Source organism: Nocardia sp. NPDC052566 (assembly GCF_044547285.1).
Taxonomy (GTDB): domain Bacteria; phylum Actinomycetota; class Actinomycetes; order Mycobacteriales; family Mycobacteriaceae; genus Nocardia.
In genome coordinates, this window is sequence record NZ_JBIUAF010000005.1 from 875,542 (window position 1) to 931,283 (window position 55,742).

Below are 55,742 nucleotides of genomic sequence, written 5' to 3' on the forward strand. Positions count from 1 at the left end.
GTCGCGCAGCGCCCGGTAGTAGCGCACGGCAACCACTTCGGCGATCAGCAGCGCCATCAGTTCGGTGCGGAACCCGAGCGCTCGGCGCAGGCGGGTGAACAGCCGAGCGGACCAGTGGCCGCGTAGCGGCATCGCGCCGCCGGTGGTCAGCAGGCGGGCGAGCAACCGGGCGTGGTTGTCCTGCTCGGCGACGAAGAGCCGCAGTGCGGCCACATAGTCGTGGTCGCCGGAGGAGGTGCTCTTGGCGAGCAGATCGGCGCCGCCGCTGCCCGCGCCGATGTGGCGGCGCCGCAGGCTGGCGACCAGTGCGCGCGGCAGCGGCCCCATCGAATGCCACTGCGGCTCGTCTTGTTTCGCCCGATAGGTGGCCGCCATCAGGAATTCGGCCAGCCACGCCGTTTCTGCTCGCATGCCAGAACATCTCGGTGCGCGGCGCGAGCGCAACACCTCAGCCGAGATATTCGGATTCGAGGACGAGATCGGTGATCAGGGACTGGTATTCGACGTGGGTCTTGTGCTCGGTCGTGCGCCACGAGCCGCCTTCGCGTTCGTGCATATATCGCCGATAGTCCGGTGCGCCCGGCACTTTCACATTGTCGGCAACCACGACCGTACCCGGATGCAACCAGCCCGCGTCGAGCATGGTGTTCAGATCGGGGAGATACGCCGACTTCAGATGGTCGATAAAGACGAAATCGAGTGCGCCGGAACCGAATCCGTACTCCTCGGTGAGCCGCCGCACGGTCTGCCCGCCATCGCCGATCTTGCCGAGCACCACGTGCACCCGATCCGCCAGGCCCGCGTGCGCGATCACCGCCGACGCGATCTCGGCGTTGGCGGCGCTGGCCTCGACCGACACCAGGCGCGCGGTCGCCGGCATCGCCCGCCCGGTGCGCACCGCGCTGTAGCCCACATACGCGCCCAGTTCCAGCAGCAGTGCCGGGTCCGCTCGCCGGATCGCCGCGTCGAGCAGCAGCCCCTTCTCGTCGCCGACATTCATCAGGATGGTGTGGTTGCGTGCGAAATCATCGATCACCGCGAGCACGCTGTCCGGATCGCCTTCGGTGGCGTGCGCGCGTACATAGTCGAGCAGCGCGCGCTCGCGCCCATCGCCCACCTGCCCGGTCCGCTCCAGGCTCCGATTGCTCAACGCCATCCGCAGCAGCGACCACCGCGTGAACGGCAGCCGATCGCGCACCTTCGCGGCGAACCCACTGATCTCGGCCATGGCGCCTCTCCCTCGGTCGGTGCCATGATTCTGCCCGAGATCGACCCGCGAGTGGGCGGGTTACCAGGGTGAGGGCTGGTAGTCCTTGAGGAAGCAGCCGTAGAGGTCGGTGCCCGCCTCGCCCTGGACGATCGGGTCGTAGACGCGGGCGGCGCCGTCGACGAGGTCGAGCGGCGCGTGGAACCCCTCCTCGGCCAGGCGGATCTTGGTGTAGTGCGGGCGCTCGTCGGTGATCCAGCCGGTGTCGACGGCGGTCATCAGGATGCCGTCGGCTTCGAACATCTCACCCGCGCTGGTGCGGGTCAGCATGTTCAGCGCCGCCTTGGCCATATTGGTGTGCGGGTGGCCCGCCCCCTTGTACGCGCGGGCGAACTGGCCCTCCATCGCCGAGACGTTCACGATGTACTTGCGCCTGCCCGCCGCGGCCGCCATCGCCGGGCGCAGCCGCGACACCAGGATGAACGGCGCGACCGAATTGCACAGCTGCACCTCGAGCAGCTCGGTCGGATCGACCTCGGCGACGGTCTGCACCCAGCTGTTGGTGTGCGCGAGATCCGGCACCAGGCCGCCCGCGTCGATCGCGACGCCGCGCGAAATGCGCTCGGGGGTGGCCGATCCCGCGACGAGCGCCAGCTCGGCGACATCGGCGGCGGACAGCGTCGGGGTGAGCGAGGCGGTGAGCGCGGTGGGGTGGGCCTGCATGGTCTTGCCGAAGCTCACCACATCGGGCAGCGCGCCCGCGGGCAGCGGGCCGGACTCGGCGTCGACCAGCGCGCTGTACGCGCCGGCGGAGCGGCGCACCGTCTGCGCGGCATTGTTGATCAGGATGTCGAGCGGGCCCTGTGCGGCGATATCGTCGGCGAGCGCGACCACCTGGGCCGGGTCGCGCAGGTCGATGCCGACGATGCGCAGCCGGTGCAACCAGTCGGCGCTGTCGTCCATGGCGGCGAAGCGGCGAATGGCGTCATTGGGGAAGCGGGTGGTGATGGTGGTGTGCGCGCCGTCGCGCAGCAGGCGCAGCGCGATGTACATGCCGATCTTCGCGCGGCCACCGGTGAGCAGTGCGCGCTTACCGGTCAGATCGGTACGGGCGTCCCGCTTGGCGTGGCTGTTCGCCGCGCAATCGGGACACAGCTGGTGGTAGAAGGCGTCGACGCGGGTGTAGCGCTGCTTGCAGATGTAGCAGGGACGCGGGCGGATGAGCGTGCCCGCGCTCGCACCGTCGGTGCTGGTGCTGATCGGGATGCCCGCGGTCTCGTCATCGATGCGGTTCGGCGATCCGGTGGCGGTGGCGGCGACCACCGCGCGGTCCGCCTCGCTCACCGCCTCGCGCGCCTCGATCCGGCGGCGCTGCTTGAGCTTCTTGAACATGTGGCCGACCGCGCGCTGCACGGCGATCGAGTCGGGATGCTCCTTGTCCAGCTGTCCGGCTGCCTCGAGCACGCGCAGACAGGTGGCGAGCTCGGCGGGATCGATACTGCTTTCGGCCATCGGAACCGGGAACATCCTTCACATGAGCTGGGCGGTGTTCGATTTGCGGCGCTCCCTGGGCCCTCCGTGGTCACGCTGCGCTGCCGCCTACGGGCCCTGAGCTCGCGCCGGCGACCTGCTCATTCTGCCAAACCCGCCGTGGCGATTGCCGACCGGTAGCCGTTACCGCCGCAGCTTGGCCAGTGTCGCGGGCGCCGACTTCTTCAGCTTCTCGGTGATATCCGCCTCGCTCGGCACCTTCGACTTGTCCGTGCTGGTGTTGAACTGGAAGTAGCTGGTGGAGTAGGTGACCCAGCCGTCGCGCACCACCAGGGTGACATTGACGCCGGTCAGCCCGGAGGTCGTCTTGTCCTTGATGAGATAGGCCTCGTCACCGATGCCGGAGATCTTCTCGACCTTCGAATCCTTGCCGGTGCTGCGCTGGGTCCAGGTCTCGTTGGACGCGGTGAATTCCGGGCCGGGATCGGTCTGCTTGTGTAGCTCCGCGTGGGTGTAGAGCGAGCCGTAGTCCGACGCGCTCGCCGAGCCGGGCGGCGAGAAGTGGTAGGCGCAGCTCATCGTGTCGACGGCGGCATGCTTGGTGCCGTCGTGTTTGGGGTACTTGTCCTTGTCTGTGGAAGTACCCGTCGACTGGGAGCTGTAGCCCGCGCTGGTGAACGGCGAGGTGTCGGTGAAGTCGCAGAGATTGTCGACATAGTGGTAGCCGCGCAGATCCGCGTTCGCGCTGACGCCGTCGCCGGAGACGCCGAACGCGAAGACACCGACGGCCCACACCGCCGAGGTCACGAGTACCGCGCCCAGTGCCCAGAGCCAGCCCTTGCGGCCGCCCGAGCCGGTCGCGGGGCCCTGCGGGTAGCCGGGCGGAACCTGGTTGTACGGCGCGGACGGCGGCGGAACCTGTTGGTATCCAGGCTGATACGGCTGCTGCGGCGTGCCGGGATATCCGGTCGGCTGCTGCCACGCCGACGGATCGCCCTGCTGCTGCGGCACTCCCGGAAATACCGGCTGGTGCAGGGTGGCGCCCGTCGGCTGCCGCAGCATCGTCGGATCCGCCTGCGGCACACCGGGTTGCGACTGCTGGCCGGGATAAGGCTGTTGCGGCACACCGGGTTGCGAGTACGGCTGCTGCGGGATGCCGGGTTGCGACTGCTGCCCCGGATACGGCTGTTGCGGCATCGCCGGATTACTCGGCTGGCGCAGCATCGTCGGATCCGCCTGACCCGCCTGCTGCGGCTGTGCCTCGTTCCACCACGCATCGCTGGTCGGCTGCTGGCCCTGCTGTTCCCCCGGTCCTGTCATGGCCGCGAAGCTACCATCCGAACACCCTGGTCAGCGAGCCGACGGAATCGAGGGCCCGCTCAGCGCAGCATTGCCGCCACGTCGCCGCGCCCGCACGCGCCTGCGCGTTCCGCGAGACGATCGAGCAGCCGGGCGGGAATTTCCGCACGTACTTCGACCAGCCCGTGCCAGACCACATCGGGGGTATCGGCGGTGAGCGCGGCGAGGAACTCGTCGAGATCGTCCATTCCGTCGATGATCGCCAGCACCCGCGCCCGGCCCGCCGCGTCCTGAGCCAGCGCGACCTCGACAAGCGCGTCGATATTCGCGCTGCGCGCGGCAACCAGTACCGCGGAAAGCAACTGCGCGCGGGTCAGCTCACCCAGGCACGACGCGAGGATCGGTTTCGCCGATTCCGGCAGTGTGTCGACCAAAGGCATGACCTGCGACCACAATTCGTGCTCGGCGGCGGTCTCGATCACCGCGCGCAGGACCCGCGGTTCCCGCATGACCGGCAGTCCGGCCATCCGGCGGCGAGCGGTATCGGTCATGGCGAGCGCGATCGGCAGCATCGCCGCCCACCGCCCCGCGCCGTCGGCCTGGCGGATCAGCTCGGCGAGTTCGGCATCGGACTTCTCCGCGACCCGCGTGGCCAGGAACGCCAGCTGGCCCGGCGCCAGATGACCGGCGAGCGGCAGCAATTCGAGCCACAGCCCCTGGTCCAGCGCCACGTCCATGATCGCGCCGAGCACCGCCTCGTCGTGCACGGCGGGCCGAACGGCCAAGGCGCGCAGGCTGTCCGCGTTCATCGCGCCGGCCACCGGCAGCAGCGTCGCCCAGGCGTCGAGTGCCTGTACTGCCGCGAGCAACCCGTCGAGTACGTCCTCGCCGAGTCCGGCGGCGATATCGCCGAGGCGCGCCTTGTTTTCCACGCCGACACTGCCGAGCAGATCGATGCCCTCGGCCCACAGGTCCTGCTCGTGCGCCACGCGGATGACCCCGGCCAGCCGGTCCTCGACGATCAGCATCAGGCTGTCGAGCGAGCTCTTGTCCTCCAGTACGAAGCCGATGCGCAGCAGGTCCGCGTCGCCCATCACCGGCGCCGCGGCGCGCATGACCTCGTCGGAGACCACGCCGACGAACCGGCCCATCGTCAAATGGTCGCCGCGGGTGAGCAATTCGCGCGCGACGTCGATGACCATCCGCGGCGGCACCGCGGCGATCACCGCCGCCGTGCGGCGCGGATCGAGCCGGATCGCGGTCTCGGCCAGGAATTTCGGCGGCAGCGCCCGCGCGATCTCCACCGCCTTGGCCGGTTCGACCGATCCGGCGACGGCCGCGCACAGCATCGGCCCGAACGCGCGCTCGGCCGCCTTGGCGCTGATCGCCGCTGGCACCACTTTGCTCGCCGCCGCAATGCGTTTCATCCGCGCGGCCTCACCGCCGAACAGCGTGTCGGTGGCCCGTTCACGGAAGGCCCTGATCGCCTCGGGGGAGAGCTGGGTGAGGAAATCCAGATCGGCCGCGTCGGTGAGATCGAGCAGCCTGGCGAGCTTGGTCGTTTCGGCACGCACGAGCAGTTGAGTACTCACCGCTGCGCCTCGCCGATGCTCGGCTCCGCTGGGTGCACCGGCACGCTGTGCTCTCGGTTTACTCGCTGGCGCTCGTTCACAGGCCGAGCACCTTCTTGACCGCCGGGCGCATCAGCCGGGGCACCAGCTGCAGCGACGAGTCGATCGCCGCGCCGAGTTCCTGTGCGCGCTGCTCGCGGGCGGTGCGCAGCAGGCGGTCGAGTTCGGCGAGTTCGGCCTCGCTGAGCCGGTCGAATTCGTCCGGCAGCGGTGCGTCCAGTGTTGCGGTCAACTGGCGTGCGGCATCTGACATGGGTTGCTCCTGAAGCGAATTCGAGAGGGGTGTCAGCGGCGGCGCTGGCCGATCGCGGCACGGTCGGCGCGCAGATCGTCGACGAAATTGGCCAGCGCCTCGGCAACGAGCAGCGGTTCGGTCACCGGCAGCCAGTGGTCGGCGGGCACGGCACAGCGCCACAGTCGATCCACCCAGCGGTCGGAGGAGTCGTAGGCCGCGGGCGGGACGAACAGGTCCGTGGTGTTGACCAGCAACTGCACCGGGACGGCGGTGCGTCGCACTCGCGGACTACGGAGATGATGCAGCAGGTTCGCCTGCGCGATACGGGCACCGGCGACCGCGTCACCACGCCAGCTGGGCGCGATCCTGGCGGGCACCGGCGAGATGCCGCCGAGCCGCTCGACCAGCCAGGTGCGCACGCGTGGGGTGTACATGCGGCGCACGACGACAGGACGTATGGGCACGGCCGAGCGCAGTGAGTAGACCGAGGGCACCGCCGAGCGCAGCGAGCGAACCAAAGGTGCCGCCGCGCGTGCCGAGGGCACGGCTGAGCGCAGCAGCTGAACCGAGGGCACGGCCGAGCGCAGCGACTGAGCCGAAGGTGCCGCCGAGCGCATCGTCGGCACCACCGAGCGCAGTGCGAGTCCGAGCAGCGCGCCGGGGTCGCCGAGCGCATGCCGCAGCCGCGGCGCGACCACGCGCAGCCACAGCCCGAGATGATCGAGGTTGGGCCCGGAAATGGCGGTGAACGAGGCGATTCGGGTGTTGGCGCGCGGATCGCACACCGCCTCCCACAGCTGCACCCCGCCCCAGCCGTGCCCGCAGACGTGCACCGGCCTGCGCGGGCTGGCCGCATCGATCACCGCGAAGAAGTCCTCGGCCAGAGTGGACAGCCGGTAGTCGGCCGGGTCGGCGGACGTCGCGGATTTGCCGTGGCCGCGCACGTCGTAGGTGATCACCCGGAAGCCGTCGGCCAGCAGCGCGGCGACGGTCGCCCACACCCGGTGGGTATCGGTGAGCCCATGCACAAGCACCAGCGGTTCGGCCGCGCCACTTCCCCATTCGAAGACGGCCAGGTCGCCGCCCGCCCCCGCCACCGTCCAGCGTCGGTCGGGGCGCGGTGTCTGGTCGCCGTCTGTTTCGGTGGCCACGTCGGCGCGGACCGGGAGCGGCGTGATGTTGTGGAGCGGTTCGGTCATGTGCGAGGCCTCGTTCGTGTGGCGAGCGGTGCGCGTCGGCTGCCCGCCGCCGTACCGCCAGTACGATTCCCGATACTGGCAGTACGAATACCCGGAAGGCAATGGCCAGGAACGGCTACGCACTATGCCGTAGATCACGCATTCGGCGGTAGGCTATCCGTACCGCCGGTACGTGTATGCTGCTGCCGTGTCCCGTGCCAGTGCCCGATCCGCGCCGATCACCCGCGCCGAGATCGTCGACGCGGCGATCCGGGTGATCGACCGCGACGGCCCGCGGCCGAGCATGGACGACATCGCGCGCGAGGCGCGCATCACCAAACCGCGCCTGTACCGGCAGTTCGCCGACAAGGCCGATCTCTACACCGAGATCAGCAATCAGCTGGCGCGCTGGGCCACCGCGGCCGCGGGCACCGATCTCACGCTGGTGTTGCAGCCGCCCCGGATCGCACTGCGTCGCGTGCTCGCCGGATACGCCGACAGCATTCTCGCGCACCCCAACGTTTTTCGCTTCCTGGGGCAGGCGCAGGCGGCACAGGGCGGTGACGGCTCGGTGCTGCAGTTCGATCTCGGCCGGGCCGCCGCAGGCCGCTTCGCCAAGCAGGCGCGCGAGGTGGCCGAGTCCATCCCGATCGACGCCGACGGTATCGACTACCTGGCCCGCGCCGTGGTCGGCGTTGTCGTCTCGATCACCGATCTGTGGCTCGGCGACGCCGCGCTGCCCGGCGCCGAGCGCACCGCCGAATTCGTGGACCAGGCAACGGAATTCGTCTGGGGCCTGATCGACGGCTTCCTGCGCGGGAAGGGTATCTCGGCCGATCCGGATACCCCGATCTTCACCTCGCTCGCCGCGATGAACCAGGCGCAGCCCTCGGTGGGCTGACGCCGCTCCTCGGCCGTATCTCCTCGGGTCACTTGCACGCCGTGTTTTGTTGACACAGTGCCAATAGTGGTGGAATCTGAGGGCGGGCGCCAGCGGTGAGGCAGGCGACAACAGGCGAAGGATCGGGATCATGGCACGCGCGGAGTGGAGTGACGACGAGGTCGAGGCAGTACGCGAGCTGGCGAAGAACTTCTTCGTCAAGGAGGTCGTGCCGCACGAGGAGAAGTTCGTCGCGCAGGGCCATCCCGACCGCGCGCTGTACAACCGGGCGGGCGAACTCGGCCTGCTGTGCGCCGCCATCCCGGCCGAATACGGCGGCGGTGGCGGCACCTTCGCGCACGAGGCGGCCATCATCGAGGAGCAGGCCTTCGCGGGCGACGGCTCGCTCGGCATGGCGGTGCACAGCACGATCATCGCGCCCTACCTGAAGGAATTCGGGTCCGAGGAGCTCAAGCGGCGGGTGCTGCCGAAGGCGGCCAGCGGCGAGATGGTGCTCTCGATCGGCATGACCGAACCGGGCACCGGCTCGGATCTGCAGAACATCAAGACCCGCGCGGTGCGCGAGGGCGACGAGTACGTCATCACCGGCTCGAAGATCTTCATCACCAACGGCTGGCTCTGCGACGGCATCATCATCGCCGTCAAGACCGATCCGACCAAGGGCGCCGCGGGCGTCTCGCTGATCTTCGCCGAGGTCGGCGACGACGTGCCGGGCTTCGAGCGTGGCCGGATCCTCAGCAAGATGGGCGGTAAGGCGCAGGACACCGCCGAGCTGTTCTTCGACGGCCTGCGCGTGCCCGCGGCCAATCTGCTCGGCGAGGCCGAGGGGCAGGGCTTCTATCAGATGATGCAGCTGCTGGCCCAGGAGCGGCTGGTCACCGCGGTCATCGCGGTGGCGATGATGGAGCGGGCGGTGCAGCTCACCGTCGACTACACCAAGGGCCGTGAGGCGTTCGGCAAGCCGCTGTTCGCCATGCAGAACACCAAATTCGAGCTGGCCGAGTGCGCGACCATCGCGAAGGTGAGCCGCGTCTTTCTGGACGACTGCATCGTCAAGCACCTGCGCGGCGAGCTGGACATTCCGTCGGCCGCGATGTCGAAATACTGGCTCACCGACCAGCTGGGTATCGTGGTTGACCGCTGCCTGCAACTGTTCGGCGGCTACGGCTATATGACGGAGTATCCGATTTCGCAGCTCTACACCGGCGCCCGCGTCCTGCGCATCCTGGCGGGTAGCAACGAGGTGATGAAGGATCTCATTGCCCGGTCTCTCTGAAATCCGCGACGAGTCCGCGAACGGTAGCGCCGCCGAGGCGCCGCCGCGCAGGCGCAGGCTCGAACCCGACGAGCGCAGGGCGCAGATCCTGGCGTGCGCCATCGACATGTTCGGCGAACGACCCTATGCCGCCGTCTCCACCGCGGAGCTGGCGCAGCGGGCCGGGGTGGCGCGCGGGCTGATCAACCACTACTTCGGCAACAAGCGCGACCTGTATCTGGCGGTGGTGCACCGGATGGTGACGCTGCCCAAGCTCGACGACATGGTGGTGCCGACGGGTACCGATCGGGAGCGCGTCGATGCGAGTGTGCACTGGCTGCTCGATGTGATCTCCGAACACGGCAGCACCTGGGTGAAGGTGACCAGCCACGAGGGTGTCGGCAGCGATCCCGAGGTACAGCAGATCCTCGATCAGGCCGACGACGCGGCCGCCGAGCGACTGCTGCTGATGGTGGGTCTCGCGGATTCGGCGCACAGTGCGGAATTGCGCGCCATGGTCCGCGCGTACGGCGGATTGGTGAAAGTGGCGGGGCGGGAATGGATCACCCGCGCCACGCTGACGCGGGCGCAGGTGCACGTATTGCTCGCCGACATGCTGATGACCCTGGTGACCGAATCACTGCCGAAAGTGGACCGCGGGCGCTGACCCGCGGTCCACCCCTCGGACGCGCTCAGGAGTTATTCGGCGGAACGCCACAGCACGCGCGGCCCATGGCTGCGCTGCGTGCTCGCCCGCATGACCGCTGCGCTGTAGCGCACCGGCCTGACATGCCCCGGCGCGTGCCCGGACCTGCCGTACTTCAGCTCGATCACTTCCTCCCTGCGGTGCTCGACGACGAGCGCGCCGATCCCGGCGATCCACAGCGCCGCGGTCGCGATCGCGCCGACCTGGGTCCAGCCCGCGAATCCGTAGCCCGCCGCGGTCAGGGTGCAGGCCAGGGCGACGATGCCGAACGCGCACAGGATCAGGCCGGGCACGTTGTAGTCGTCGCCGAGCAAATCGCCCGCTTGGGAATGCCAGGGCCGCCTTTCCTGGCCTGTCGAATTGGTGCCACCGAACATGAATCCTCCTGAGAAGTTGGCACATGATCAGTTATTCGATTTCGACATCAGCATGACGGGTCGGCGCGGAAATGGCGAGCATTTGTTCGGGGTTCGTTAGTTTCGCTGAAGTGACCACGGTTCGCACCTATTGTGGGTCGGAAGCGGGGCGGAGTTCGGCATGGGTCGAGGTTCCTGCGCGATGGTGATTGTGAGAGGGACCTAGGCATGACACGGACGGAACGCTGGGAGGGTGAGCGTTGGCCGGAGGTAGAGCGCGACGAGGATTATGATCGCGGCCCACGCCGCGAGTCCAAACCCATTGTGAATCCGTACGCGGTGGTGGCGCTGGTCGCCGCGCTGGTCGGATTGTTTCCGGTGGCGATCGTGTTCGGGCTCATCGCCTTCGGACATCCGCGCGGCAAGGGGATGGCGACGTTCGCGCTGCTGATCGGCCTGGCCGAGGTGGCGGCGATCGCGGGCTTCGTGGTGCTGTCGGGCAGTGCGCTCTCCGATGCGGTGAAGGGCACCACCAAACAGGCGGTCGCACCGCAGGTGACGACACCGCAGCAGGCGCAGGCCAGCACAGCGCCGCCGAAGACCACGGTGCCCGAGGCGACGACAACCTCCTCGCCCGCCAAGGTGCAGGGCACCCCGACCAAGGGCACCGCGTGCACCGAAGCGCAGGTCGGCCTGATCGCCTCCGGTTCCGACAGCTCGACCCTGATATGCCTGTTCACCGCGGGGGTGAACGGCGGCTACAAATGGGCGGGGCCCTACACGGTCGGCAGCGGCGTGCAGCAGACCGGAACCACCTGCGATCCGAGCGGCGTGAAATCCGCGCGCACCACCGAGGGGCGCGCCCTGGTCTGTGAGGGCCAGGGGCGCAACGCGATGTGGGTGCCCTGGACGGAATAGCCCGAACAGCCCGAATGGCCCTGCGGGCGTTGGCTATTCGCCCTTCTTGGCCCGGCTCGGCTGCACCCGGGGCGGTTCGTTGGGCATCTTCGGATACTGCGGGGGCCACGGCGCGTCCATCAGACCCGAGGCCAGATCGCGTTCGGACATCTCCAGCAGCGACGCGATCGATTGCGGCGGGCGCTCGGCCCACGGGTCGCCGCGCTCGGCCAGCCGCGCGGGCACGGTGGCGATGGTCAACTCCTCGGGGACCACGGTGTCGAGTTCGTCCCAGTCGATCGGCGCCGATACCTGCGCGCCCACCTTCGGACGCACGCACCATGCGCCGAATACCGTTTTGTGCGGGGCGTTCTGGTTGAAGTCGACGAAGACGCGGCTGCCGCGCTCCTCCTTCCACCACTGCGCGGTGATCTGATCCGGATGGCGGCGTTCCAGTTCGCGGGCCAGCGCCACCGCGGCGGCGCGCACCTGGTAGCCGTCCCAATTCGGTTGCAGCGCAACGTAGATGTGCAGGCCGCGGGAGCCGGAGGTCTTGACCCGCGAGTCGATGCCGAGCTCGGTGAACAGCGCGCGGGTGAGCACGGCGGCCTGTTTGAGATCGTCGAAGCCGATGCCGGGGGAGGGATCGAGGTCGATACGCAGCTCGTCGGCGATCTTCAGATCCCGCACGCGGTTGGGCCAGACGTGGAAGCCGAGGCAGCCCTGGTTCACCGCCCAGAGGATATGCGCCAGATCATGGGCGACGAGTGCGTCGCTGGTGGTGCCGTTGGGCGTGGACACCTCGACGGTGTGTAGCCAATCCGGCGCGGATTTGGGCACCCGCTTCTGGAACCAGGATTTGCCGGACGCACCGTCCGGATAACGCTCCAGCAGCAGCGGCCGGTCCTGGACCACACCGAGCAGCGGCTGCGCCACCGACTGGTAATAGCGCACGAGGTCGAGTTTCGTCTCACCGCGCTTGGTGAAGTAGACCTTGTCCGGATTGCTGATGGCGACAGTGCGTCCATCCACGTCGATGTCGATGGACTCACTCATCGCTTCGCCTCGCTGAAGATGGCGCTCAGTTCGGCCGGCGCGGCCTCGTCGAGCTGGGCGTAGGTGCACGAGTCGGGTGTGCGGTCGGCGCGGAATCGGACCAGCCTGCCACCGTGGCGCAACCGGCCCGACTGCACGTGTTCGTAGCGGACCTCGGCCACCAGCTCCGGGCGCAGCGCCACCCACGACAGATCCTTGCCGCCGGTCCACCGGCTCACCCCGCCGGGCATCTTGCCGTCGGCGACGGCCTGCGCGGCCGCGTCGGCCCAGTCCTTCCACGGATGGTTGTCGAGCGCGTTCTCGCGCAACGGCTTCAGCTCGTCGACGAGTTCCTTCCGCCGCGCCGCGGTGAAACTGCTCGCCACCCCGACGTGGTTGAGGTGGCCCTGGTCGTCGAACAGTCCGAGCAGCAGCGAGCCGATCCCGACACCGTCCTTGTGCCAGCGGAAGCCGGCGACCACACAGTCGGCGGTGCGCTCGTGCTTGACCTTCAGCATCACCCGCTTGTCCTGCAGGTAGGTCAGGTCGTTCGCCTTCACCATCACACCGTCGAAGCCCGCGCCCTCGAATCGGGTGAACCAATCCTCGGCCACCGCGGGATCCTGGGTGATCGGCGTCAGGTGCACCCTGGCCATCTCGGTGTCGAGGATGGTCTCGAGCAGCCGCCTGCGCTCGGCGAACGGTTCCTCGGTGAGGTCGCGCTCGCCGAGCGCGAGCAGGTCGAACGCGACGAAGCTGGCCGGCGTCTCCACCGCGAGCTTGGCGACCCGGGAGGCGGCCGGATGCAGCCGCTGCTGCAACGTGTCGAAATCCAGGCCCTGATCGGTGACGACGACGATCTCGCCGTCGACGACGCACCGCGGCGGCAGCGCCTGCTTCAGCAACTCGGCGACCTCCGGGAAGTACCTGGTCAGCGGGCGATCATTGCGGGAACCCAGCTCGATCTCGTCGCCGTCGCGGAACACCACGCAGCGGAAGCCGTCCCATTTCGGCTCGTAGCTCAGGCCGGGTTCGTGCGGGATGGCGGGCGCGGATTTGGCCAGCATCGGCCGGACGGGTGGCTGCACCGGTAGGTCCAACTGATCCTCCTCGGGGTTTTCCTCACCTGAGTCGACGTCATGAGCAACGCGGATTCATCGGTGTGGGTCCGGGGTTGATCGTAAGCGGCCTGTCCGACAACCTGGGTGAACGTCAGTTGTCCAGCCACCCGTGCTGGTCGGCGAATGCGGTGAGGCGATCACGGATGGTGAGAATCTCGCCCGCCGTCAGCGCGGGGCTGGCGTCGAGGAGTAGCTCGGTGATCAGCCGTTTGTGCTCGGAGACGGTGAGCTGACCAGAATTGGTCCTATCTTTTTTATGCCGGGGCGCGGGCAACACGGGTTGACCACCGACGACGCTGAGATTGACCGCCTTCGGCCCGCGGTCACCCTCGGTGACATCGAATTCGAACACCCGTCCCTGCCGCAGTTCTTCCTCATCCAGACCGATGTCGTTGACGTGGACGAACACGTCCGGCCCGCCGTCTTCCGGCCTGATGAACCCGAATCCCCGAGAGCTGTCGAACGACACCAATTTCCCGATGGACACCAACACCCGCTCCTCGTCGCCGTCGCTACTCGGCCACTTTAGCCCGCATTATCCTCGCCGTTGGACGAAAGGGCCTTTTGCAACGAGTTGAAAACCGTCAACCCCTGACCGACCATTCCGTTGACGAGTTCGCCGACCCCGTCCGGTCCGTTGAGCACCGTCAGATTGGCGTTGGCCAAACCGTTCGACGCCTGCTTCACGATTTCCGGCAGTTGCTCGATCAGTAACTGGTCCAGCGCGATTCGGTTGTTCGACGCGGCCGCCGCGGCCTGGATCCTGGTCCGGTCGGCCTCCGCCTCGGCCAGGATGCGCACCCGATCCGCTTCGGCCTGAGCGGGTTTGACCACCTCGGCCTGCAGCTGCTGTTCGCGCAGTTCGGCCTCCTTGCGCGCCTGCTCGGCCTGCGCGGTCAGCACCTCCTGCAGCGCCATCGCCTCGGCGAGCGGACCCGCCTGTGCCGCTTCGGCTTTCGCCTTGTCGATATCGCGCTGATATTGCGCACGCAGGATCGCGGTTTCGCGGGCGTACTCGGCCTGCCTGCGCTGTGATTCCTGTTCGGCCTGCGCCGCCAGCTGCGCGGCTTGCGACTGGGCGATCTGCGCGTCGCGCTGGACGGCGGCATTGTGCGGCGCGGCCAGTGCGGTGATATAGCCGAGATTGCCGTCGTCGATGGACTGGATCTGGAAAGAATCCACCCACAGGCCGATATTGCCCATCTCGACCTTGGAGGCGACGAGCACCTCATCGGCCAGCTTCTGGCGTTCCCGAATGATCTCCTCGACCGTCATCGAGCCGACGATCGAGCGGAGGTGACCGGAAAAAATCCGGCCGGTGAGCACCGACATCTCGCGTTCCTGTTCGGAAAGGAACCGTTGTGCCGCATTGACGATCGATTGGGTGTCGTTGGCGACCTTGAACGCGATCACCGCGCGCACTTCCAATTGAATGGCCTGTTTGGTGACGCAGCGCTCCTTGATCTCGGCCTCGAACATGGCCAGCGACAGATAGCTGACCTTGCGGAACAGCGGCACCACCCAGGCGCCGCGGCCGATGATCACCCGGAACGGCGCGTTCTCCCGCTCCTTGCCGCCGCTGACCAGCATCGCCTCGTCGGGGCTCGGCACGTGGTATCCCAGCACGTTTGTCTCCTCTTGGTTCTACGGTGCCGATGCCGGGTCCGGCATCAGCGGAATCCACGGCACCACGTCGACGATGCGCCCCGGATGGACGGCGACGATCAGCACGGAGACACCCATCGCGATCGGTTCGTCGCCCCGCGCGATGTACAACTCGGTCCCCCCTCGGATGGCCACCAGCACCTCACCCAGCATTCCGGCGCCGCGGATCGGCGAGGTGATGGTACCGGTCAACCCCTGAACGGGATCGGTCATCGCGACAAACTCCTCACGGTCTGCGTTGAACTTGCAGCGTACGTCTGTCACAACACTTTTCGGCATCATCGAACCCCACCTCCCGATCCGTATTCGCCGGGACCCACGCACCCGTTAACGGCTACATCGTCCACTTGCCGCGCACACCGGCGAAGACCTGCGCGTCCGGGTCGGCGGTGATCTTGTCGGAATCGGTGTCGTAGTCGTACAACTCGGCGTAGCGACCCCAGTTGATGGCCGTATCCAGTTGGCGGCGCGCGTCTTCCGGGCCGAAGCCGCGGCGCAGCAGATCCAGGAAGAATCCGGCGCGCAGGCTGCCGTCGGCGCTGCCCGTCAGCCCCTTGCAGATGGTGCGCACCAGCGGCGCGCGGTGGCGCGCCTGTTCGGCGAAGATCTTCTTGCTCTCCAGGATGTCGGCGGTGGTGAAGCGGGCGCCGATATCGGTGAGCAGCACATCACCGTCCTCGACGGTGAGGAAGCCGAGCATGGCGGCGGCGTCGACGAGCGGGAGCAGATCGTCGATCTCGAAGTTCAGGTCGTCGGCGACCGCGGGTAAATCGGCGCGCCCGCCGTTGGCGTAGACCAGCTCGACCAGACCGGCGAGCCCGCCGACCGAGGCTTCGGGCAGCGGTCGCGCGGTCGGCGTCGCGGTATCCACCTCCGCGACAGCCGGTTCGGTGTCGCGGCCGGTGAGCAGGCCGTAGATCTGATCGACCATGGCCTCGAAGCCCGGTGCGCGCTTGTCGCGCGGGCGCGGGGTGGTGATCGCGATCTCGGCGATGATGCGGCCCGGATTCGAGCCGAGTACCAGCACCCGGTCGGCGAGCAGCACCGCCTCCTCGATGTTGTGGGTGACCACGCAGATCGACTTGGTCGGGAATCCGTCTGTCTCCCACAGGTTCACGAGCTCGGTGCGCAGGTTCTCCGCGGTGAGCACGTCCAGCGCGGAGAACGGCTCGTCCATCAGCAGCAGGTCCGGTTCGAGGACGAGGGCCCTGGCGAAGCCGACGCGCTGGCGCATGCCGCCGGAAAGCTCCTTGGGATAGGCGCTCTCGAAGCCGTCGAGGCCGATCATGTCGATGGCGTCGAGTGCGCGCTTGCGCCGCTCGGCGGGTGCGACGTTGCGTGCGGCCAGTCCGAGCTCGACGTTGTCCTGCACGGTCAGCCACGGCATCAGCGCGAAGGACTGGAAGACAAGGGCCGCACCGGGATTGGCGCCGTTGAGCTCGCGGCCGCGGTAGCGCACGTGGCCGCCCGACGGCGCGATCAGCCCGGCGATGATGCGGAGCAGGGTCGACTTGCCCGAACCGGAACGGCCGAGCAGCGCGACGATTTCGCCGCTGCGCAGCTGCAGATCGATGCCGTCGAGCACGCGCAGCTCATCGCCCGCCGCACCGGTGAAGCGCTTGCTGATGCCGGCGAGGTCGAGCAGGACGGCGCCGGTGGTGGTGGATGCGGTCATGACAGACCTCCTGTCGAACGAGTTGCGGCGCGGGCGATCACAGCGAGTACCGCCGTTGCGCGAGGGCGTAGAGCCGCCGCCAGAACAACCGGTTGATGGTGACGACGTAGATGCTCATCACCAGCACGCCGATGAGGATGCGCGGCGAGTCGCCGACCTTGGTCGCCTCGGCGATGTAGGAGCCGAGACCGGCGGCGACCAGTGTGGTCGGCCCGTACTGGACCACCTCGGAGACGATGGAGGCGTTCCACGCACCGCCCGCCGCGGTGATGCCGCCGGTCACATAGCTGGGGAAGATGGCGGGCAGTATCAGCCTGCGCCACCACAGTTTTCGCGGCAGCCGCAGGTTGGCGGCCGCCTCGCGCAGATCGTTGGGCACCGCGCTCGCCCCGGCGATGACATTGAACAGGATGTACCACTGCGCGCCGAGCGCCATCAGCAGCGTGCCCGCCCAGTTCAGGCTCGCACCGCTCCAGATCAGCGCGGCGGTGACGAACGGGAACAGGAAGTTGGCCGGGAAGCTGGCGAGCACCTGCACCACCGGCTGCGCGAGCCGGGACACCTTGGGGTTCAACCCGATCCACACGCCGATCGGTACCCAGACCAGCGTCGCGAGCACCAGTAGCGCGATCACCCTGAGCAGCGTCAGGAAGCCGAGCCCGAACGCGTGCGCCACCTCGCCGAATCCGGCGGTCGACTGGATGTAGGCGAGCACGCGATACGCGCCGTAGGCGATGCCGATGGTGACGATGCCCGCGAACACCACATCGCCCGCGCGCCGCCGCACCGGCGAGGTGTGCAGCGGATGCTCGGCCAGCCCGAAGACGCTCATCGCCCGATCGATCGGCGCGACCAGCGGCCCGAACACCTTGCCGAGCAGCAGTGGAACATGCGAGCGCCGCAACAGGTTCAGCACGATGCTGCGCGGCGCCTCGGCCGCCTCGGAATCCTCCACCCGGAAGCGCTCGGCCCACGCGGTGAGCGGGCGCCAGAACAGGAAGTTGACCCCGACGACCATGACGATCATGACGCCGATCGCGAGGAACACCTTGCCGAGATCGCTGTCGGCGGTCGCGGTCGCCACATAGGAGCCGATGCCGGGCAGCGCGAATTCGCGGTTGTTCACGCTGATCGCCTCGGAGGCGACCAGGAAGAACCAGCCGCCGCCGAAGCTCATCATGCCGTTCCAGACCATCGGGATCATCCCGCTGGGCACGTCGACCCGCCAGAAGCGCTGCCAGCGTGACAGTCTCAGGTTGCGCGCCGCCTCGTCGAGCTCGCGCGGCTGGCTGATCAGGCTGTGATAGAAGGCGAAGGTGATGTTCCATGCCTGCGAGGTGAAGATCGCGAAGATGGAGGCGCATTCGAGGCCGAGCTGCGAACCGGGGAACAGCGCGATGAACCCGGCGACGGTGATCGACAGGAAGCCGAGGATCGGCACCGACTGCAGGATGTCCAGCGCCGGAATCAGCACCGTCCGCGCCCGGCGCAGCCGGGCGGCCGCGGTGGCATAGACGAAGGTGAACGCCAGCGCCAGCCCGAGCGCGATGAACATCCGCAGCAGCGAGCGTGCCGCATAGTAGGGCAGCTCGCTGGTTTCGGTGGAAACCGTTGCCGGAGCGGTGGTTTCGTCGAACGGCACGGCGATGGTGCTGGAGACGTGCACCACAACCCAGATCAGGATCACCGCGGCGAGGAAGACCAGCACATCGGCGCGCGGCGTGCGCGGCCGGTCGAGCGCGGGCGAAAAAGGGCGCAGCAGAGTCATGCTGTGTCCTTCCTGGCATGCCCGAGGGGCCCTCCGTGGTTACGCAAGCTGCCTCCTGCGGGCCCTGACTCGGTCATGCCTGGGCCCCGCTCGCGTTCTCGGTCACCGAAATGTGCCAGCCCACACTGGTTACCGACGGCTCGAGGCTGAGCCTGCTCACCGCCGACTCCATCTGCCGATCGTCGCGCTGATCGCCGACCAGCTCGGCGCGCACCTCGACCCGGCCGGGTACGCCGGTGTTCGCGCTGGAGATGGAGACGAGCCGGAAGTCGGTGCGGGTCAACGCCTGGACGAGCAGCGCGCGCACGTGCGCCTCGTTGTCGTCGTTGGTGACGGCGACGAAGATGTAGGACGCCGCCTGCTCCTCGCTCGCGGTCGGCTGCCGGTCCACGGCGCGGCCCGCGGCGCGCAGCGCGATATTGACCAGGACGACCACGATGGTGCCCGCCAGCGCGGTATCGAGCATGCCCGCACCGGCCAGCGCGCCGACGGCGGCCGAACACCACAGTGTCGCAGCGGTATTCAGCCCGCGCACGTTGAGCCCGTCGCGGATGATCACGCCGGCGCCGAGAAAGCCGATACCGGAAACGATCTGGGCGGCCACGCGGGTGGGATCGGCGTCGGCGCCGTGGAATCCGTGTGCGGACAGCAGCACGAACAGGGTGGATCCGGCGGCGACAAGCGCATTGGTGCGCAGGCCCGCGCCGCGGGCCCGATATTGCCGCTCGAAGCCGATGGCCGCGCCGAGCCCGACCCCGACCAGCAGCCGCAGGATCATCTCTACCGTTGACATCACGCACTCCCTGAATATGGACGGCGCACCATCAACAGCAGGCTACGGGGCGCGTCGGACTCCGGAATCGGCTGAGAAGGGTTCGCCAGGTGAATAGTTGGCTAACGGGGGTTTGGGACTGTTACCGCCGGGCATCCGGCTCACCTCCTTCGGTCGGGCGGGCGCGGCAAATGCCGAGCACCATGGGTGATCGTCGCAGAGAATGCCTGAGGAATCCGGTGAAACGCCGGGCGGAACCTCTCCTCGTAAGACCTTTGGCACTTCACGGCGTGAACCCGGGAATCGGGAGCCAATCGGGATCACCCCTTAAGCCGGGGAGATCTGTCCTGACCCGGGGCGTCTCTCGACGTTCGGGGTCGCTGGCCTGTATCCGTGAAGGAGCCTCAGCGAACGATGGCACCTTGCGTCAGCGAGTAAACACCCGAAAGCCGGGGTTGGCAAATCGACTGTGCCGGGCTTCAGGATCGATAGAGTGACCGGTAGACGGTCAGCATGGCGACGCAGTGGTCGATGATCTCGTCGCGGCTGGCCCGCAGCGACCCGTTCAGCCACGCCGAGAACATGCCCGCGTTACCGCTGGCCATGGTGACCGCGGCCAGGCGGCGGCGCACCGGATCCTCGATATGGGCGAAGAGGTGATCCTGCATCACCCGGGTGAACACCGGCATCACCGCGATGGTGGTCTGGCCGAGGCCGGTGCTGGAGTACGGCTCGACGAGGAACAGCCGGGATTTGCGCGGATCGGCGAGCACCTTGTCGACCAGGATCTGCGAGAGCATGTGGTCGCGGGTGGGATCGTCGGTGGCCGCGAACGCGGTCATCGGCTCCAGGAATTCGTCGGCGACCTGGCGGTACAGCACGTCGAGCAGTTCGTCGCGGCTGGCGAAGCTCTCGTAGAAGTAGCGATCGGTGAGATTGGCCCTGCGGCAGACCGCGCGCATGGTGACCCCGCCCGCGCCGGACTCGCCGATCAGGTCGAGCGCGGCCTCGAGCAACGCCGTCCTGCGCGCTTCCCTGCGCTCGGTGAGCGTGGTCCCGCCCCAGATGCGGGGACCGGCATCGTCGTCTGCTTGCTGGCCTGTCTGCACGGAACCACAGTAGTGCGTGGCCGTATGCGTCCCGCGATTCGCCGTCGCGCCGGTGCCGCGGCGGGGCGCGGCCGGGCACCGGCACCGTGCCGACGGCGGATCAGGACACGACCACGCAGGCGAAGCCGAGGTTGAGTCCGTTGCCGACGGTCGCGGTGGTGGAGACGTATTCACCGCTGCTGCGGACCGCGTAGACGTTGTGCTTGCCCGTGGTGGACGGTGTCCATTTCGCGGTGACGCTGCCGGACGCGCCGACGGTCTGCCATCCGCCGGGATCGAAGGTGCCCGCCGGATCGAAGAATCCGACGATATCGCCGGGGGTCGCCTGCGCGGTGGCGGTGTAGGAGCAGCCGGTGCCGTAGGAGGTGGAGCTGCCGAAGCTCAGCCCCGAGGCGAGGCTGACCGAGGTGACGGCGGCCGGGGCGGCCGGGGCGGTGAGCACCAGCGCGGCGCCCATTGCGCCGCACGCGGTGAGCCCCGCGGCGAACGTCGACTTCGACCGGAACATCATGATGGACCATCTCTTTCGCAAGGTAGCGGACAGCGCGCAGCACGAAAGTGCGCTAGCACGAAGTCTGCGCGACCTGCGGGCACGACACGCGAGGAATTCGAAACTAGAGCTCACACACCGCTTTCCAGCGGCAATCCGGCATCACGCCACGCGACGACGCCGCCGGCCAGGCTTGCCGCGTCGTAGCCCGCCCGCCGGGCCAGGGCGGCGAAGCGCACGGACAGCTCGCCCACCGGGCAGACGAACACCACCGGCCGGGACCGGGGGAACGGCACGCCGCTACCGAACATCTCGTCGAGCTGATCGTCGCGGATATTGAGCGCGCCGGGCACGTGCCCGATCCGGTAGGCCATGGCGCCGCGGGTGTCGACGATGGTCGGCCTGCCGGTGCGATCGAGTTCGGCGAGTTCCCCGGGGGACAGCCGCGGCGTCGCGTCGAGGTCGGCGGCGGTCGGCTTGTCGCGGCGTTCGGCGCGGCCGAACAGGTCGGGCCTGCGCTTCTCGAGATAGGACAGATACGGTTCGAGCCGGTCGCAGACGATCAGCACCGCGACGATCGGGTCGTCGGCCGGGCGCTGCGAAAGATCAAGGGCGCCGAGGGTATCCAGCGCCGCGACATAGCCCGCGCCGCTGGTCGGACCGGCCAGGATGCCGTACCCGTTGGCCAGCGCCATGGTCGCGTCCACCGCGCGGCCCGCCGCGACCGTGACGATCCGGTCGTAGAAGTCCGGCTGGAACAGCCCGACATCCCACATCTCGTGCTCCGAGCGGATGCCCGGAATGAAGTCCGAGCGTTCGGAAACCACGGCGATGGTGCGCAATTCGGGATTGTGCTTGCGCAGGTAGGTGGCGGCGCCGCGGGTGGAGCCGGTGGTGCCGAGGCCGCCGATCAGGTAGTCGACCCGGCCGGTGCCGTCGACGGAGAGGTCGTCGTGGATCTCGCGCCCGGTGCCATGATAATGCGCCTCGATGTTCTTCTCGTTGGTGTACTGCGACAGATGGCGGTAGATGCCGGGCTGCTTGGCCATGGTCGCCTCGATGACCGAGTACACATCGTTCGGCGTTGTCGGGTCAGGGCATTCGGAAAGGCCGGGCAGCTCGACGATATCGGTCTCGAACAGCTGCAGCAGCTTACGCACCTCGGCGACCTTGATGCGGTTGGTCACCGCGCGCAGGCCGACGCCGTAGACCGCGCCGAGGATCCGCAGCGCCTTGGCGGTATTGCCGCTCGACGCCTCGATCAGCGTCTGGCCCCCGGCCAGGATCGCGTCGAGTTCGTCGCGGATCATGCCCCAGGCCACCCGGTCCTTGACCGAGCCGAAAGGGTTGGCGGACTCCAGCTTCGCGTACAGCTCGACGTGGTCGAGCCCGTGCACCGCCGGATCGAGCCGCAGCAGCGGTGTGTTGCCGATGAGTTCGGTGATGTGGTCGTAGCGCATCACGGCGCCCCGGCGCTGTCGGGCCGGACCGGCCAGCGCTGCGGTGGCCTGCGCAGCGGTGGCCTGCGCGAGGGCAGCCTGCGCGGCGGCGGCACCCCGACCGGGATCAGCGGCTCGTAGTCGTTGTCGCGATACACCTGGAAGCTGCCCGCACGGTGCACCACCGCGAGTTTCGCGGGCAGCGGATGCATCGAGGCCGCGGCGGCGGACAGATCCATGTGATAGGCGGCGGTATTGGGGAAAATCACCAGATCGCCCGGGCGCGGGCGCTGCGCGAGCCACACCTTGTGGTTGGTGATGAGGTCGCGCTCCAGGCAGAGTCGGCCGGCGAAATACACACCGACGGCACCGGATTCGGTCACCGGTGCCAGGCAGGGGAAGATGTCGCCCGCGCCGCGGTGCGGTGCGGAGCCGTCGCCGATCGGACCGGGCCGGTGCGCGGGGCTCGGCAGCACCAGCGGATCGACCATCACCTCCTGATCGGCGGGGGTCACCGCGTCGCGGCTGAGGTCGACGTTGACCAGCACCGTGCCGTCGGCGAGCTCCTTGACGAATTCGACCCTGGCGACGGTGATTCCGGCGTGGTCGACGAGCGACTTGCCCGGCTCCAGCCAGATCTCGATCATGTTGTCCACAGCGACCTGCGCGATGGTGCGCCCGCCGTGCCGCTCCAGCGGCGCGGTGAGCAGGTCGGCCAGCATCCGCGTGGCCGGAATCGTATTGGCGTACTTGTGGAATACCGGCGTGCCGTGCACCGCGCCGTCGTCGATGTGATAGCCGAAGGTGTTGTCCGCCCAGCTCATCGGCTCGCGGTGGCCGAGAAGCGATTCGCGCAGCGCCCGCACGTAGCCGTCGAAGCGGTCCGCGTCGGCGGTGAACACCTGACGGAAGCCGCCGCCGATATCGAGGACCGACGGCGTCAGCCCGCGACCGTACGCCCGCTCGACCAGTTCCAGGCAGGCGTCGAAGGCCCGCACCCGCTCCGCCGGTTCCCCGGAATCGATGTGAAAGGCGAAGCCGAGGAACCTGATTCGGCCGCGATGGGCCGTGAGCAGATCGAAGGCGCGGTCGACATGCGCCAGCGGCACCCCGAATCGGCTCACGGGGGAGTCGGGGAATCCGGAGATCCGCAGCAGTACAGGAACATTCGCGCGGTCACCGGCGAGTTCGGCGATGCGGCGCAGCTCCCACAGGTTGTCCACGTTGACGGTGACGCCGCAGTCGATCAGATCACGCAGGAACGCTTCGCCTTTCGGCCCGGTGACCTCGATGCGCATCGGACCGAAGCCTGCGCCGATCGCACTCGCCAGCTCCTGCGGCGAGGCGACATCGATGGCGATGCCGGCGTGCTCGGCGGTGCGCACCAGCGCACGGGACTGATTCACCTTGTGCGCGTAGCAGATCCGATGTCCGGGCAGCTGGTGGCGCAGCACCGCGCGCATCCGCTCCAGATTGTCGGCGTACACCTGCGGGAAGATCAGGTGCACCGGCGAGCCGAACCGGATCAGTGTCTCGTCGACGGCGTCGCGGGTATCGAGGTAGGCGCGCACCAGCGGATGGATCCGTGCGGGCAGCGCGGGGTGTGGTGCGGTCATACCGTGGATTCCGTGCCGGATTGGCGGTGCTCGCGGGGCCCTGCGTGGTCACGCTCCGCTACCGCCTCCGGGCCCTGAGCTCGTACCGCGTGGGTCTGATGCGGTCTTTCGGCGACGGGGTTGTAGCCGCCGTCGCGGATCGCCTCGAACGCGCGCGCCCGGTTGCGCGGGCTGCGGAATTCGGCGACCACCCGCTTGCTGATCAGATCGATCTCGACGACGCCGATGCCCATCGATTCCAGTACGCCGGTGATCGTGCGCACGCAGTGCTTGCAGTTCATATCCGGGACGTAGAACACCTGATCCTCGGCGCGGGCCGCCTCGTCGGACAGCGCGTCGAGATCCGTGCGCACCTCGGTGATCCGGCAACTGCCGGCGATCTCGGTGTACAGCGCGACGAATCGGTCCACCACCAGCGGCAACAGGCTGTAGTGTCCGCCGCCGAGATGGTGCGGCATGGCGGCCAGGCACGCCGGCCTGGTGCCCGCGGGCAGCAGCGCGTACTGGCGGGAGATGAGGTCGAGTTCGTCGTGGTACTTGGCGATCGCGTCGGCGACGCTGAGTTTCTCCACGTTCACCGCTCTGCGCATCACCGTATGCGCCTCCTCGATGGTGGTGTCCTTCATCGCGCGCAGGGTCGCGACGGTTTCCGCGGAGTAGCGCACGGTGCCGTCGGGCTGGGTGATCAGCGTCACCGGGATCATGCCGCGCCGAAAGGTGGAGGCCTGTAGCTCCCAGTACCAGCGGGTGGCGACGGCGGCGAAGAGCCCGGAATCGTGCATGCCGGTACCGAACTCGACGGCGCTGCGGTACGGCGTCTGCCTGGCCAGCAGCGCGTGCTGGGCCAGTGCCCGCCCGGTCGCCTCGATGCCGACGCGGAAGATCTCCAGCGGCTCGTGGTCGGTGGTGGTGCCGGTCAGTACCGCGTGCTCGCGCGGTCCGAGCGCCGAAATACGGTCGGCCAGTGCGGTGTTCGCCGATACCGCGTGCCAGAGCAGCAGCGTCGCCTCGCGCGCGGCGATCGGTACCAGCGGTCCGAGCCCGTCGGCGCGATAGTGCCCGGTATTGGGGATACCGTCGCTGTCGGTCCAGGCGATCCGGTGGGTGGCGCTGGTGACCTGGTAGTCGCGGCACGGTCGCATGAACCGCTCCAGGTACAGCCGCTGGGAGTAGGTGAGATGGCTGTTGGGCTCGGTACGCAGTGCGGCGCTGGTGTATTCGATCCTGCGGGGTGGTCCGGGGTCGGGCGGCGCGGCGAACAGGCCTGGCTGGGCGAGCCCGGCCAGTACCCGGGATGCCGCGCGCCGGTCGTAGCGCGGGGTGATGCCGTCGATAGTCACGTGACCTCCTTGGCGACCTGCATGACACACGCGCAGAACCGGTCGATCTCGTCGGTGGTGTTGTAGATGTGCGTGCTCACCCGCACCGAGTCGATGCCGGGATCGCCATCGTCGGTGGGCACGCAGTGCGCGCCGGTGCGGACCAGGAAGCCGAATTCGGCGAGTACGAAACCGAGATCGGCCGCCGAGATCCCGGCGAGGGTGAACGAGACTATGCCGTAACCGATTTCGCACGGCGCGTAGGCCGGGCCCGGTAGGAACTCGAGGCCGGGCACCGGGCGTAGCCGGTCGATCAGGCGCAGGGTGAGCTCCCGGTTGTGCGCCGCGATCGCGGCCGTGCCGAGCGATTCGAGCACCTCCAGCGCGCTGCCCAGGGCCAGGATGCCGGGCAGGTTCTGGGTGCCGCCCTCCAGGAGCTCCGGCATCGCGGTCCCGGAGTTGCCGCCGGGCAGGAACGGATCGAGCGCCGGGTGAATCCTTCTGCGGCAGTAGAGGATTCCGGTGCCCGGCGCGCCGAGCATCTTGTGCGCGGCGAAGACCGCGAAATCCGCGCCGAGCACGGTGACGTCCACGGGAAGGTGCCCGCCGCTCTGACTGCAGTCGAAACACAGCAGGATCGCCGGGTCCAGCCGGCCGCGTAGCTCCTCGAGCGTGGTGAGCCCGCCGTAGACGTGGTGCAGATGGCTCGTGGTGATCAGCCGGGTGCGCGGGCCGATCTTGCTCAGCATGTCGGCGGTGTCGGCCTCGCCGGTGCGGGTCGTGCGATACGGCACCAGGTCGATCCGGCGCCCGAACCGCGCGAGCTGGCGGCGCAGCTGCCGCCACGGCAGCACGTTGGACGCGTGATCGGTTGGGCTGTACAGGATTTCGTCGCCATCACCCAGATTCGCGAGGCCCCAGGAGAGCGCGACGGCGTTGAGCGCCGCGGTGGCGCCGGAAGTGAAGACGATCTCGTCCGGATGCTCGGCGCCGAGGAAGGTCGCGGTGCGCGCCCGCACCCGCGCCAACTGGGCGGTGAGCCCGGTGGCCCAGGGGTAGGTGCCGCGTCCGGCGTTGGCGGTGCGCACGCTGTGATAGCGATGGATGGTCTCGATCACCGGTCGCGGCTTCTGCGTGGTGGCCGCGCTGTCCAGATAGACCTCGGTGGCAGCGGCCAGCGCGGGGAACAACTCGGTCGGTAGCCGCGTGACCGCTTGCAACGTTGACGCTCCCTCCCGAGGAGAACGCGCTGGACGCCACCAACGATACGCACATTTCGTAAGGTGTTCGAAGGTTTCTCGTGGACAACGCCTTTGGGATGAATAGGGTGGAGGTCATGCCATTGACCCTCGAAGAACGCCAGGAGTTTCTCGCTCGGCCGCATGTCGCGGCCCTATCCGTCGCCGCGGGCCCCGATCGCGCCCCGCTCACGCTGCCCATCTGGTACCAGTACGAACCCGGTTCGGAGCCCTGGGTGCTGACCGGGCCGGACACCCGCAAGATGCGGCTCATCCAGGCGGCAGGCCGCTTCAGCCTGATGGTGGACGTTGTTGAACCGACCGTCCGGTACGTCACGGTCGAAGGCCCGGTCTCCCGGGTCGAGCCGATGACCGAGGCGATGCATCTCGAGATGGTCGGCCGCTACCTCGAGGGCGACCGGATGCGGCAATACCTGAAGCAGGCGGAGGCATTCGGCCCGCAGGTCGCGGTGTACCTGCGCCCCGAGCACTGGCTCTCGGCCGACCTCGGCTAATACTGGCGGCCCTGCACGTAATCGACGAGATGCTGGCGCTCGGTGGCCAGCTCGGAGATGGCGCTCTTGACCACATCGCCGATGCTGACGATGCCGACCAGCTTGTCGTCGCGCACCACGGGCAGATGCCGGATGCGATGTTCGGTCATGGTGCGCCGCAACCCGTCCACTCGGTCCTCGGGTGCGCAGGTGTGCACGGCGGCGGTCATGATCTCGGCGACCGGCAGCTCGAGTAGTCCGGTGCCCTTGGCGAGCAGGCTGCGCACCACATCGCGCTCCGAGACGATGCCCGCGATCGTCGTGCCGTCGGCCGAGACGATCACCGCGCCGATATTGTGCTCGGCCAGCACGCGGAGCAGGTCGCGCACCGTCGTCTCGGGCGCGACCGTGGCCACGTCGCTGCCTTTTCTGCGCAAGATTTCCGCGATTCGCATAAGGCTTCACCATCCAGTCGTCACGGTGCTCTCAGGATCCCAAAGTTCACCGCGCCGTGACCAGCACGAATCCGTTACGGGCGGTGGGGAATGTGGCGATCGAGGTCACGGGCGAGCAGTGCGATGGCCGCCTGTGAGATGCCCGCCGAGGTGGCCAGGTCGATCGCGGTCAGTTGGGCGATGCGGCGCAAACGGTAGTCGACGGTATTGGGGTGCACGTAGAGCTGGCGCGCGGTGAGCTGGCGATTCATATCGTTGCCGAGGTAGGCGCGCATGGTGTCGAACAGTTCCTGATGCGCCTCGAGCGGTTCGAGGATGGTGGCCAGGCGGCGCGTGGCGGGGCCGCCGCGGGTGAGCTGATACTCCACGGCGAGGTCGGTCATCTGGTAGAGCCCGGGCGCGCGGCCGCCGACGCGGACCAGCTCGAGTAGTTCGTGCGCCTGGTCCGCGGCGTCGGGCACCTCGTCGGTATCGCTGAGCACCAGCGTCGCGGTGAGCGGCACCTCGGCGGCCCCCGCGAGCGCGTCGAGCACCTCGCTCGTCAGCGCGGGCCCGCCCGCCGGGATGAGCAGGGTGCCGCCCTTGGTGCTGAGCAGGGCGAGCGCGTGCGATTCGAAGACGGTGGCGAGCGCCGATTGCAGCCTGCGTAGTTTGCGCCGCGCGGCGGCGTGCGCGTCCAGCCGCGGTGGGCTTTCGTCGCGATGGTCCGGAATCGCCAGTGCCACCACCTGATACGACTCGGCGATCGGGATACCGGTCTGCCTGGCCAGCGTCGAGCTGGCGCGCCCGCTGAGCAGCGCCGATGCCAAAGTCTGTGTGGCGGTTTGGTGTTCGCGAGCCACCAGGTGCTGCTCGTCGACGTAGGCGTCGGATACCGCGGCGGTGATCGCTTCGAGCAGCTCGAGCATGAGATCGGTGGCGAGCAGCAGCTCATCGATATCGGCGGCCTTGGCCCGCGCGGTGACCACGCCGAAGGCGATGCGCACGCCCTCGTGGTAGGCGCGCAGGATGGCGCCGAGCGGCACACCCTCACGCGCCCACTGTGCCGCCGACTCGCGCACCTCGGCGAGCCTGGCCTCGTCGGGAACCGTTTGGCGAGCGAAGGTTTCGACCGCGAGCGCCAGGCAGCCGCGGGTCGACGGGCGGGCGTCCTGCGCCCGCGCCGCCGAATCGGACGAATCAGCGGACAGATCCAGCGCCGAGTAGGTCATACGCGTTCGCTCCATTGCCACGTCGGGCGTAATACAACTGCGTCCGAATCGTTCGCATCACTATACGAAAGGGGCGTGCGCAGTGGTAGTTATCCGCGAGATCCATTGGCAGACCATGTTTTCCCGGCTTGACCGGATCGTGACCGCACAGTGGGGAGATTCCCCGCTTATTCGTCGTCGAGCCCCGCGGACAGATAGGCCGCGGCGGCCAGCCATTGCCGGCATTGCGGACCGTGCACCTCGTGGGCGCTCAGCAAATCGCGCGCTTGGCGATAGGTGAGTACCGGTGGTTCACTACTGCAATCTGAAATGGGTAGATCCGGCACCGGCCGCAAACGCAACGCATCGACACCGGTGCCGCCGACAGCGGCGGACCGGCGGGGAGTTCGAAATGGCTGACTCATTCGATCCGCCCTCGCGTGTGCCCAAGGGTTGCGACCCCGGCACGAACTCCCTGGACTGCGCCCCGATTTCTGGCTCCGAGTTTAGGCGTTTGTCGCTTACAGATGCAAGTACATTTGCACGTTCGACCAATAGGTATGAAAAAGGCGGCCGGCAACCCGTCGGTCACCGACCGCCACTGTGACACTGGCGGTTTGCCTCAACAGGTCATGGCTTGCGTGCCACCGCGCCGTAGGCCGAAATCGGGCGGATCTCGCCGACCTGCGTGTCGGGTGCGCGCCACTGCGTAATGGATACGAATCCCGGATCCACCATCTCCAGGCCGTCGAAGACACCTTCGATCTGCTTCTGCGGCCGCGGCGTGTACGGCACGCCGCCGGTCTTGGTGTAGTTCTCGCACAGCGTGACATAGGCCTGGCTGTCGTCGGTGCCGTCCCACATCACCAGGTAGCTGCCCGACGGCACGGCGTCCAGGACGGTATGCACGATGCGGAGCAGATCTTCGTAGGTCTTGGCGTGCCCGAGCACGCCCATGAACATGACGGCGATCGGCTGGTTGAAGTTCAGTACGTTGCGCGCGTCGGCGACGATCTGTTCAGGGGAGTGGAAATCGGCATCGATGTACATGGTGACGCCCTCGTCGGTGGTGCTGGTGAGCAGCGCCCTGGCGTGCACGAGGACCAGCGGGTCGTTGTCCACGTACACGACCTTGGATTCGGGCGCGACTCCCTGCGCCACCTCGTGGGTGTTCTGCATGGTCGGCAGGCCGGTGCCGATGTCGAGGAACTGGCGGATGCCCTCCTCGCCCGCCAGATACTGGACGGCGCGGATCAGGAATTGCCGCGACTGCGTCGCCATGGTGACGATGTCCGGGTCGACCTGGACGCCGGCATCGCCTGCGACGCGGTCGATTTCGTAATGGTCCTTGCCACCCATCCAGTAGTTCCAAATACGGGCCGAATGTGGGATGTCGGTCCGTATCAGCGGGGTGAGATCGTCGGACATGATGGTGTGCTCCTCTGGGCAGGGCGTGGCGGTGTCGCGAATGGCTGGTACATCCGATCTGCACTGCGACAGTACAAGATTCAAGTCGGGCCGATAGGGGGATGGCCCAGTTGAACGCCTGATTTCCACTCCGCAGAGTTGATCAAATCCATTTCGTACCAACAGGTCTGAATTTAAAAGACCCGCGGCGGTGAACTTCGTGCTAAGGTCCCGGTGTGGGTGCAAATGCAAGAACGTTTGAGAGTGCATCTGCAAGAACTAGATCTGCCAGACGGCGCTACCGAGGAGTGGGAAATGTCTGAAACATCCACGAACCAGGTCAGGGGAACGTGGCGGAAGAGCACGTTCAGCAATCCGAGCGGCAACTGTGTCGAGGTCGCCGAGGCGACCAATGGCCTGGTGGCCGTGCGTAACTCACGTGATCCCGAGGGTGGGGTGCTGCTTTACACCCGTCCGGAGATCGATGCATTCGTCCGCGGCGCGAAGGCTGGAGAATTCGACGACTTGACTAGCTGAGCGGTAACATAAGCCGTCGGTGCGGTGTGTTTCGCGACGGGTGGTTGTGACACACTGTGGGCAACCCCCCGAGTATCGGAGACGAACTCAATGATCGCTGAACCCGATGACGACGGTCGTGTGCAATCGGTAATCGCGGAACGTGGCCCTACCGTGCTGCGTATCGCGCTGGGTGGACAGCTGCGCAAGCTCCGGGAGAAAAAGGGCATTACCCGGGAAGCGGCGGGCGATGCCATCCGCGGTTCACACGCCAAGATCAGTCGTCTCGAGTTGGGCCGCACCGGCTTCAAGGAACGCGATATCCGTGACCTGCTGACTCTCTACGGCGTTGTCGAGGCCGATGAGCGCGAGTCGTTCCTCGAGCTCGCCAGGCAGGCGAACGAACCGGGATGGTGGCATCGCTACAGCGATCTGCTGCCGTCCTGGTTCGGTACCTACCTCGGGCTGGAGCAGGCGGCGAGCAAGATCCGGACCTACGAGGCGCACCTGGTGCCCGGGCTGTTGCAAACACCGGATTACGCCAGGGCCGTCGTGTCGCTGGGCTACGAGGACGCCGATACCGATCGCCGCGTCGCCATGCGCCAGAAGCGGCAGGAGATCCTGTTCCGCACCGATCCGCCCATCATCTGGGCCGTGATCGATGAGGCGGCGCTGCACCGGCACGTCGGCGGACCTCGCGTACACAAGGATCAGCTGGAGCAGCTGATCAAGTTCGCCGAATTACCTCACGTGACGATTCAGGTGCTGCCCTATTCCGCGGGTGAACACGCGGCGGCGGGTAGTTCGTTCAGCATTCTGCGCTTCACGGAGCAGGAGCTGCCGGATATCGTCTACCTCGAACACCTCACGAGCGCACTGTATCTGGATCGACGCCAGGATCTGGCGCTGTACCTGTCAGTGATGGACCGACTGAGCGTGCAGGCCGAGCGACCGGAGCGGTCGATCGAGATCATCGCCGACTACGCCGCCGAGCTATAGGGCGGCGTGGCGGATGCTGCGGCAGCTACTGTTTGATGCAGCTGGAGGCGATGCGCCAGAACATGGCCGGCTGCAGCGTGTTGAAATCCCAATCGTCGACGACCGCGTGCGCGGTGCTGACGATTCTTTCGATGTCGAAATCATGCCGGGTGGCTGCACCGGTGGACTCGACGGCATCGATGACGAACGCGACGGCGGTTTCCCGGGAGAATGTGCTGCCCCGGTGGTCGCTTCGGGTCGACGGTGTGCTCATGTTTGTACCGTTCACTGGATGATCGGCCAGTGCGGCTTCGGCAATACCGAGCCGGCCGCCGGGAAGTGGTTGGTCCATGCGAACGCCCTTGGTGTCTGGCGGCAGCAAACCCTTGGCGTACCAGGCCTTCGGTTCGCCCTCGCGGCTTCCCCTGGTTGTCCCCTGTAAAGCTTTGCGGACTGAGTTTAGGTCGGTGTGGCTTGCATATGCAAGTGCATCTGCACGATCGATTGCATTCGTACAGAAGCAGTTTCGCGATCTGAGGCAGATGTGAAAACGTCCCGACCGGGCGGTTCCGTCGACTACCGTTCCGGCCCACCGGGATTGCAGCTCGCGTCGACCGTGGCCTGATAACCGACGGCGGGTCGCCACGGCTCCAGGTTCCAGCTCGGCTTGTTCGGCTGCACGAGCCGCGCCCACACCCAGTGGCAGACGAATTGGTCGCGCATGCCAGGCGTCTCGGCGTCGGGGGAGTCGGCGAGCACTTCGCGCCACGCGCGTTCCTCGGCGCCGGGGAAGGTGGTCTGGCGGCCCGCTGGAGTGGGGAAGACCAGCAGGCGGGCGCCGTCGATGTTCTCGGTCCAGCTCGTGTGATCGATGAGCGGTTGGCCGGCGAAGGGATCGACGGAGGGAACGGGCAGTGCGGTGGAGGCCAGCGGCACGGTCGTCGGCGTACTGCTCGGCGGCGTCGGTGTGGTCGTGGCAGGTGTTGCGGCGGAAGGTGTTGTGGCGGTAGGGCTATCGGATCCGCAGGCGGCGAGCGACAGACTGCCGGACAGTAGGGCGGCGCAGAGCAGCGCGGCCGATGTCCGTAGTCGCTGGCTCACGTGGCGCCTCCTGGTCGTCTGGTGCGCTATTCAGCCTAGCTAATAGGGCCTTTGGTGCCGCTGAAGCCGCGGTGCCTTCGGGTTCAGTGCCAGAGTGAACGGCAGGGCAGCCTGCGCAGCCCTGGCCGGACCATATTGTCCACCGTGACGGTCAACCCGGCGTGGGCCGCGGCATCGGTGAATTCGCCCGCCTCTGCGCGGGTGGCGGCGTACTCGAGTATCAGTGGATCGTCCGGCGTCGGCCCTTCGAAGTGCACGGTGATGCGCCGGGTCGGCGCCTCCGGAACGTCGTGGGAGTACGCCGCGTGTCCTGCAGTGCCGTCCATAGCCACTGTCTCCTCTACTCGGACGACGTTGTGTGTGACGGTAAGTCACGCACCGGGGCGTGGCGCAAGGTCCCAGACATGGGCTGGACATGTCACAGACAGCGGCGCCCGCCGTGGGGGTGTCTCACGAGAATCCCTCGATGACGATCACAAATCGAGTGCCGCGAACTTGTGAATTGTCAAAACGTTTGCCTCGACGTCTGCCGCGGGACGGCGGACGTGCCCAGGATGTTCGCATTCGTCGATCGAAAGGCAAACGTCGATGAGTCAGGTTCTTCGCTTGGCGCGCGCGGCCGGCGTGTTCGCCGCCGGGCTGGTGCTGGCCGCGGCGACGGCCGTACCCGGCCACGCCGACCCGCTCTATCCCGAACCGGATCCGGACCCGTTCTACGCGACCCCGGCGAACCTTGCCGACATGAAGCCGGGCGAGGTGATCGGCACCAGGGTCATGCCGCCGCTGATGATCTTTCCGGATACCACGGTGACGGTTGTCCGGTTCCGCTCCACCAACTCCGAGGACCGGCCGATCGCCGCGACCACGACGGTGCTCACGCCGCGCGGCCATCAGGCGGATGGGCCGCTGCTGTCGTTCCAGCACATCATCAACGGGCTCGGCGCGGAGTGTTCGGTATCGCGCGTGCTCTACACCGGCGATCCGAACCTGATGGTGCGCGAGGCGCCCGGCTGGAACCTGCTGCTGCAGCGCGGCTGGACGGTGGCGCTGCCGGACCATCTCGGGCCGCAATTCGCCTATGGCGCAGCGAAATTGGGTGGCCAGATCACCCTCGACGGTATCCGCGCGGTGAAACGAGTATCGGAATTGGAGGTGCGCAAGAGTGAGGTGGCCATGGTCGGCTACTCGGGCGGCGGCATGGCCACCGCCTGGGCGGCCGCCCTGGCGCCGAAGTACGCGCCCGACCTCGATATCGCGGGCGCGGCGATGGGCGGCGTGCCGATGAACCTGGTGAAGATGCTCGAGGGTCTCGGCCTCGGCGCGCATCCGGTCTTCGGGCTCGCGCTGGCCGCGGGCCTCGGGCTGGAACGCGAGTACCCGGACCGGTTTCCGCTCAGCGAGCAGCTCAACGACCGCGGCCTGGCCGCGCGCGCGGCGATGGCCAACAGTTGCACCAACGAGATCCTGGCCGCGGGCGCGGGCCGTGGCGCGACCGACTTCGCCAAGACCACCTCGATGATCAACGATCGCGACGCGCGGGCGGTGGTGGAGGAGAACAGCCTCGAACTCTACGACGGTGTGCCGAAAACGCCCATTTTCGAATGGCATTCGCCGATCGACGGGCTGATCCCGATCGACGCGGTGGTCAACACCGACAAGCGCTGGTGCGCGGCGGGCGCCACGGTGCAGAGCGAGCAGATCCCGGTGCCCGATCACCTGACGGCGGCGGTGCTCGGCATTCCGGCCGCGCTGGCCTGGCTCGACGCGCGCTATCGCGGCGAGCCCGCGCCGAACAACTGTGCGGGGCTGCCGCGCTGAACATTGCGAATTGGACTCATAGTCGATTAGCCACCTAGACAGCTGGACCGTCGGTTAACCTGACGGTCTGGCCTCGGTGGACAGGGGCATTTCGGGGGACGAAGGCCGCATATCTCCGGGCGCCAGGCGAACCCGACATCGCACCGAAGGCCCGAGTCCATGAGATGCCTGCGCGCCGTTGCCGCGTTGCTATTGCTGTCCGCGGCCGTGGCGGGCGAGGCCGCCGCCGAACCGCCGCCGCCTCCGCCCGCGTTCACCCTGCCTTGGCTACAGGAGCTGATCGATCAGGTGGTGCCACCTCCGCCGATCGCTCCTGTGCCGCAGGAGTATTCGGAGCCCGCGGCGGCGCCGGAGGTGACACCCGGTCTCGCGGCATTGCGCCAGGCGGTGCGGCCCGCGCCGGTCGGTGATCCGATATTCGATGCCTGGCCCGCGAACCTCGACACGTTCGGTGCGGGGGAGGTGATCGAGGTCAGGGATGTCACCGCGACGGCGGCGCCACTGGCGCTCGTCCCCATCCGGCAGGCGCTGCTGCTGAAGTTCCGCACCAACGACGCGCACGACCAGCCGTCCTTCGGCACCGCGACACTGGTGATTCCGGCCGCGGCGTGGACGGGCCCCGGCGACCGCCCGGTGGTGGTGAACAACCTGCCGATCGACGCGCTCGGGCGCGAATGCAACCCGGGTTACACCCTGGCACACGGTTTCTCGCTGAAGTCGACGAACCTCACCGACTTCATCCCGCCGACCACCCAGCTGGCGGCGCTGCGCGGATACGCCGTGCTGATCCCGGATCACGAGGGTCCGTGGATGGCCTACGCGGAGCCCTACGTGGCCGGGCACATCGTGCTCGACGCGATCCGCGCGGTGCGCGGCCGACTACCGGATGAGTTCGGGGACAGCCGATTCGGTATGACCGGCTACTCGGGCGGTGCGATCGCCACGCACGGCGCGGTGAAACTGGTCGAAAGCTATGCGCCCGAGCTGGCCGGCTCGATCGTCGGGGCCGCGCTCGGCGGCGTACCCGCCGATTACGAAATCCTTTCGCGCAGTTTGAATGCGAATCTGGCCTCGGGTGTATTCATGGCCGCCACGTTCGGCGTCGGCCGTGAGCGCACCGAAATTCTCACGGCCATGAACAATTTGGCCCAGTGGGCCGCGACCTCGCCGCTGAAGGACACCTGCGCCAGCCTGTTCGCGCTGCCGGGTGTGCTGATGCTGCCGATCGACATCGCCGCCAACATCCCCGACCCGCTGCATTCGGATCTGGCGCGCGAGATCTATCGGGTGACGCGCATGCCCGGGATGAAATCCGCTGTGCCGCTGTACATCTACAACGGCGAGCAGGAGTTCTGGATCCCGGCCGAGGGCGCGCGCAACCTGTACCGGGAGCAGTGCGGGCTCGGCGTGCCCGCGGTGTATCGCAGCGTGCTCGGCGAGCACATCATCGCGGCCGGTCTCGGTTACCCGGAAGCCGTAGTGTGGCTTGATCAACGGCTGCAGGGAGTTCCGGCGAGCAGCGAATGCTGAGCATATAAAGGACATTCGGCTATAGAAACAATCGGCCTTCACATGGCATCATCTGTGAATGCGTCCCTCCGAGGCACGACATTCCAGTTCCGCACCCTTCTCGACCGGGGAGCGCGCGGCCGCCGACGGCGGCCCGACCGTGCTGCGGATGGTGCTCGGCGCCCGGCTACGACGGCTGCGTGAGACGTGCGAGATCAGCAGGGAGGACGCGGGCGAGGCCATCCGCGCCTCGCATTCCAAGATCAGCCGGCTCGAGCTCGGCCGGGTCGGCGTCCGCCAGCGCGATCTCGCCGACCTGCTGACGCTCTACGGCGTGACCGATGCCGAGGAGCGGGCCGAATTGGCCCAGCTGGCAAGGGAAGCCAGCACCTCGGGGTGGTGGCATCGCGACAACGATTGGCTGCCCAAATGGTTCGACATGTACCTGGGCCTGGAGCAGGCGGCTCGGCTGATCCGCTGCTATGAGCCGAGGGTGGTGCCGGAGCTGTTGCAGACCGCGGAGTATGCCCGCGCGCTGCTCGGCCTCGCGCACCCGACCGAATCGGAGGAGGCGATCGAGCGGCGCGTCGCGCTGCGGATGCGCCGCCAGCACATCCTGACCAAGCCCGCGCCGCCGCAGCTGTGGGTGATCGTCGAGGAGTCGGCGCTGCGCCGCCCGATCGGCGGCTCGATGGTGTGGCGGGACCAGCTCGACCACCTGCTGCGCGCCATCGATGAACCGCATATCACGGTGCAGGTGCTCGCCGACCATGTCGGCGGTCCCGCGCTGGCCGACGGTGCGTTCACCATGCTGCGCTTCGCCGAGTCGGACCTGCCGGACATCGTCTATCTGCAGCAGCTCACCAGCGCGCTGTACCTGGACAAACATGCCGATATCGACGCGTATCGCGCGGTGGCGAACCAGCTTTCGGTCCATGCCGCGCCGCCGCAGTACACGGCAGGGCTGCTGACCGCCCTGCGCGAGCGGTTCCCGGACGTGCTCGACCAGCCGTCGGGCGACAAGGCCGATTGACACCGAATTCGGCGAACTAATGTCCCAATGGGACAATAGGGCGTAAAATGTGGCTATGGGTACCGACGACGTAGTCACCCTGGACGGCCGGAAGCTGCGCACCGTACGCAGCCGGGCAGCCATGTCGCGCGCGGCCTTCGCGCTGCTGACCGAGCGCGGGCTCGAGGCCGTGGCGGTGGAGGACATCGCCGTGCGCGCCGGTGTCACCCGCCGCACCTTCAGCAGGCATTTCTCCTCCATCGAGGAGGCCGTGCTCGGCGATATCGACCAGGATGTGCACGCCTTCAACGCGGCGCTGGCCGAACGCCCGCCCGGTGAACCGCCGCTCATCGCCTACCGCAACGCCGTGCACGACTGGCTCGGCGCGGTATTCGGCGAGGGCCGCGAGGCCGAGCTCGCGCATCGCTGGGAGTTGTTCCAGCACTTCGAGGACGAGCCCGCTCTGCTCGCCGCCTATCAGCGCATCCGGGTGGCCGCGGAGGGAGAGTCGCGGCGCATCCTCGCCGACCGGCTCGGTGTCGACCCCGCCGCCGACCTGCGCCCGGCCGCCGCCGTCGCGGCGGGCGCCGCCTTGATCGTCGCCGCGCTCCAGGCCTGGGCCTCGGGCGACGATCCGGGCACGCTCCCGGCCTTGATGACCGAATTCTTCGACACCCTAGGCAGTTTGGCGGCGCAAGCCGTCAACGCATCCATCCTCGACGAGGAGGCATGATCATGAGCACCGGAGTGCTGCGCCGCACCTGCCGTCGGGTCGGGCTCGATCGAAATCCGATGCGCCGCAGGGAGGATCGGGTACAGACCGTGGTCGCGGCGACGTTGACGGTACTGTTCCTGGTGATCGTCCCGGTGCTGGCGATCGTGTTCGGCGGCTGGATCTATCGCACGGAAGCGGTTGCGGTACAGGCGCGGACCGCGCAGCTGAGCAGGGTCGAGGCCACCGTCACGGAGGTGGGCAAAACGCCACTGTACGCGCCGGTCACCCCGGCGAAGGTGACCTGGCGCGATGCGGGCGATGTCATCCACAACGGCGAGTACCCGTCGACCACCATGGTGCGCCCCGGGGAGACCGTGACGATCTGGCTGGACAGGTCGGGCGCCATCGTGCCCGCGCCCTCGGACACCAAGGCCGCGAGCAAAGCGGTGCTGCTGACCTCGGGCGTGCTGCTCGGTGTGCTCGTCGTCTTCGCCGCCGCCTATTACGGGCTGCGCGGCGGACTGGATCGCCGTCGGCTGCGGCAGTGGGAAAGCGACTGGGTCATCGCGGATCTCAGCTGGGGCAACCACGCCTGACGAAGCGTTGCCCGCCGAGCTCGGGTAGGGAACTGGTACTCGGCGGGCAAGGCCTGGCGCCCGGTCTCCCGCGGCGAACGAGAAGACCGGGCATCGATGACGTTAGGTCACGCCCCGCCCGCCGCGACGGCGTCGGGACAATCACCGGACATCCCACCACCACGGGCTCGAACCGGTTGTGACCGAACACAACCCGGTGATCTAGACCGGAAACAGGGCGTGCTTGCGCGGATTCGGCTTGTGCGTGTCCTTGTCGCGCAGCAGCCGCAGCGCCTTGCGGATCTCCAGCCGGGTCTGCGACGGCTCGATGACGCCGTCGATGTAGCCGCGCTCGGCCGCGATCCACGGGGTGGCCATGGTGGCGTTGTAGAAGTCGATCATCTGCTGGCGCACCGTCTCCCGCTGATCGACGGGGGTGTTCTCCAGCTGCCTGCGGCCGATGATGCCGACCATGCTCTCCGCGCCCATCACCGCGATGCGGGCGGTCGGCCAGGCCAGCGCGATATCGGCGCCGAGCGGCTTGGAACCCATCACGGCGTAGCCGCCGCCGTAGGCCTTGCGGGTGATGATGCTGACCATCGGCACGGTCGCCTCGATGACCGCGCGGAAGAAGCGGCCGCCGCGCTTGATGACGCCGTTGCGCTCCTCCTCGATACCGGGCAGCACGCCGGGGGTGTCGACGACGAAGATCACCGGAAGCCCGAAGGCGTTGCACAGGCGGATGAAGTAGGCCGCCTTGTCCGAGCATTTGGCGTCGAGCGCGCCGCCGAGCACCTGCGGCTGATTCGCCACCACGCCGACGCTGCGGCCGTCGACCCTGGCGAAGCCGGTGATCAGGTTCTGCATTGCCGCGGCGCCGATTTCGTGGAAATCGCCGTCGTCGAAGATGCGCAGCAGCACCTCGTGCATGTCGTAGCCGGTGCGGTCGGAGTCCGGGACGATCTTGTTCAGCTCGAGGTCGTGGCCGGTGATCTCCGGCTCCAAGCCGGGATTCACGATCGGCGCCTGCTCGACGCAGCTCGACGGCAGGTAGCTCAGGTAGTCGCGCACCCAGTCGAAGGCGGCCTGCTCGTCGGCGGCGACATGGTGCACCGTGCCGTCCTTGGCCAGCTGCTCGGCGCCGCCGAGCTCGGCATCGCTGACCACCTCGCCGGTCACCGCCTTGATGACCTCGGGGCCGGTGACGAACATGTAGGTCTTCTCGGTGGCCACCAGCACGTCCATGTTCACCGGGCCGTACACCGAACCCGCCGCGCACTTGCCGAGCATGATCGCCACCTGCGGCACGAAGCCGGACAGGTCCTCCTGGCGGCGGCACATCAGCGCGTACCAGGCCAGCGAGGTGACCGCCTCCTGGATGCGCGCGCCACCGGAATCGTTGATGGCCACCACCGGGCAGGCGTTCTTGTAGGCGAATTCCATCGCGGCGGCGACCTTGCGGCCGAACATCTCGCCGACCGAACCGCCGTGCACGGTCTGATCGTGTGCGATCACCACCACCGGGCGGCCCTGGATCAGGCCGCGGCCGGTGACCACGCCGTCGCCGTACATGCTGTCGCCGCCGCCCGGTGCGCGCATCAGCTTGCCGAGCTCGACGAACGTGCCGGGGTCGAGCAGCATCCGCACTCGCTGGCGGGCGCTCGGTATGCCCTTCTTCTTGCGCTTCGCGATGCCGGTCTCGCCGGCCGGTTCCTCGGCGAGCTCCAGGATGTCCCGGAGATGTTCCAGCTTCTCTCGCGTACCGCTCATGACTGCGCCTCGCTGGCGCTCGGCTCCGTCATGCACTGCGCCTCGCTGGCGCTCGGCTCCGTCATGCGCGAAGCGCGCCGTGTCATGATTCGCTCGCTGCGCTCACTCATCTAGCTCGTCTAATCCTTCGCAAATTCGCTATCGCCGTTCCCTTGACCGGCGGAACCGGGAGGAGGCACGGCGCTCGATGTTATCGGTGATGAGACGCGGCGCACAGTGGTTCTGCCGATCTCATGGGGGACCTCACAGCTCCGGCGCGGCGGCTCTTGGCGATTTACACCTGGCCGGGTCGATTGTGATCCGGTTGTGACCGAGCCTAGTCCGCTCGCAAACGGGTAGTCACTTCGCCCAACGATCGCTCGATCGCTGGGTCGGCGCCATGCGGGCTGTCTATCGTCGAGCCGATGAGTTTTCGGGTGCCGATCACGGTGGCGGCGATGGTGGTCATCGCCGCGGTGACACCTGCGCCGGGGGCGGCCGATATCGGTGATCCGCCGCCGCCCGCGCCGATCGCCGATCCGAACATCACCCGAACGGGGTTGATACGCAGCGAAACCGCCGGTCCGCGGCACGAGCGGCTGTTCATCGCGTCGGCGGCGATGCAGCGGGTGATCGCGGTGGATGTGTTGCGCGGCAGCGGATCCGGGCCGCGGCCCACGCTGTACCTGCTGGACGGCGTGGACGGGGAGGCGACCTCGGGCTGGCTCAGCAAGGGCGGCGCCGCGGAGTTCTTCGCGGACAAGCCCGTCGACGTGGTGCTCACCAGCGGCGGCACCGGCAGCATGTACAGCGACTGGCTGCGCCACGACGCGGCGCTCGGGCTGAACCGGTGGGAGACCTTCCTCACCGACGAGCTGCCGCCGGTGGTGGAGAGCCTGCTGAAGTCGAACGGGCGCAGGGCGATTGCCGGTGTGTCGATGGGCGCGCAGGCCGCGATGATGCTCGCGCAGCGCCACCAGGGCCGGTATCGCGCGGTGGCCGGGATGAGCGGGTGCTACTCCACGGCGGATCCGCTCGGGCACGCGGTGACAACCATCACCGTGGCCTCGCGCGGCGGCGATGTCGAAAACCTGTGGGGGCCACCGTCTTCGCCGGAGTGGCTCGCGCACGACACCACCCTCGGCGCGGAGTCGCTGCGCGGTGTGGCGATCTACCTGTCCGCGGCGACCGGCCTGCCGACCGACGCGGACCTGGTGTCGGTGGCGAGCGCGCCGGATCCGATCGCGGCACTGCGCCTGGCGGGTGGCGGCGCGGCGCTCGAGGCGGGCGCCCGATCGTGCACCGAGGGTTTCGCGGGCAGGCTGGCGGCGCTGCGGATACCGGCGACCGTGGAGTACTGGCCGGTCGGCATGCACACCTGGCCGGATTTCGAGTCGCGGCTGCCGCAGGCGTGGCGGGTGCTGTCCACCGCGCTGGAATGAGCGGGCGCCGCGCGCGTTGACAGGGGTATGACTTCGGCACTGGCATCGGTACGGTTCTCGATCCTCGACCGCTCGCGGGTCCGGCGCGGCCAGCCACATCCGGCGGCGCTGCGTGAGACGGTCGAGTTCGCGCGGCTGGCCGAGGAGTGGGGCTATCACCGCTTCTGGGTGTCCGAACATCACAGCGTGCCGGGCGTCGCCGGTTCGGCGCCGACCGTGCTCGCCGCGGCCGCCGCGGCCGCGACCTCGCACATCAGGATCGGCACCGGCGGGGTGATGCTGCCCAACCATCAGCCGCTGGTGGTGGCCGAGCAGTTCGGCGTGCTGGAATCGCTGTACCCGGGCCGCATCGATATGGGACTCGGCCGGTCGGTCGGTTTCACCGACGGTGTCCGGCGCGCGCTCGGGCATGACAAGAAGGATGCCGACGATTTCGACGAGCGACTGGGCGAACTGCTCGACTACTTCGGCAACGGCAGGCAGGGCGTGCACGCCTGGCCCGCCGACGGCCTGCGGGTGCCCGCGTTCCTGCTGGCCACCGGGTCCGGCGCGGAGCGGGCCGCGCGATTCGGGTTGCCGCTGGTGATCGCATCAATCGCGGGCCAAGACCGGATGGTCGAGGCGATCGAGGGATACCGCAACGCTTTTCAACCGACGGCCTGGGGCACGCACCCGTACGTCATGGTGTCGGGCGCGGTCGTCATCGCCGACTCCGCCGAGCAGGCGCATCGGCTGCTGCTGCCCGAGGCGTGGTCGAATGCCTACTCGCGCACCCGCGGTGAGTTCCCGGTGCTGTGGCCGCCCGAGGAGATCGAGGCGCTCTCGATGACCGAGCGGGAGCGCCGGATCTTCGACGAATCGCTGCGCGATCACATCCACGGGACCGAGGACGAGGTGGCCGAGGCATTGGAGCGCCTGGTGATTCGTACCGGCGCCGACGAGATCCTGGTGCACACCAGCACTTACGACCGGACGGCGCGGCTGGAATCGCATCGGCGGCTGGCACTGCTGGCCGGGCTCGGCGCCGCCGGGCGCGGATCGGCAACGGCGGCACGGGTTTCGGTGTCCGCTTAGGCGGCATGCGCAAAACCGCATCGCGTGCAACGATGCGCGCGGTGCCTATCGCGGCGTGGAATTCGCCGCCGCCACAGCGGGATTCAGCTGCGGTAGGTGCGGGCGATCAGTGCCGATCGGAGGTACCACAGCCCCGACGGCTGCGACGGGTCGAACCCGGTGAGCTGCCCGATCCGCTTGAGCCGGTAGTCGACGGTGTTGGTGTGCACGTGCAATACCCGCGCGGTGCGCTGCCGATTGAGGTTGTTGCCGATATGGCGGCGCAGCGTCTCGAGCAGCTCGGGATGTTCGTCGAGCGAATCCAGCAGTGAGCCGAGGTATTCGCGGCCCGGGCCCGGCCTGGTCAGCTGGTATTCCAGTGCCAGCTCGTCGAAGCGGTAGAGCCCGGCGACGCATTGCAGGCGCTGCACCATGTCGAGGAGTTCGTGCGCCTGGTCGGCGGCGTTCGGGATCTGCTCCGGCGCGGCGGACACCATGGTCGCGGTGATCCCGACCTGCGCCGCGTGCGCCAGCATGCTGACCAGCGCGTCGAGCGCGGTGTGATCGAGCTCGTCGGCCGGAATCAGGATGGTGCCGCCGTCCACGCTCAGCAGCGACAGCGCGCGATCGTCGCAGCGCAGCGCCAGCTCGGCCTGCACCCTGCGCAGCTTGCGCCGCGCGACGACCTTGCCGTCGATGGTCGGGATGTGCTCGTCGTGATGCGGCGGAATCGCCACGGCCAGCACCGCATACGACTCGGCGATGGTGATGCCGCATTCGCGCGCCATGGTCGAGGTGCTGTGCCCGCCGAGCAGCGCCGAGGTGAGCGTGTGCACGGCGGTGTGGTGTTCGCCGACCACCGCGCGCAGCTCGCGGATGTAGGAGATGGAGACCGCCGAGGTGATCATGTTCAGGATCTCCAGCACGGCCTTGGCGCCGTCGACGAGGTTGCTGTACTCGCCCTCCAGCGTCGCGTTGGCCACCACCAGGTCCAGGCCCATCTTGAAGCCCTCGTGGATGGCGTGGTGGATGGCGTCGATCGGCACGCCCTCGCGTGCCCATTCCGCCGCGGCCTGCTCGACCCGCTTGATCTTCTCGGGCAGGCCCTGGCCGTCGAGCATGCTCACGGCGAGTTCGAGGCACAGCCGGGTGACCGCGGTGGCGTCGCCGTTGATCACATCGCCGGGCAGTGTGCCGCACGGCACGACGTTCTCGACGAAATGACCGACCATCTGCCTCGACAGCGCCCGAACATCCTTGAGCGAGGCCGACATCGGCTTACCCGACAATGTGAGACCTTGACGTGCCGAACTATCTACGGCCACTGGCACTCCTTCCGCCCCCGGCATAGCTGTGCGGCGCATTCACAGTAACCGGCCGGTGTCGAGAGGGGAACGATTCGCACCGTTCTGTGAGATAGCCGAGTGCCCGGAGCGTAGCCGCTGTGAAGGTTCACAGCGAATTATGCGGTGCGGCAATCACTGTGACCAGCCGGAAGAACCGGGGGCGGCGGGGGGACGCGATGGCTATGCTCCCACCGTGCCGGTCGAGAAGCCGCGGGCGCCGATGTCACCGTGGCGGTTCGTAGTCGCCTTCGGTGTCGTCAGCCTGCTTGCCGACATCGTGTACGAGGGCGCGCGGTCGGTGACCGGCCCCTTCCTGGCCTCGCTCGGGGCGGGCGCCGCGCTGGTCGGCGTGATCACCGGCGCCGGTGAGGCCTTCGCGCTGGCCGGGCGCCTCGGCACCGGACCGCTGGCCGACCGGACCAGGGCCTACTGGCCGTTGACGATCGCCGGGTATGTGCTGACCGTGGTGTCGGTGCCGCTGCTCGGCTTCGCCGGGGCACTCGGTGTCGCGGCGGCGCTGGTGATCGGCGAGCGCGCGGGTAAGGCGATACGCAGCCCGGCCAAGGATGTGCTGCTCTCGCATGCGGCGGGCGCGGTCGGGCGCGGCCGCGGGTTCGCGGTGCACGAGGCGCTCGACCAGATCGGCGCGCTGGCCGGGCCGCTCGCGGTGGCCGGTGTGCTCGTGCTGTCCGGCGGCGATTACCGGCCCGCGTTCTGGATGCTCGCGCTGCCCGGTGTCGCGGTGCTCATCCTGCTGCTGCGGTTGCGATCACGGATGCCCGACCCCGGTCGCTACGAGCCCGTGCGGTTCACCGCCACAGGGGAAACCGGTGCGCTGCCCGGTACGTTCTGGACCTACCTGGTGTTCGCGATGACGACAACGGCCGGATTCTCCGGGTTCGGTCTGCTCGCCTTCCATCTCGCCGCGAACGAGATCGTCCCGGTCGCGCTGATTCCCGTCGTCTACGCGGGGGCGATGGCCGTCGACGCGGTGGCCGCGCTGCTCACCGGCTGGCTCTACGACCGGGTCGGGGTGCGGGTGCTGATCGCGGTGCCGGTGCTCTCGGCCCTGATCCCGCCGTTGGCCTTTCAGCACGCGGCAGCGCCCGCCGTGGCCGGTGCGCTGCTCTGGGGTGCGGTGCTCGGCGTGCAGGAATCTACGTTGCGCGCCACCGTCGCGGATCTGGTGCCGACCGCGCGGCGTGGCACCGCCTATGGCATCTTCGCCGCCGGTGCGGGCGCCGCCGCGTTCGCCGGGTCGGCGCTGCTCGGGGTGCTCTACGCGCAGTCGCTGACCGCGGTGGTGGCCGTGACGGCGACGATCCAGGCCGTCGCCGCCATCGTGCTGGTGACGCGGCAGCTGCGCGGGCGAATCACCTAGTCGTACTGCCGTATTCGCTCCGGCCGAGCGCAGGTCTGTGGACGGCCTTTGCGCGGCAGTACCATCGGGCTCACGCGCGCCGGAACAGTGCGCGCCAGCGGAGTGCGTCCGGGCGGTCGGGCGGGCAGGTCTGGTCGACGGTCTCGAGCGAGAGTCCGTCGGCGGCAAAGGATTCCAGCTCCGCACGGGTGAGCGGCCATGGCGGGCCGTCGACCTGCGCGCCCTCGGCCCGCGCACCGGCGATCACCAGCAGCTCACCGCCGGGCGCGACCATCCGCGCGACATGCGAGATCGCCTCGGCGCGTACGGATATCGGCATGGACTGCACGGTGATCGATTCGACGACGAGGTCGAAGGCGTGCGTCCACTCGGCGGGCGGGTCGAGCAGGTCGGCGGCGCGGTAGTGCACCGTGGAGGCGGGAAAGCGTTCGCCCGCGCCGCGGATCGCGGTGTCCGAGATGTCGAACGCGGTGGTCTGGAAGCCCTGCGCGGCAATGTATTCGGCGTCGCGGCCGAGGCCGCAGCCGACGACCATCGCGCGCTTGCCCTGCCCGGTCGCGGCCTGCTGTTCGATCCATTCGACCAGCAGCGCGTTCGGTGCGGCGGCATCCCACGGCACGATCGCGTCGCCGTCCGCGGCCGCGGCGTAGAGCTTCTCGAACCAGCCGGTGGGATCGCCCTGGCTCAGTGATTCGGTGGCGAATCGGGTTGCGTCGGCATCGCGGTTGTTGGTCACCGAGTGAGTGTTCCAGGAATGATCGTGTGCGCCAAAATATCGCGCACCGAGATCGGTCGCCGCGATTCGCGCCGTGGCGCGCGGCGGCGTTTTACAGTGAACGGGTCACCCGGAGTGGCATTCGAGGGAGCAGCGTCATGTTCGTCGCAACGGTAGTCGTATCCGTCCTTCTCGCCGCGGCGCTGACGCTGTCGGGAATCTTGAAGATCACCAGGAATCCGCGGGTCGTCCCCGGCTATGCCGCGATCGGTGTGCCGGACAATTGGCTGACGCCCCTCGGTGCGGTGCTGATCGCGGGCGCGGTGGGCCTGGTCGCCGGATTGTGGCTGGCGCCGGTGGGCATCGCGGCGGCGATCGGGCTGATCCTGTACTTCCTCGGCGGCATCGGCTTCCATGCCAGGGCTAAGGACTGGAAGGGGTTGGTGGCCCCGGTGCTCATCCTGCTGGTCGCGGTCGTCGCCCTGGACCTGCGCCTCGTCACCACCTGATCGCGCGCGGTCCCGGTTCCGTTGCGGGGCAACGGAACCGGCGCGGGTCATGGCAGGACGGTGATGTCGAGTGCGTCGAGGCGGTCCGGCGCGGCGATGACCTCATAACCAGCGACCTGATCGCCGCGAACGGTGAGGGTCAGCGCCAGCAGCAGGCGACCGCGCGGCGCCACGATGATGCCGACGTCGCCGTTGATCACGGCGAGCGCCGCCACCGCCGAACGGCGGCGCAGCAGCACGGTCTCCTTCGCCACGGCGTCCGCCCCGCGCACCACGAGCGCCATTCCCGCGGGCAGCGCGGCCGGATCGGCCGTGCGCACCACATCCGGTGCGAGCACCGTGAGCAGCGCCCCCAGATCACCGGAGCGCGCGGCGGCCAGGAACGCGGCGACGACATCGCGCCGCTGCGCGAGACCGGCATCGGCGGAGGGAGTCTCGCCGCGGACCCGCGACCGGGACCGGCTGGCCAGTTTCTTGGTGGTCGGCGCCGACCGGCCGACGATCGGCGCGATCTGGTCGAACGGCAGCGCGAACATATCGTGCAGCACGAACGCGACCCGCTCGTCGGGGCCGAGCCGGTCGAGCACCACCAGCATGGCCCGGCCGACCGCATCGATCAGCACGGCCTCGTGTTCCGGGTCGCTGTTGTAGGCGGTGTCACCGAGTTCACCCGCGTCGTCGAGCGGGTCCTCGCGGCGCGCGGTCCGCGAGCGGAGCATGTCCAGGCAGATCCGCGAGGTGACGGTGGTCAGCCAGCCCGGCAGATTCTCGATGGCCGCGGTATCGGCCTGCGCCAACCGCAGCCACGCCTCCTGCACCGCGTCCTCGGCATCACCGGCCGAGCCGAGCATGCGATAGGCCACCGCGCGCAAATGGGCACGATGTGCCTCGAATCGCCGCGCCAGCACCTCCTGTGCGTGCACCGGTCACCTTTCCGCTCTGGGATCCGTCACCTGATCAACCATCGCAAATCGGGTGTGCCCGAGGAAGAGGAGGGTAGCGAGATGACTACCGCATATGTGATCGTCACCATGATCGCCGCGGTCATGGCGGGCGGCGCCGCGATCACCGACGCGCTGCGGCCACCGTGGCTGCTTGCCAACATGAACCGCTATGGCATCGCCGAAAAGCATCTGGTCGCACTCGGTCTGATCAAGGCAGTGGGCGCGGTGGGACTGCTCGCGGGCCTGGCCATTCCAGGACTCGCGGCGGCGGCCGCCCTCGGCATCGTCGTGTACTTCCTGCTCGCCACCGCCGCCGTCCTGCGCGCGAAGGCCTACAGCGACACCGTCATCCCGGTGCTGTTCCTGATTCCCGCCGCGGGCTCACTCGCACTGTTCGCCGTGCGCTGACACGAGGATCAGCCCCGGAGGAACTGAGCCGCCTGCTCGCCGATGAAGACACTGGGTGCGTGCGTATGGCCGCGGATGATCAATGGCATCACCGAGGCGTCGGCGATGCGCAGGCCCTCGACGCCGCGGACCTCGAGGCGCGGGGTGACGACGCTGCCGACGTCGGTGCCCATCCGGCAGGTGCCGATCGGGTGATACAGGGTGTGCGAGAAGGCATTCAGTGTCAGCGCGAGCATGGCCTCGGTGTCGGGCGGCGCCTGCGGGGGATAGATGAGCGGGCCGAGCACCGTCTTCATGGCGGGCGCCGCGGCGAGTTCGGCGCAGATGCGCAGGCCGGCCATCATGGCGGCGCGGTCGGCGCCGGCGCTGTCGGACAGGTAGCGCGGATCGATGAGCGGCTTGGCGGCCGGATCGCCGGAGGCGAGCGCGATGCGGCCCCTGCTGTGCGGCCGCAGCAGCACCGCGGCCAGGATGTTCCCGTGCTCGGTCGGATCGACGAGACCCTCGTGGTAGAACGGCGCGGGCGCGTAGATGAGCTCGAGGTCCGGCAAGTCGAGATCGGCGTGGCTGCGCACGAAGCCGTACGCCTCACCGACGTTCGAGGTGAGCATGCCGCGGTGGCGGATCAGGTAGTCCAGCAGCTGCAGCGGCTTCTCGGCGGCGAACAGCGAATCCGCGATGCCGTAGCCGATGCCGGACACCAGGTGGTCCTGCAGATTCGAGCCGACCTCCGGCGCGTGGTGCACGACCGGGATGCCGTGGCGGGTCAGCTCGTCGCGGTCGCCGATGCCGGAGAGCATGAGCAGCTGCGGGCTGTTGATCGCGCCACCGCACAGCACCACCTCGCGCCGCGCGGTCACCGTATGCGTGACGCCGCCCTGCCGGTATTCGACACCGGCGGCGCGGGTCCCGTCGAAGACGACGCGGGTGGCCAGCGCCTCGGTGTGCACCATCAGGTTCGGGCGGGTCAGCGCGGGCCGCAGATACGCGTCGGCGGTGCTCCAGCGGCGCCCGGCCCGCTGGGTCACCATGGTCTGGCAGAACCCTTCCGGCTGCGGCCGATTCGGCGGTTCGACCGGATACCCGCACTCCTGCACCGCGGCCAGGTAGGCGGCGGTGCTCGCGCGCGGGCTGCGCTGGCGCGAAATATGCAGCGGGCCCGCCGCGCCCTCGTCGGGATACTGCGCGTCCTCGACATTCTCGATGCGCCGGAACTGTTCGACGGCGGCGGCGAAACCCCACTCCTCGCCGGCGAGCAGCGCCCACTCGTCGTAGTCGGCGCGGAAGCCGCGCACCCACATCATCGCGTTCATCGACGACGAGCCGCCGAACATCTTGCCGCGCGGCCAGTAGATCTGCCGGTTGTCCAGCTCCGGCTGCGGCTCGGTGAGATAGTCCCAATCCACCTCGGAGCGGAACAGTTTGGAGAACGCCGCGGGAATGTGGGCGAATTTGTTCTTGTCCGGCGGGCCCGCCTCGAGTAGCGCCACCGTCGTTCCCGTATCGGCGCTGAGCCGGTTGGCCAGTACCGCTCCCGCGGAACCGGAGCCGACGATCACATAGTCTGCGCTGGCCACACCTGTCTCCACTGTCCCACTCCGATCTGCACCGCGTACGGCAAAGATACGAGGAACCGGTCGCACACGGTTCGCTTTCGGGGTCAACACGGCGGATTTCGGCTTCGGCGTGTGCTGGTGCGTGCCGACCGCGCGGTACCGGACGACGGGTGGATAAGGTGGGCATCCGCGCGCCGGAAAGGGGCATTGACCGGAATCCGCTGTGCCGGAAACGGTTCCACCACATATGGAAGTATTCGTGCTCGGTCCGGTGACGGTGCGCATCGGCGCCGTCGACATCGCCGTCCAGCGGCCACTGGAGCGCGCCGCCCTCGTGCGGCTCGCGCTCGCGCGCGGCGGTGCGGTCTCCGACGGCAGGCTGGCGGCCGATCTGTGGGGTGACGAGCGGCGGGTGGAGCGGTTGTGGCTGGTCATGTCGCGGCTGCGCGCCACCATCGGCGCCGAGCGACTGGTCCGCACGGCGGCCGGATACCGGATCACCGCAACGCTTTCCGACCTGGACGCGGTGGAATCGGCGGTGCCGCGGGTCCGCGCCGCGCAGCAGGCCGGGCAGCACGCGGTGGTGCGCGCGGAAACGCGGGCCGCGCTGCGCTGCTGGCGCGGGGCCGCGCTGGCCGGGGTGAGCGCGCCCTTCGCCGCCGCCGAGGTGCGCAGGCTCGCCGAGTTGCGGCTCGAGCTGACCGTCGCCGGGCTGCACGCCGCGCTGGAACTCGGCGCCGTGCACGAGGCGCTCGCCGAGCTGACCGGATTGGCCGCGGCCCATCCGGCGGACGAGGCGGTGCACCGGCTGCTCGCCCTCGCGCTGTACCGCGCGGGCAGGCAGGCCGACGCGCTGGACCGGCTCCGGCGCCTGCGCGAGGCCCTGAGCAGTGCGTTCGACGCCGAGCCCGAGGCGAAGACGCTGGAGCTGGAACAGCGGATGCTGCGCCATGATCCGGCACTGCGGGTGGTCGCCGCGGTGGCCGAACCCGCACTGGCGGTACCGGTCACGGCATTTCTCGGGCGCGACGACGAATTGCGCGGTCTCGCGGTGCGGCTGGCCGAGCCGGGGCTGATCACCGTCACCGGCGGGCCCGGCTGCGGTAAGTCGCGCCTGGCTTTGGAAGCGGCGACGCGCGCCGCGCGGGCGGGTCGTGCCGTCGTGCTCGTCGAACTGGCCACGGTGCGCCGTGGCGACACCGTGGCGCAGGCGATCGCGATGGCGACGGCGCTCGACGGCGCACCGGAGCTACCGGTGCTCGCCGCGGCGTTGGACGGCGCGCTGCTCGTGCTCGACAATGCCGAGCACCTGGCCGCCGACGTCGCGGCGCTCGGCGCCGAACTCTGCGGCACGGCACAGGGTTTGACCATCCTGGTGACGTCCCAGGTGCCGCTGGGCTGCGCGGGCGAGCGCGTCCACCTGGTCGGCGCGCTGGATCGGCGGACCAGCCTGGCGCTGTTCGCCGAGCGCGCCGGGATCACCCTCGATGCCGCCACCCAGCCCGACGCGGTGACGATCTGCGCGGCCGTCGACTGGCTGCCGCTCGGCATCGAGCTGGCGGCCGGGCTCACCAGGACGCTGTCGGTCGCACAGCTGGCCGCGCGGATCGAGGACCGGGTGCGGCTGCTGGTCGGCGGGCGGCGCGACGCCGCGGGCGGGCGGCATACCAGCCTGCGGGCGGCGCTGGATTGGAGCTATGAATTGCTCGATCCCCGAACGCAATCGGTACTGCGCCGGGTCGCGGTGTTCGCGGGCGGTTTCTCCGCCGAGGCGGCCGCCGCGGTGCTGCCCGCCGAGGACGCCGAACAGGTCGCGTCCGCGCTCGCGGAGCTGTCGCGCCGGAATGTGGTCACCGTGCTCGTCGACGGCGACTACCGGCGGCTGTCGCTGCTGGAAACCGTGCGCGACCACGCGCTGACCCGCTTGACCGCGGCCGGTGAGGCCGACGACGCGCGCGAGCGGCACGTGCGCTGGTGCCTCGACCACGTGCGCGCCGCGGAGGAGCGGTACGGCTTCGGTTCGGCGCAGGCGGTGGCCGCGGTCTTCGCCGAATGGGCCGATATCCGTGCCGCGCTGGATACTTCGGCGGGTACGGCCGGTGCGGTGCGCCTGGCCATCGCCATGCACCGCCCGTGGCTGATGCGCGCCTGGTACGCGGAGGCGGGCGGCTATTACGAACGTGTGCTGCGCGAGGCGCGGATACCGACCGAGGAGCGCGCGGAAGCGCTGAGCTGCTGGTCTTTTCACACGATGATGGTCGGCAGGCTCGACGAGGCCGCCGAATTGCTGGATACCGCCGCCGAATTGGTCGGCTCCTACGACAACACGTTGCTCAGCATAGGCATTCGCTATTACCGCGGCCTGATCGATATCGAGCGTGCGCGGTTCGCGGACGCCATCGCCTCGCTCGGCACCGCGGCCGAACTGGCGCACGACGCGGGGGACCGGCAGAGCGAAACCGCCTGCCTCGACGCACGCGCCACCGCACGGCTGCTCACCGGTGACGCGCACGCCGCGATCGCCGACTACCGGCGGGCGACCGAGATCGACCGCGCCGACGGCAACGAGCACGGGCTCTGCCGAGGTCTCAGCAATCAGGCGAAAGCGCTGCTCGCCCTCGGTGATCCGGCGGCGGCGCTGGCCGCGGCGGGCGAATCCGACGATTACGCGCGCAGGCTCGACGATCGGCACATGCTCGCGCACAACGAACAGGTCAGGGCCGCGGTCGAAGTGGCGGCGGGCCGGTTGGAGGCCGCCGAAATGCATTGCCGCACCGCGCAGTCCTTCATGGACGGTGAAATCGGCACGGCCGATATCGATCTCGCCGATGTGCTGATCGCCCGCGGCCAGCCGGCCGAGGCGCACACCCTGCTGCGGCGGGTGTACGCCGATACCGAGCCCGGCCGCAGCACGTGGCTCGCGGCCAGGCCGATCTCGGCGGCGCTGGCGTACGCGGAGGGCGATATCGAGCTGGCGCAGGCATTGGCCCGCGGCACCCGCGCCGCCTACGCCGACACCGGATTCGGCTGGTCGCGGTATGTGCGCAGGCTGGCCGACGTGGAACATGCGCTCGCGGTGGAAACGCCGGTGAAACCGAACTGACAGGTACGGCGGGAAAGGTCGGTCCGGCGCGTTCCCGCGCGACACCGACACCAGGGAGTACACACATGATCCGTCGCATCGCCACATTGACGCTCACCGCAGCGGGCCTGTTCACGATCGGTTTCGGCGTGGCCGACGCGGCGCCGGGCGAGCCGATCGGCCCGTTCACCTCGCACGTCGACTGCGTCGATCGCGGCAGCCAGGGCATCCTCAACGGCGAGTGGGCGGATTTCGAATGCCCCGGCCCGGCCACCGGCCCGTGGTACCTGACCCACAGCTGATCGTGCGCCACCGGGGTGGAGCGGCGGACGGCGCTCCACCCCGCCGGGCGGAGGTTGACACACCCGGACCTGGGCGCGCCGTACGACGGCTATATTCGACGGAGTGGCCAACACTGGTGAGTATCCCGCTCGGCGTCGGCACGCGCGCCCACCGCGGCGGTCGACGGTGTGGCTGCTGGCGATCGCGCGGGTGTGCGTCGCGCTGTTCGCGGCGTTCGTGCTGATCGTCACCGGTGTGGTGTGGAAGAACTACCAGGACGCGATGTCCGGGGTCACCACCTCGAAGGTCCTCGACGACGGCCCGAAATCGGTGGGCAAGGACCAGAACATCCTCATCATGGGACTGGACAGTCGCCTGGATCAGCGCGGTAAACCGCTGCCCAAGGATATGTACGACGCGCTGCACGCGGGCGATGACAGCGTCGGCGGCTACAACTCGAATGTGCTGATCCTGGTGCACGTGCCCGGCGACGGCTCGCGCGCCACCGCGATCTCCATCCCGCGCGACGACTGGGTGCAGCTGGCCGATCAATCGTGCGATTCCGCGCCGTGCAAGGGAAAGATCAAGCAGGCCTACGGTTTCGCCTATCAGATCGCCAAGAACAAGCTCACCAAACAGGGCATCAAGGACGAGGTCGCGCTCGAGCAGCAGGCGCGCGAGGCCGGGCGCAAGGCCGAGATCACCACGGTGCGTACCTTTCTCGGCGGTGTGCCGATCGACCACTTCGTCGAGGTGACGCTGGTGGCGTTCTTCCAGATCGCGCAGGTGGTACAGCCGATCACGGTGTGCCTGAACCAGAAGACCTCCGACGACTTCTCCGGCGCCGACTTCCGCAAGGGGCCGCAGGAGATCGACGCCTCGCAAGCCATGGCCTTCGTGCGCCAGCGCCGCGATCCCGACGAATCGCTCAACTTCACCGACCTCGACCGCACCCGCCGCCAGCAGGCGTTCATCGTGTCGCTGATCCGCAAGCTCCAGGACAGCGGTGTGATCACCGATCCCGGCCGGGCGCGCGGGCTGCTCGACGTGGCCAAACAGAACATCGCCATCGACGCGGGCCTCGATCTGACCGACTTCCTCAAACAGGCGTCGGCACTGTCCTCGGGCGGCATGTCGTTGTTCACCTTGCCCGTCAAGGAATTCGGCACCAACGCCGAGGGCGAGGACATCAATATCGTCGATACCACCGAAATTCGCGGCATCGTCCGAAACCTGCTCGGCACCAGCGCATCCAGCACCACGAGCACCCCGGCGACCACGACGGCCATCGCCGCCGCCGACGGCATCGTGCTGAACATCGTCAACAGCACCGGCCGCCAGGGTTTGGCCGCGCGCGTCGAACAACAGCTGTCCACCCTGGGTTTCACGCGCGGCGAGCCGAGCACCGGCCCCATCCTCACCACCAGCACGATCCATTACGGCACCGGCGGCGAGGCCGCCGCCACCGCCCTCGCCGACCAGCTCGGCCTCACCGCGGCCAAATCCACCGCCGTCGCCGCGAGCACCGTCCGCCTCACCCTCGGCACCGACTCCCCGTTCCTGGCCACGACGGCCACCGACCTCTCCCAAGAGCCGACCACCGCAACAACTCCCACGGTCACCACCACCCCACCGCCCCCGGTCTCCGCCACCGCCTCCGGCACCAAGGCCCCGGCCCCCACCGACCTGTCGAGCATGGAGGCCAACGGCATTCCCTGTGTGAAATAGTCGGTCGCGCATCGCATTTCAGGCGACTGACCAGCCTGTAGGGTTCGTTTACCCTGTTCCTCGATGAACGAGTCCCATACCGTCGACACGCTGGTGCAAGCGGGTCGTCTCGATGAAGCGATCGACTACCTGCGCGCTCGGTTGCGCGCGTGCCGTGAGACCGGTGATCCGGCGGGGGTGGCGGGGGCGGTGGAGTTACTAGGCGCGGTGCTCGGGCGGACGGGGCAGATCCGCCTCGGCGCCGACGAGTACCGGATGGCGGCCGCCTCGCACGACAGGGCGGATGCCTTGGCGGCGATGGGCCGGGTCGACGAGGCGATCACGGTGTGCAAGGACGCCTGCCGATGGTGGCATGCCATGGGGGAGACCCGGTGTGCGGCAGTGGAACTCATGTACCTCGGTCGGCTGGAGCGGGATGCGGGCCGTCGCGGCGAATCGGTGGGCGCGCACCGGGAGGCGGTGGTGCTGCTGTCGCACGGTGACGATCTGATGCTGCTCGGCGAGGGGCTGAACAATCTCGCGAGCGCGCTGGTCGACGCGGGACGGTTCGCCGATGCGGTCGGCGCGGGGGAGCAGGCCGTTCGAACACATTGCGCGACCGGCGATCGCGGCAGGGAGGCCGCCGCGCTCGCCACCCTCGGGTACGCCTACCGCGGGCTCGGCAGGCACGACGAGGCCGGGGCCGAATTCCGCACCGCGGCAGGTATATACGCGGGGGAGGGGGATGCGGCGCGGCATGCGGGGATGCTGCATCAGCTCGGCATCGCACTCGATGACGCGGGGCGCACGAGCGCCGCGGTCGAGGCGCTGCGGGCGGGGGTGGCCGCCTGGCCGGAGACCGGCGACCCGGATCGCAAGGCGGAGTTGCTCGTTCGGCTCGCGGCGAAACTCGAACAGGTCGAGCGGCTCGACGAGGCGGTGTCGGTCTGGGAGCAGGCGGTCGATGTGCTCGCCGCGGGCGGGAATCGGAAGAACTACTGCTTCGCCCTGATCGGGCTGGCGAATATGCTTGCTCTGCTGCGGCGCTTCGATCGGATGGCGGTGGTGGCGCGGCGGACGATCGATGTCGCGGTGCACGGCCACGAGCGGTGGTGCGAGGCGAACGGGCGGCTGGAACTCGGTACCGCGCTGATGCTGCTCGGCAAGGAGGGAGAGCCCGAATTGCGGGCGGCGCGAGCGATTTTCGAGGAGATCGGCAACTCCGTAATGGCCGCCTACGCGGCGGAGATGCTCGGATCCCGGCGCCCTGTCGACAGGACGCCGGGATCTGTGTGACACGGACTATCGGGTGGCGGTCAGCGCGCCGCCCTGGCCGAGAGCGCGGCGGCGATCAGCACCGTCACACCCTCGGCGATCGCCGTGCCGCCCAGCGCG

General features: G+C 68.5%; 56 protein-coding genes and 1 riboswitch (2 of these 57 only partly in view). Of the genes, 21 read left to right on the forward strand and 35 right to left on the reverse strand.

What is annotated here, in order from left to right:
- From ACIG5A_RS28945 to ACIG5A_RS28975, 7 genes are all read right to left on the reverse strand, one after another.
- Positions 1 to 411 carry the 5' portion of a ferritin-like domain-containing protein gene (locus tag ACIG5A_RS28945; protein ID WP_397245577.1) on the reverse strand. Its footprint begins 318 nt before the window's first position, so 411 of the gene's 729 nt are visible here — the first part of the coding sequence; it begins with the start codon at positions 409 to 411; the stop codon falls past the left edge of the window.
- A gap of 37 nt (positions 412 to 448) precedes the next feature.
- Entirely contained in the window at positions 449 to 1,228 is a 780-nt protein-coding gene (locus ACIG5A_RS28950; protein ID WP_397245579.1) for an O-methyltransferase, read from the reverse strand.
- A 60-nt stretch (positions 1,229 to 1,288) separates the two neighbouring features.
- The gene (locus tag ACIG5A_RS28955) at positions 1,289 to 2,719 is read right to left on the reverse strand and encodes an SDR family NAD(P)-dependent oxidoreductase (RefSeq protein WP_397245581.1); all 1,431 of its coding nucleotides are present in this window, start codon (positions 2,717 to 2,719) and stop codon (positions 1,289 to 1,291) included.
- A gap of 162 nt (positions 2,720 to 2,881) precedes the next feature.
- Positions 2,882 to 4,018: a hypothetical protein gene (locus tag ACIG5A_RS28960; RefSeq protein WP_397245583.1), complete on the reverse strand. Its 1,137-nt coding sequence runs from the start codon at positions 4,016 to 4,018 to the stop codon at positions 2,882 to 2,884.
- A gap of 59 nt (positions 4,019 to 4,077) precedes the next feature.
- Positions 4,078 to 5,589: a hypothetical protein gene (locus ACIG5A_RS28965; protein ID WP_397245586.1), complete on the reverse strand. Its 1,512-nt coding sequence runs from the start codon at positions 5,587 to 5,589 to the stop codon at positions 4,078 to 4,080.
- Positions 5,590 to 5,665: 76 nt separating this feature from the next.
- A complete protein-coding gene (locus ACIG5A_RS28970; protein WP_397245588.1) occupies positions 5,666 to 5,881 on the reverse strand; it encodes a hypothetical protein in 216 nt (71 codons plus the stop codon).
- 32 nt (positions 5,882 to 5,913) lie between these two features.
- Positions 5,914 to 7,062, reverse strand: a complete 1,149-nt coding sequence (locus ACIG5A_RS28975) for an alpha/beta fold hydrolase (RefSeq protein WP_397245590.1) — start codon at positions 7,060 to 7,062, stop codon at positions 5,914 to 5,916.
- 187 nt (positions 7,063 to 7,249) lie between these two features.
- Here ACIG5A_RS28975 and ACIG5A_RS28980 point away from each other — a divergent pair, with 187 nt between their 5' ends.
- The 3 genes from ACIG5A_RS28980 (at position 7,250) to ACIG5A_RS28990 (ending at position 9,864) form a co-directional block, all read left to right on the forward strand.
- Entirely contained in the window at positions 7,250 to 7,942 is a 693-nt protein-coding gene (locus ACIG5A_RS28980; RefSeq protein WP_397245592.1) for a TetR/AcrR family transcriptional regulator, read from the forward strand.
- A gap of 130 nt (positions 7,943 to 8,072) precedes the next feature.
- The gene (locus tag ACIG5A_RS28985) at positions 8,073 to 9,218 is read left to right on the forward strand and encodes an acyl-CoA dehydrogenase family protein (RefSeq protein ID WP_397245594.1); all 1,146 of its coding nucleotides are present in this window, start codon (positions 8,073 to 8,075) and stop codon (positions 9,216 to 9,218) included.
- The gene (locus ACIG5A_RS28990; RefSeq protein WP_397245596.1) at positions 9,202 to 9,864 is read left to right on the forward strand and encodes a TetR/AcrR family transcriptional regulator; all 663 of its coding nucleotides are present in this window, start codon (positions 9,202 to 9,204) and stop codon (positions 9,862 to 9,864) included. The genes ACIG5A_RS28985 and ACIG5A_RS28990 overlap by 17 nt, the downstream gene beginning before the upstream one ends.
- A gap of 32 nt (positions 9,865 to 9,896) precedes the next feature.
- On the opposite strand, the gene ACIG5A_RS28995 is transcribed toward ACIG5A_RS28990, so the two are convergent.
- The gene (locus tag ACIG5A_RS28995) at positions 9,897 to 10,280 is read right to left on the reverse strand and encodes a hypothetical protein (RefSeq protein WP_397245598.1); all 384 of its coding nucleotides are present in this window, start codon (positions 10,278 to 10,280) and stop codon (positions 9,897 to 9,899) included.
- A gap of 207 nt (positions 10,281 to 10,487) precedes the next feature.
- Between ACIG5A_RS28995 and ACIG5A_RS29000 the strand changes: the two genes are divergently transcribed.
- The gene (locus ACIG5A_RS29000) at positions 10,488 to 11,177 is read left to right on the forward strand and encodes a hypothetical protein (RefSeq protein WP_397245600.1); all 690 of its coding nucleotides are present in this window, start codon (positions 10,488 to 10,490) and stop codon (positions 11,175 to 11,177) included.
- Between the two features lie 33 nt (positions 11,178 to 11,210).
- Here ACIG5A_RS29000 and ligD read toward each other — a convergent pair whose 3' ends face one another.
- The 14 genes from ligD to ACIG5A_RS29070 all read right to left on the reverse strand — a co-directional run bounded on the left by ligD (position 11,211) and on the right by ACIG5A_RS29070 (position 26,385).
- Entirely contained in the window at positions 11,211 to 12,212 is a 1,002-nt protein-coding gene (ligD, locus tag ACIG5A_RS29005; RefSeq protein WP_397245602.1) for a non-homologous end-joining DNA ligase, read from the reverse strand.
- Positions 12,209 to 13,291, reverse strand: a complete 1,083-nt coding sequence (locus ACIG5A_RS29010) for an ATP-dependent DNA ligase (protein ID WP_397245604.1) — start codon at positions 13,289 to 13,291, stop codon at positions 12,209 to 12,211. Before ACIG5A_RS29010 ends, ligD begins: the two co-directional genes overlap by 4 nt.
- A 112-nt stretch (positions 13,292 to 13,403) precedes the next feature.
- A complete protein-coding gene (locus ACIG5A_RS29015; RefSeq protein ID WP_397245606.1) occupies positions 13,404 to 13,805 on the reverse strand; it encodes a cold-shock protein in 402 nt (133 codons plus the stop codon).
- A gap of 32 nt (positions 13,806 to 13,837) precedes the next feature.
- Positions 13,838 to 14,938, reverse strand: a complete 1,101-nt coding sequence (locus ACIG5A_RS29020; RefSeq protein ID WP_397245608.1) for an SPFH domain-containing protein — start codon at positions 14,936 to 14,938, stop codon at positions 13,838 to 13,840.
- Positions 14,939 to 14,956: 18 nt separating this feature from the next.
- Positions 14,957 to 15,190 (reverse strand): hypothetical protein, encoded by a 234-nt coding sequence (locus ACIG5A_RS29025; protein ID WP_397245610.1) that lies wholly within the window; start codon positions 15,188 to 15,190, stop codon positions 14,957 to 14,959.
- A 121-nt stretch (positions 15,191 to 15,311) separates the two neighbouring features.
- A complete protein-coding gene (locus ACIG5A_RS29030; protein WP_397245612.1) occupies positions 15,312 to 16,652 on the reverse strand; it encodes a nitrate/sulfonate/bicarbonate ABC transporter ATP-binding protein in 1,341 nt (446 codons plus the stop codon).
- 37 nt (positions 16,653 to 16,689) lie between these two features.
- The gene (locus ACIG5A_RS29035; protein ID WP_397245614.1) at positions 16,690 to 18,420 is read right to left on the reverse strand and encodes an ABC transporter permease; all 1,731 of its coding nucleotides are present in this window, start codon (positions 18,418 to 18,420) and stop codon (positions 16,690 to 16,692) included.
- A 73-nt stretch (positions 18,421 to 18,493) separates the two neighbouring features.
- Positions 18,494 to 19,213 carry an MgtC/SapB family protein gene (locus ACIG5A_RS29040; protein ID WP_397245617.1) on the reverse strand — a complete coding sequence of 240 codons (720 nt, stop codon included), beginning with the start codon at positions 19,211 to 19,213 and terminating at the stop codon, positions 18,494 to 18,496.
- Positions 19,214 to 19,444: 231 nt separating this feature from the next.
- A riboswitch (M-box (ykoK) riboswitch) is annotated at positions 19,445 to 19,615 on the reverse strand.
- A gap of 56 nt (positions 19,616 to 19,671) precedes the next feature.
- Positions 19,672 to 20,301 carry a TetR/AcrR family transcriptional regulator gene (locus tag ACIG5A_RS29045; protein ID WP_397245619.1) on the reverse strand — a complete coding sequence of 210 codons (630 nt, stop codon included), beginning with the start codon at positions 20,299 to 20,301 and terminating at the stop codon, positions 19,672 to 19,674.
- 100 nt (positions 20,302 to 20,401) lie between these two features.
- The gene (locus tag ACIG5A_RS29050; RefSeq protein WP_397245621.1) at positions 20,402 to 20,812 is read right to left on the reverse strand and encodes a hypothetical protein; all 411 of its coding nucleotides are present in this window, start codon (positions 20,810 to 20,812) and stop codon (positions 20,402 to 20,404) included.
- A 110-nt stretch (positions 20,813 to 20,922) separates the two neighbouring features.
- Positions 20,923 to 22,251, reverse strand: coding sequence for a pyridoxal-phosphate dependent enzyme (locus ACIG5A_RS29055; RefSeq protein WP_397245623.1), 1,329 nt, complete (start codon positions 22,249 to 22,251; stop codon positions 20,923 to 20,925).
- Positions 22,251 to 23,846 (reverse strand): alanine racemase, encoded by a 1,596-nt coding sequence (locus ACIG5A_RS29060; RefSeq protein ID WP_397245626.1) that lies wholly within the window; start codon positions 23,844 to 23,846, stop codon positions 22,251 to 22,253. Before ACIG5A_RS29060 ends, ACIG5A_RS29055 begins: the two co-directional genes overlap by 1 nt.
- A complete protein-coding gene (locus tag ACIG5A_RS29065; protein WP_397245629.1) occupies positions 23,843 to 25,186 on the reverse strand; it encodes a heavy-metal-associated domain-containing protein in 1,344 nt (447 codons plus the stop codon). Before ACIG5A_RS29065 ends, ACIG5A_RS29060 begins: the two co-directional genes overlap by 4 nt.
- On the reverse strand, positions 25,183 to 26,385 hold the full coding sequence (locus ACIG5A_RS29070; protein ID WP_397245631.1) for an aminotransferase class V-fold PLP-dependent enzyme: 1,203 nt from the start codon (positions 26,383 to 26,385) through the stop codon (positions 25,183 to 25,185). The genes ACIG5A_RS29065 and ACIG5A_RS29070 overlap by 4 nt, the downstream gene beginning before the upstream one ends.
- A gap of 116 nt (positions 26,386 to 26,501) precedes the next feature.
- Between ACIG5A_RS29070 and ACIG5A_RS29075 the strand changes: the two genes are divergently transcribed.
- Complete coding sequence (locus tag ACIG5A_RS29075; RefSeq protein WP_397245633.1) at positions 26,502 to 26,918, forward strand: pyridoxamine 5'-phosphate oxidase family protein; 417 nt, start codon at positions 26,502 to 26,504, stop codon at positions 26,916 to 26,918.
- Here ACIG5A_RS29075 and ACIG5A_RS29080 read toward each other — a convergent pair.
- The 4 genes from ACIG5A_RS29080 to ACIG5A_RS29095 form a co-directional block, all read right to left on the reverse strand.
- The gene (locus ACIG5A_RS29080; protein ID WP_397245635.1) at positions 26,915 to 27,352 is read right to left on the reverse strand and encodes a CBS domain-containing protein; all 438 of its coding nucleotides are present in this window, start codon (positions 27,350 to 27,352) and stop codon (positions 26,915 to 26,917) included. The genes ACIG5A_RS29075 and ACIG5A_RS29080 overlap by 4 nt on opposite strands.
- Positions 27,353 to 27,426: 74 nt before the next feature.
- The gene (locus ACIG5A_RS29085) at positions 27,427 to 28,563 is read right to left on the reverse strand and encodes a PucR family transcriptional regulator (protein ID WP_397245637.1); all 1,137 of its coding nucleotides are present in this window, start codon (positions 28,561 to 28,563) and stop codon (positions 27,427 to 27,429) included.
- 167 nt (positions 28,564 to 28,730) lie between these two features.
- The gene (locus ACIG5A_RS29090) at positions 28,731 to 28,967 is read right to left on the reverse strand and encodes a hypothetical protein (protein ID WP_397245639.1); all 237 of its coding nucleotides are present in this window, start codon (positions 28,965 to 28,967) and stop codon (positions 28,731 to 28,733) included.
- A 205-nt stretch (positions 28,968 to 29,172) separates the two neighbouring features.
- Positions 29,173 to 29,970, reverse strand: coding sequence for an SAM-dependent methyltransferase (locus ACIG5A_RS29095; RefSeq protein ID WP_397245641.1), 798 nt, complete (start codon positions 29,968 to 29,970; stop codon positions 29,173 to 29,175).
- 294 nt (positions 29,971 to 30,264) lie between these two features.
- On the opposite strand from ACIG5A_RS29095, the gene ACIG5A_RS29100 reads away from it, so the two are divergent.
- Together ACIG5A_RS29100 and ACIG5A_RS29105 are read left to right on the forward strand one after the other, a co-directional pair.
- Positions 30,265 to 30,486 carry a DUF397 domain-containing protein gene (locus ACIG5A_RS29100; protein WP_397245643.1) on the forward strand — a complete coding sequence of 74 codons (222 nt, stop codon included), beginning with the start codon at positions 30,265 to 30,267 and terminating at the stop codon, positions 30,484 to 30,486.
- Between the two features lie 90 nt (positions 30,487 to 30,576).
- On the forward strand, positions 30,577 to 31,464 hold the full coding sequence (locus ACIG5A_RS29105) for a helix-turn-helix domain-containing protein (protein ID WP_397245645.1): 888 nt from the start codon (positions 30,577 to 30,579) through the stop codon (positions 31,462 to 31,464).
- A 25-nt stretch (positions 31,465 to 31,489) separates the two neighbouring features.
- Here the strand turns inward: ACIG5A_RS29105 and ACIG5A_RS29110 are convergent, their stop codons facing one another.
- The 3 genes from ACIG5A_RS29110 to ACIG5A_RS29120 form a co-directional block, all read right to left on the reverse strand.
- Positions 31,490 to 31,825 carry a hypothetical protein gene (locus ACIG5A_RS29110; RefSeq protein WP_397245648.1) on the reverse strand — a complete coding sequence of 112 codons (336 nt, stop codon included), beginning with the start codon at positions 31,823 to 31,825 and terminating at the stop codon, positions 31,490 to 31,492.
- Between the two features lie 194 nt (positions 31,826 to 32,019).
- On the reverse strand, positions 32,020 to 32,544 hold the full coding sequence (locus ACIG5A_RS29115; protein ID WP_397245650.1) for a DUF2599 domain-containing protein: 525 nt from the start codon (positions 32,542 to 32,544) through the stop codon (positions 32,020 to 32,022).
- 83 nt (positions 32,545 to 32,627) lie between these two features.
- Positions 32,628 to 32,870, reverse strand: coding sequence for a hypothetical protein (locus ACIG5A_RS29120; protein ID WP_397245652.1), 243 nt, complete (start codon positions 32,868 to 32,870; stop codon positions 32,628 to 32,630).
- A 262-nt stretch (positions 32,871 to 33,132) separates the two neighbouring features.
- Between ACIG5A_RS29120 and ACIG5A_RS29125 the strand changes: the two genes are divergently transcribed.
- The 5 genes from ACIG5A_RS29125 to ACIG5A_RS29145 all read left to right on the forward strand — a co-directional run bounded on the left by ACIG5A_RS29125 (position 33,133) and on the right by ACIG5A_RS29145 (position 38,194).
- A complete protein-coding gene (locus ACIG5A_RS29125; protein WP_397245655.1) occupies positions 33,133 to 34,362 on the forward strand; it encodes a lipase family protein in 1,230 nt (409 codons plus the stop codon).
- A gap of 159 nt (positions 34,363 to 34,521) precedes the next feature.
- Positions 34,522 to 35,892, forward strand: coding sequence for a lipase family protein (locus ACIG5A_RS29130; protein ID WP_397245657.1), 1,371 nt, complete (start codon positions 34,522 to 34,524; stop codon positions 35,890 to 35,892).
- 58 nt (positions 35,893 to 35,950) lie between these two features.
- A complete protein-coding gene (locus tag ACIG5A_RS29135; protein WP_397245659.1) occupies positions 35,951 to 36,904 on the forward strand; it encodes a helix-turn-helix domain-containing protein in 954 nt (317 codons plus the stop codon).
- Between the two features lie 55 nt (positions 36,905 to 36,959).
- A complete protein-coding gene (locus ACIG5A_RS29140; protein WP_397245661.1) occupies positions 36,960 to 37,616 on the forward strand; it encodes a TetR/AcrR family transcriptional regulator in 657 nt (218 codons plus the stop codon).
- A gap of 2 nt (positions 37,617 to 37,618) precedes the next feature.
- Positions 37,619 to 38,194, forward strand: coding sequence for a DUF3592 domain-containing protein (locus tag ACIG5A_RS29145; protein ID WP_397245663.1), 576 nt, complete (start codon positions 37,619 to 37,621; stop codon positions 38,192 to 38,194).
- Positions 38,195 to 38,395: 201 nt separating this feature from the next.
- Here ACIG5A_RS29145 and ACIG5A_RS29150 read toward each other — a convergent pair whose 3' ends face one another.
- Entirely contained in the window at positions 38,396 to 39,943 is a 1,548-nt protein-coding gene (locus tag ACIG5A_RS29150; RefSeq protein WP_397245665.1) for an acyl-CoA carboxylase subunit beta, read from the reverse strand.
- 404 nt (positions 39,944 to 40,347) lie between these two features.
- On the opposite strand from ACIG5A_RS29150, the gene ACIG5A_RS29155 reads away from it, so the two are divergent.
- Together ACIG5A_RS29155 and ACIG5A_RS29160 are read left to right on the forward strand one after the other, a co-directional pair.
- Positions 40,348 to 41,364: an alpha/beta hydrolase gene (locus ACIG5A_RS29155; protein ID WP_397245667.1), complete on the forward strand. Its 1,017-nt coding sequence runs from the start codon at positions 40,348 to 40,350 to the stop codon at positions 41,362 to 41,364.
- 27 nt (positions 41,365 to 41,391) lie between these two features.
- The gene (locus tag ACIG5A_RS29160) at positions 41,392 to 42,438 is read left to right on the forward strand and encodes an LLM class flavin-dependent oxidoreductase (RefSeq protein ID WP_397245669.1); all 1,047 of its coding nucleotides are present in this window, start codon (positions 41,392 to 41,394) and stop codon (positions 42,436 to 42,438) included.
- Positions 42,439 to 42,521: 83 nt separating this feature from the next.
- On the opposite strand, the gene ACIG5A_RS29165 is transcribed toward ACIG5A_RS29160, so the two are convergent.
- A complete protein-coding gene (locus tag ACIG5A_RS29165; RefSeq protein ID WP_397245671.1) occupies positions 42,522 to 43,742 on the reverse strand; it encodes a PucR family transcriptional regulator in 1,221 nt (406 codons plus the stop codon).
- 241 nt (positions 43,743 to 43,983) lie between these two features.
- On the opposite strand from ACIG5A_RS29165, the gene ACIG5A_RS29170 reads away from it, so the two are divergent.
- Complete coding sequence (locus ACIG5A_RS29170) at positions 43,984 to 45,144, forward strand: MFS transporter (protein ID WP_397245944.1); 1,161 nt, start codon at positions 43,984 to 43,986, stop codon at positions 45,142 to 45,144.
- A 70-nt stretch (positions 45,145 to 45,214) separates the two neighbouring features.
- Here the strand turns inward: ACIG5A_RS29170 and ACIG5A_RS29175 are convergent, their stop codons facing one another.
- On the reverse strand, positions 45,215 to 45,880 hold the full coding sequence (locus ACIG5A_RS29175; RefSeq protein ID WP_397245673.1) for a class I SAM-dependent methyltransferase: 666 nt from the start codon (positions 45,878 to 45,880) through the stop codon (positions 45,215 to 45,217).
- A 137-nt stretch (positions 45,881 to 46,017) separates the two neighbouring features.
- Here ACIG5A_RS29175 and ACIG5A_RS29180 point away from each other — a divergent pair, with 137 nt between their 5' ends.
- Entirely contained in the window at positions 46,018 to 46,368 is a 351-nt protein-coding gene (locus ACIG5A_RS29180) for a DoxX family protein (RefSeq protein WP_397245675.1), read from the forward strand.
- A 47-nt stretch (positions 46,369 to 46,415) separates the two neighbouring features.
- Here ACIG5A_RS29180 and ACIG5A_RS29185 read toward each other — a convergent pair whose 3' ends face one another.
- Positions 46,416 to 47,291: a sigma-70 family RNA polymerase sigma factor gene (locus tag ACIG5A_RS29185; protein ID WP_397245677.1), complete on the reverse strand. Its 876-nt coding sequence runs from the start codon at positions 47,289 to 47,291 to the stop codon at positions 46,416 to 46,418.
- 81 nt (positions 47,292 to 47,372) lie between these two features.
- Here ACIG5A_RS29185 and ACIG5A_RS29190 point away from each other — a divergent pair, with 81 nt between their 5' ends.
- Positions 47,373 to 47,720, forward strand: a complete 348-nt coding sequence (locus ACIG5A_RS29190) for a DoxX family protein (RefSeq protein ID WP_397245679.1) — start codon at positions 47,373 to 47,375, stop codon at positions 47,718 to 47,720.
- Positions 47,721 to 47,728: 8 nt separating this feature from the next.
- Here ACIG5A_RS29190 and ACIG5A_RS29195 read toward each other — a convergent pair whose 3' ends face one another.
- On the reverse strand, positions 47,729 to 49,309 hold the full coding sequence (locus ACIG5A_RS29195; protein ID WP_397245681.1) for a GMC family oxidoreductase: 1,581 nt from the start codon (positions 49,307 to 49,309) through the stop codon (positions 47,729 to 47,731).
- Between the two features lie 214 nt (positions 49,310 to 49,523).
- On the opposite strand from ACIG5A_RS29195, the gene ACIG5A_RS29200 reads away from it, so the two are divergent.
- The 4 genes from ACIG5A_RS29200 (at position 49,524) to ACIG5A_RS29215 (ending at position 55,643) form a co-directional block, all read left to right on the forward strand.
- Entirely contained in the window at positions 49,524 to 52,379 is a 2,856-nt protein-coding gene (locus tag ACIG5A_RS29200; RefSeq protein ID WP_397245683.1) for an ATP-binding protein, read from the forward strand.
- Positions 52,380 to 52,444: 65 nt separating this feature from the next.
- On the forward strand, positions 52,445 to 52,660 hold the full coding sequence (locus ACIG5A_RS29205; protein ID WP_397245685.1) for a hypothetical protein: 216 nt from the start codon (positions 52,445 to 52,447) through the stop codon (positions 52,658 to 52,660).
- Positions 52,661 to 52,763: 103 nt separating this feature from the next.
- Positions 52,764 to 54,368 (forward strand): LCP family protein, encoded by a 1,605-nt coding sequence (locus tag ACIG5A_RS29210; protein WP_397245687.1) that lies wholly within the window; start codon positions 52,764 to 52,766, stop codon positions 54,366 to 54,368.
- Between the two features lie 63 nt (positions 54,369 to 54,431).
- Positions 54,432 to 55,643 (forward strand): tetratricopeptide repeat protein, encoded by a 1,212-nt coding sequence (locus tag ACIG5A_RS29215; protein ID WP_397245689.1) that lies wholly within the window; start codon positions 54,432 to 54,434, stop codon positions 55,641 to 55,643.
- Positions 55,644 to 55,663: 20 nt separating this feature from the next.
- Here the strand turns inward: ACIG5A_RS29215 and ACIG5A_RS29220 are convergent, their stop codons facing one another.
- Positions 55,664 to 55,742 carry the final stretch of an MFS transporter gene (locus ACIG5A_RS29220; protein WP_397245691.1) on the reverse strand. 1,349 nt of this gene lie beyond the right edge of the window, so only the last 79 of its 1,428 coding nucleotides appear in the window; its start codon lies off the right edge, out of view; it ends in the stop codon at positions 55,664 to 55,666.

Excerpts from the sequence above, each read along its gene's own strand:
- ACIG5A_RS29155 (WP_397245667.1), top strand. The coding sequence starts at position 40,348 with ATGAGTTTTCGGGTGCCGATCACGGTGGCGGCGATGGTGGTCATCGCC.
- ACIG5A_RS29090 (WP_397245639.1), bottom strand. The coding sequence starts at position 28,967 with ATGAGTCAGCCATTTCGAACTCCCCGCCGGTCCGCCGCTGTCGGCGGC.
- ACIG5A_RS28970 (WP_397245588.1), bottom strand. The coding sequence starts at position 5,881 with ATGTCAGATGCCGCACGCCAGTTGACCGCAACACTGGACGCACCGCTG.
- ACIG5A_RS29205 (WP_397245685.1), top strand. The coding sequence starts at position 52,445 with ATGATCCGTCGCATCGCCACATTGACGCTCACCGCAGCGGGCCTGTTC.
- ACIG5A_RS29035 (WP_397245614.1), bottom strand. The coding sequence starts at position 18,420 with ATGACTCTGCTGCGCCCTTTTTCGCCCGCGCTCGACCGGCCGCGCACG.
- ACIG5A_RS29085 (WP_397245637.1), bottom strand. The coding sequence starts at position 28,563 with ATGACCTACTCGGCGCTGGATCTGTCCGCTGATTCGTCCGATTCGGCG.
- ACIG5A_RS29145 (WP_397245663.1), top strand. The coding sequence starts at position 37,619 with ATGAGCACCGGAGTGCTGCGCCGCACCTGCCGTCGGGTCGGGCTCGAT.
- ACIG5A_RS29055 (WP_397245623.1), bottom strand. The coding sequence starts at position 22,251 with ATGCGCTACGACCACATCACCGAACTCATCGGCAACACACCGCTGCTG.
- ACIG5A_RS29060 (WP_397245626.1), bottom strand. The coding sequence starts at position 23,846 with ATGACCGCACCACACCCCGCGCTGCCCGCACGGATCCATCCGCTGGTG.
- ACIG5A_RS28950 (WP_397245579.1), bottom strand. The coding sequence starts at position 1,228 with ATGGCCGAGATCAGTGGGTTCGCCGCGAAGGTGCGCGATCGGCTGCCG.
- ACIG5A_RS29130 (WP_397245657.1), top strand. The coding sequence starts at position 34,522 with ATGAGATGCCTGCGCGCCGTTGCCGCGTTGCTATTGCTGTCCGCGGCC.
- ACIG5A_RS29180 (WP_397245675.1), top strand. The coding sequence starts at position 46,018 with ATGTTCGTCGCAACGGTAGTCGTATCCGTCCTTCTCGCCGCGGCGCTG.
- ACIG5A_RS29100 (WP_397245643.1), top strand. The coding sequence starts at position 30,265 with ATGTCTGAAACATCCACGAACCAGGTCAGGGGAACGTGGCGGAAGAGC.
- ACIG5A_RS29000 (WP_397245600.1), top strand. The coding sequence starts at position 10,488 with ATGACACGGACGGAACGCTGGGAGGGTGAGCGTTGGCCGGAGGTAGAG.
- ACIG5A_RS29075 (WP_397245633.1), top strand. The coding sequence starts at position 26,502 with ATGCCATTGACCCTCGAAGAACGCCAGGAGTTTCTCGCTCGGCCGCAT.
- ACIG5A_RS28975 (WP_397245590.1), bottom strand. The coding sequence starts at position 7,062 with ATGACCGAACCGCTCCACAACATCACGCCGCTCCCGGTCCGCGCCGAC.
- ACIG5A_RS29050 (WP_397245621.1), bottom strand. The coding sequence starts at position 20,812 with ATGATGTTCCGGTCGAAGTCGACGTTCGCCGCGGGGCTCACCGCGTGC.
- ACIG5A_RS29200 (WP_397245683.1), top strand. The coding sequence starts at position 49,524 with ATGGAAGTATTCGTGCTCGGTCCGGTGACGGTGCGCATCGGCGCCGTC.
- ACIG5A_RS29140 (WP_397245661.1), top strand. The coding sequence starts at position 36,960 with ATGGGTACCGACGACGTAGTCACCCTGGACGGCCGGAAGCTGCGCACC.
- ACIG5A_RS29135 (WP_397245659.1), top strand. The coding sequence starts at position 35,951 with ATGCGTCCCTCCGAGGCACGACATTCCAGTTCCGCACCCTTCTCGACC.
- ACIG5A_RS29120 (WP_397245652.1), bottom strand. The coding sequence starts at position 32,870 with ATGGACGGCACTGCAGGACACGCGGCGTACTCCCACGACGTTCCGGAG.
- ACIG5A_RS28985 (WP_397245594.1), top strand. The coding sequence starts at position 8,073 with ATGGCACGCGCGGAGTGGAGTGACGACGAGGTCGAGGCAGTACGCGAG.
- ACIG5A_RS29160 (WP_397245669.1), top strand. The coding sequence starts at position 41,392 with ATGACTTCGGCACTGGCATCGGTACGGTTCTCGATCCTCGACCGCTCG.
- ACIG5A_RS29105 (WP_397245645.1), top strand. The coding sequence starts at position 30,577 with ATGATCGCTGAACCCGATGACGACGGTCGTGTGCAATCGGTAATCGCG.
- ACIG5A_RS29190 (WP_397245679.1), top strand. The coding sequence starts at position 47,373 with ATGACTACCGCATATGTGATCGTCACCATGATCGCCGCGGTCATGGCG.
- ligD (WP_397245602.1), bottom strand. The coding sequence starts at position 12,212 with ATGAGTGAGTCCATCGACATCGACGTGGATGGACGCACTGTCGCCATC.
- ACIG5A_RS28955 (WP_397245581.1), bottom strand. The coding sequence starts at position 2,719 with ATGGCCGAAAGCAGTATCGATCCCGCCGAGCTCGCCACCTGTCTGCGC.
- ACIG5A_RS29025 (WP_397245610.1), bottom strand. The coding sequence starts at position 15,190 with ATGACCGATCCCGTTCAGGGGTTGACCGGTACCATCACCTCGCCGATC.
- ACIG5A_RS29215 (WP_397245689.1), top strand. The coding sequence starts at position 54,432 with ATGAACGAGTCCCATACCGTCGACACGCTGGTGCAAGCGGGTCGTCTC.
- ACIG5A_RS28960 (WP_397245583.1), bottom strand. The coding sequence starts at position 4,018 with ATGACAGGACCGGGGGAACAGCAGGGCCAGCAGCCGACCAGCGATGCG.
- ACIG5A_RS29170 (WP_397245944.1), top strand. The coding sequence starts at position 43,984 with ATGTCACCGTGGCGGTTCGTAGTCGCCTTCGGTGTCGTCAGCCTGCTT.
- ACIG5A_RS29095 (WP_397245641.1), bottom strand. The coding sequence starts at position 29,970 with ATGTCCGACGATCTCACCCCGCTGATACGGACCGACATCCCACATTCG.
- ACIG5A_RS29040 (WP_397245617.1), bottom strand. The coding sequence starts at position 19,213 with ATGTCAACGGTAGAGATGATCCTGCGGCTGCTGGTCGGGGTCGGGCTC.
- ACIG5A_RS29030 (WP_397245612.1), bottom strand. The coding sequence starts at position 16,652 with ATGACCGCATCCACCACCACCGGCGCCGTCCTGCTCGACCTCGCCGGC.
- ACIG5A_RS29150 (WP_397245665.1), bottom strand. The coding sequence starts at position 39,943 with ATGAGCGGTACGCGAGAGAAGCTGGAACATCTCCGGGACATCCTGGAG.
- ACIG5A_RS29125 (WP_397245655.1), top strand. The coding sequence starts at position 33,133 with ATGAGTCAGGTTCTTCGCTTGGCGCGCGCGGCCGGCGTGTTCGCCGCC.
- ACIG5A_RS29080 (WP_397245635.1), bottom strand. The coding sequence starts at position 27,352 with ATGCGAATCGCGGAAATCTTGCGCAGAAAAGGCAGCGACGTGGCCACG.
- ACIG5A_RS28995 (WP_397245598.1), bottom strand. The coding sequence starts at position 10,280 with ATGTTCGGTGGCACCAATTCGACAGGCCAGGAAAGGCGGCCCTGGCAT.